The sequence below is a fragment of the Timonella senegalensis JC301 genome (genome assembly GCF_000312125.1).
Taxonomy (GTDB): Bacteria; Actinomycetota; Actinomycetes; order Actinomycetales; family Cellulomonadaceae; genus Timonella; species Timonella senegalensis.
In genome coordinates this window covers 683,548-727,929 of sequence record NZ_HE978642.1, presented here as the reverse complement: position 1 = coordinate 727,929, position 44,382 = coordinate 683,548, and the positions used below count along the sequence as shown (strand labels likewise).

At 61.2% G+C, this 44,382-nt stretch carries 37 protein-coding genes and 2 pseudogenes; 29 read left to right on the top strand and 10 right to left on the bottom strand.

The window, feature by feature from the left end:
- The 14 genes and pseudogenes from HGSM_RS14620 to HGSM_RS07720 form a co-directional block, all read left to right on the top strand.
- Positions 1–900: pseudogene (locus HGSM_RS14620) on the top strand (hypothetical protein); the annotation flags it as partial.
- 1 nt (position 901) lies between these two features.
- Positions 902–1,648 (top strand): HAD-IIA family hydrolase, encoded by a 747-nt coding sequence (locus HGSM_RS07770; protein ID WP_326550019.1) that lies wholly within the window; start codon positions 902–904, stop codon positions 1,646–1,648.
- Positions 1,629–1,919: a hypothetical protein gene (locus HGSM_RS15000; protein WP_326550017.1), complete on the top strand. Its 291-nt coding sequence runs from the start codon at positions 1,629–1,631 to the stop codon at positions 1,917–1,919. Before HGSM_RS07770 ends, HGSM_RS15000 begins: the two co-directional genes overlap by 20 nt.
- A 74-nt stretch (positions 1,920–1,993) precedes the next feature.
- Complete coding sequence (locus HGSM_RS14395) at positions 1,994–2,152, top strand: hypothetical protein (protein WP_019148183.1); 159 nt, start codon at positions 1,994–1,996, stop codon at positions 2,150–2,152.
- Between the two features lie 20 nt (positions 2,153–2,172).
- On the top strand, positions 2,173–3,153 hold the full coding sequence (locus HGSM_RS07765) for a TlyA family RNA methyltransferase (RefSeq protein WP_019148182.1): 981 nt from the start codon (positions 2,173–2,175) through the stop codon (positions 3,151–3,153).
- Position 3,154: 1 nt separating this feature from the next.
- Positions 3,155–4,150: an NAD kinase gene (locus tag HGSM_RS07760; RefSeq protein WP_019148181.1), complete on the top strand. Its 996-nt coding sequence runs from the start codon at positions 3,155–3,157 to the stop codon at positions 4,148–4,150.
- Positions 4,143–5,879 (top strand): DNA repair protein RecN, encoded by a 1,737-nt coding sequence (gene recN, locus HGSM_RS07755; RefSeq protein ID WP_019148180.1) that lies wholly within the window; start codon positions 4,143–4,145, stop codon positions 5,877–5,879. Before HGSM_RS07760 ends, recN begins: the two co-directional genes overlap by 8 nt.
- A gap of 5 nt (positions 5,880–5,884) precedes the next feature.
- Complete coding sequence (gene steA / locus HGSM_RS07750; RefSeq protein ID WP_051009771.1) at positions 5,885–7,072, top strand: putative cytokinetic ring protein SteA; 1,188 nt, start codon at positions 5,885–5,887, stop codon at positions 7,070–7,072.
- Positions 7,073–7,119: 47 nt separating this feature from the next.
- Positions 7,120–8,160: a copper transporter gene (locus tag HGSM_RS07745; RefSeq protein WP_019148178.1), complete on the top strand. Its 1,041-nt coding sequence runs from the start codon at positions 7,120–7,122 to the stop codon at positions 8,158–8,160.
- A 13-nt stretch (positions 8,161–8,173) separates the two neighbouring features.
- Positions 8,174–9,061, top strand: coding sequence for a hypothetical protein (locus HGSM_RS07740; RefSeq protein ID WP_019148177.1), 888 nt, complete (start codon positions 8,174–8,176; stop codon positions 9,059–9,061).
- Complete coding sequence (murJ, locus tag HGSM_RS07735) at positions 9,058–10,668, top strand: murein biosynthesis integral membrane protein MurJ (RefSeq protein ID WP_019148176.1); 1,611 nt, start codon at positions 9,058–9,060, stop codon at positions 10,666–10,668. Before HGSM_RS07740 ends, murJ begins: the two co-directional genes overlap by 4 nt.
- 5 nt (positions 10,669–10,673) lie before the next feature.
- Positions 10,674–11,762 carry a glycosyltransferase family 4 protein gene (locus tag HGSM_RS07730; protein WP_040594887.1) on the top strand — a complete coding sequence of 363 codons (1,089 nt, stop codon included), beginning with the start codon at positions 10,674–10,676 and terminating at the stop codon, positions 11,760–11,762.
- A gap of 119 nt (positions 11,763–11,881) precedes the next feature.
- On the top strand, positions 11,882–13,558 hold the full coding sequence (locus tag HGSM_RS07725) for a CTP synthase (RefSeq protein ID WP_019148174.1): 1,677 nt from the start codon (positions 11,882–11,884) through the stop codon (positions 13,556–13,558).
- Positions 13,559–13,646: 88 nt separating this feature from the next.
- Entirely contained in the window at positions 13,647–14,288 is a 642-nt protein-coding gene (locus HGSM_RS07720) for an NUDIX domain-containing protein (protein WP_019148173.1), read from the top strand.
- On the opposite strand, the gene HGSM_RS07715 is transcribed toward HGSM_RS07720, so the two are convergent.
- The 4 genes from HGSM_RS07715 to HGSM_RS07700 form a co-directional block, all read right to left on the bottom strand.
- Positions 14,285–14,878, bottom strand: a complete 594-nt coding sequence (locus tag HGSM_RS07715; protein WP_019148172.1) for a DNA-3-methyladenine glycosylase I — start codon at positions 14,876–14,878, stop codon at positions 14,285–14,287. The two genes, HGSM_RS07720 and HGSM_RS07715, sit on opposite strands and share 4 nt — an antisense overlap.
- A 179-nt stretch (positions 14,879–15,057) precedes the next feature.
- The gene (locus HGSM_RS07710) at positions 15,058–16,035 is read right to left on the bottom strand and encodes a COX15/CtaA family protein (protein WP_019148171.1); all 978 of its coding nucleotides are present in this window, start codon (positions 16,033–16,035) and stop codon (positions 15,058–15,060) included.
- 271 nt (positions 16,036–16,306) lie between these two features.
- Positions 16,307–17,116 carry an ABC transporter permease gene (locus tag HGSM_RS07705; protein ID WP_019148170.1) on the bottom strand — a complete coding sequence of 270 codons (810 nt, stop codon included), beginning with the start codon at positions 17,114–17,116 and terminating at the stop codon, positions 16,307–16,309.
- Positions 17,113–18,159, bottom strand: a complete 1,047-nt coding sequence (locus HGSM_RS07700; protein ID WP_230197513.1) for an ABC transporter ATP-binding protein — start codon at positions 18,157–18,159, stop codon at positions 17,113–17,115. The genes HGSM_RS07705 and HGSM_RS07700 overlap by 4 nt, the downstream gene beginning before the upstream one ends.
- Positions 18,160–18,392: 233 nt before the next feature.
- On the opposite strand from HGSM_RS07700, the gene HGSM_RS07695 reads away from it, so the two are divergent.
- From HGSM_RS07695 to HGSM_RS07655, 9 genes are all read left to right on the top strand, one after another.
- Complete coding sequence (locus HGSM_RS07695; protein WP_230197512.1) at positions 18,393–19,217, top strand: helix-turn-helix transcriptional regulator; 825 nt, start codon at positions 18,393–18,395, stop codon at positions 19,215–19,217.
- Positions 19,214–20,659, top strand: coding sequence for a Fe-S cluster assembly protein SufB (sufB, locus tag HGSM_RS07690; RefSeq protein WP_019148167.1), 1,446 nt, complete (start codon positions 19,214–19,216; stop codon positions 20,657–20,659). The genes HGSM_RS07695 and sufB overlap by 4 nt, the downstream gene beginning before the upstream one ends.
- A complete protein-coding gene (gene sufD / locus HGSM_RS07685) occupies positions 20,659–21,891 on the top strand; it encodes a Fe-S cluster assembly protein SufD (protein ID WP_019148166.1) in 1,233 nt (410 codons plus the stop codon). The genes sufB and sufD overlap by 1 nt, the downstream gene beginning before the upstream one ends.
- Positions 21,888–22,232, top strand: a complete 345-nt coding sequence (locus HGSM_RS07680) for a non-heme iron oxygenase ferredoxin subunit (RefSeq protein ID WP_019148165.1) — start codon at positions 21,888–21,890, stop codon at positions 22,230–22,232. Before sufD ends, HGSM_RS07680 begins: the two co-directional genes overlap by 4 nt.
- A 17-nt stretch (positions 22,233–22,249) precedes the next feature.
- On the top strand, positions 22,250–23,011 hold the full coding sequence (gene sufC / locus HGSM_RS07675; protein WP_019148164.1) for a Fe-S cluster assembly ATPase SufC: 762 nt from the start codon (positions 22,250–22,252) through the stop codon (positions 23,009–23,011).
- Between the two features lie 190 nt (positions 23,012–23,201).
- Positions 23,202–24,482: a SufS family cysteine desulfurase gene (locus HGSM_RS07670; protein WP_019148163.1), complete on the top strand. Its 1,281-nt coding sequence runs from the start codon at positions 23,202–23,204 to the stop codon at positions 24,480–24,482.
- A 21-nt stretch (positions 24,483–24,503) separates the two neighbouring features.
- Positions 24,504–25,055: a Fe-S cluster assembly sulfur transfer protein SufU gene (sufU, locus tag HGSM_RS07665; RefSeq protein WP_230197511.1), complete on the top strand. Its 552-nt coding sequence runs from the start codon at positions 24,504–24,506 to the stop codon at positions 25,053–25,055.
- A gap of 106 nt (positions 25,056–25,161) precedes the next feature.
- Complete coding sequence (locus HGSM_RS07660) at positions 25,162–25,494, top strand: metal-sulfur cluster assembly factor (protein WP_019148161.1); 333 nt, start codon at positions 25,162–25,164, stop codon at positions 25,492–25,494.
- A gap of 135 nt (positions 25,495–25,629) precedes the next feature.
- Complete coding sequence (locus HGSM_RS07655) at positions 25,630–26,130, top strand: hypothetical protein (protein ID WP_040594716.1); 501 nt, start codon at positions 25,630–25,632, stop codon at positions 26,128–26,130.
- Positions 26,131–26,182: 52 nt separating this feature from the next.
- Here HGSM_RS07655 and HGSM_RS07650 read toward each other — a convergent pair whose 3' ends face one another.
- Entirely contained in the window at positions 26,183–26,722 is a 540-nt protein-coding gene (locus HGSM_RS07650; protein WP_019148159.1) for a hypothetical protein, read from the bottom strand.
- Between the two features lie 222 nt (positions 26,723–26,944).
- On the opposite strand from HGSM_RS07650, the gene HGSM_RS07645 reads away from it, so the two are divergent.
- The 4 genes from HGSM_RS07645 (at position 26,945) to trpB (ending at position 36,364) form a co-directional block, all read left to right on the top strand.
- Positions 26,945–28,615, top strand: coding sequence for an oxidoreductase (locus HGSM_RS07645; protein WP_019148158.1), 1,671 nt, complete (start codon positions 26,945–26,947; stop codon positions 28,613–28,615).
- A 197-nt stretch (positions 28,616–28,812) separates the two neighbouring features.
- Positions 28,813–30,747, top strand: coding sequence for an NAD(P)/FAD-dependent oxidoreductase (locus HGSM_RS07640; RefSeq protein ID WP_326550015.1), 1,935 nt, complete (start codon positions 28,813–28,815; stop codon positions 30,745–30,747).
- Positions 30,748–31,046: 299 nt separating this feature from the next.
- Positions 31,047–34,823, top strand: a complete 3,777-nt coding sequence (locus HGSM_RS07635; protein WP_019148156.1) for a phosphodiester glycosidase family protein — start codon at positions 31,047–31,049, stop codon at positions 34,821–34,823.
- A gap of 299 nt (positions 34,824–35,122) precedes the next feature.
- Positions 35,123–36,364: a tryptophan synthase subunit beta gene (gene trpB, locus HGSM_RS07630; protein ID WP_019148155.1), complete on the top strand. Its 1,242-nt coding sequence runs from the start codon at positions 35,123–35,125 to the stop codon at positions 36,362–36,364.
- 182 nt (positions 36,365–36,546) lie between these two features.
- Here the strand turns inward: trpB and HGSM_RS07625 are convergent, their stop codons facing one another.
- The 5 genes from HGSM_RS07625 to HGSM_RS07605 all read right to left on the bottom strand — a co-directional run bounded on the left by HGSM_RS07625 (position 36,547) and on the right by HGSM_RS07605 (position 43,031).
- Complete coding sequence (locus HGSM_RS07625; RefSeq protein WP_019148154.1) at positions 36,547–39,561, bottom strand: DUF3427 domain-containing protein; 3,015 nt, start codon at positions 39,559–39,561, stop codon at positions 36,547–36,549.
- Positions 39,558–39,953, bottom strand: a complete 396-nt coding sequence (locus HGSM_RS07620) for a (deoxy)nucleoside triphosphate pyrophosphohydrolase (protein WP_019148153.1) — start codon at positions 39,951–39,953, stop codon at positions 39,558–39,560. Before HGSM_RS07620 ends, HGSM_RS07625 begins: the two co-directional genes overlap by 4 nt.
- A gap of 182 nt (positions 39,954–40,135) precedes the next feature.
- Positions 40,136–40,612 carry a hypothetical protein gene (locus tag HGSM_RS07615; RefSeq protein WP_154646277.1) on the bottom strand — a complete coding sequence of 159 codons (477 nt, stop codon included), beginning with the start codon at positions 40,610–40,612 and terminating at the stop codon, positions 40,136–40,138.
- 591 nt (positions 40,613–41,203) lie between these two features.
- Positions 41,204–41,755: a hypothetical protein gene (locus tag HGSM_RS07610; RefSeq protein ID WP_019148151.1), complete on the bottom strand. Its 552-nt coding sequence runs from the start codon at positions 41,753–41,755 to the stop codon at positions 41,204–41,206.
- Between the two features lie 151 nt (positions 41,756–41,906).
- Positions 41,907–43,031, bottom strand: coding sequence for an NYN domain-containing protein (locus tag HGSM_RS07605; RefSeq protein WP_019148150.1), 1,125 nt, complete (start codon positions 43,029–43,031; stop codon positions 41,907–41,909).
- A gap of 137 nt (positions 43,032–43,168) precedes the next feature.
- On the opposite strand from HGSM_RS07605, the gene HGSM_RS07600 reads away from it, so the two are divergent.
- On the top strand, positions 43,169–44,107 hold the full coding sequence (locus tag HGSM_RS07600) for a hypothetical protein (protein ID WP_019148149.1): 939 nt from the start codon (positions 43,169–43,171) through the stop codon (positions 44,105–44,107).
- 84 nt (positions 44,108–44,191) lie between these two features.
- Positions 44,192–44,382, top strand: a pseudogene (locus tag HGSM_RS07595) (MFS transporter); the annotation flags it as partial.

Genomic DNA, 44,382 nt, shown 5'->3' with positions numbered 1-44,382 from the left:
GACGACCGCGGACCACGCAACTTCGACCGCACTGAGCGGGCGCCTCGCGGTGACCGCCGCGAAGAGGGCCACTCGAGTGTTCGCCACGATGCACCAGCAATCCCTGAGACCATCACGTTCTCAATGCTGGACCGCGATGCACGAGGCCGTCTACGTACGCTCTCGAAGGAAAACGCAGAGGTCGTTGGACTGCACCTCATCATGACCGGTCAACTCCTCGACACCGACCCTGAGCTTGCATACAAGCACGCGCAGGAAGCGCTCCGCCGCGGCGGACGTGTTGACATCGTTCGCGAAGCAGCCGGTCTTGCGGCGTACTACACCGAACGTTATGCAGAGGCTCTTCGCGAGTTCCGCACCGTTCGCCGCCTCAACGGAAGCTCCGAACACCTACCACTGATGGCAGACTGCGAACGCGGCTTGGGACGCCCAGAGAAGGCAATTGCACTCGCGCAGTCCGAAGAAGCAGCAACGCTGAGCCCTGAAGCTCAGGTTGAGCTCGGGATTGTAGTTGCGGGCGCTCGTGTTGACCTCGAGGAGAACGAAGCCGCACTCGCGCACCTCGACAGCATTGAGGTCCCAGCCGGACGCCGCGACCTTCAGGTTCGCGTCATTGGTGCACGAGCTGCGATTCTCGGTGAGGTTCTTGGCCGCGAAGAGGAAGCTGACGAACTTCTCTCACACCTGAGCCCAGCTGAACTGGCTTCGATCGAGGAGCCAATTGGTGAAGACTCGGAAGATGTCTTGGTCTACGACCTCGCTGAAGAGTCAGAAGAGGCTGACTTTGACGAGGAAGAGTCCGAAGATTCTGACTCTGACGAAGACGAAGACGAAGACGAGGCTGACAACGACGACGAGTCCGACGACTCGGTAGACGAAGAAGCCAAGGACGAAGACTGAAATGTCTGACCTCATCATTGGATCTTCGCTGCCGCTTGCGGAAGCGTATCCTCTGGCTTTGGTGGACCTTGACGGTGTCGCATACAAGGGCCACGAGCCCATCGAGTATGCAGCAGAAGGGCTTGCTGGTGCTCGATCTCGCGGAATGAAGCTCGTGTTCGTAACGAACAATGCTTCCCGTGAGCCCGAGGATGTAGCTGGTCAGCTATCGTCGCTCGACATCCCGACAACACCTGAAGAGGTCATGACGGCTGCGCAGGCTTGCGCTCGCCTCCTGCACGCACACGTTGCTCCTGGAGCAAAGGTGCTTGTGGTGGGCGGCGCGGGCCTGATCACCGCCGTAAAGGCGGAAGGGTTCGAGGTTGTGTTCTCTGCGGACGACAAGCCCGCGGCCGTTGCACAGGGGTTCCATCCCTCGCTCGGTTGGGAGCAACTAGCCGAGGGTGCATACGCAGTCTCTGCCGGTGCGATCCACGTTGCCAGCAATTTGGACCTGTCGTTACCGACGGCTCGAGGTTATGCGCCAGGGAACGGCGCCCTTGTGGGTGCTGTTTCCGCCGCAACTGGCGTTGTTCCGTTTAGCGCAGGCAAGCCTTCTCCGGCGATGTATGAGATGGCAATCGAGAAGGCCGGAGCGAGCTCAGCTTTGGTTGTTGGTGACCGGTTGGACACCGACCTCGCGGGTGCACGCGCCGGCGGGTATCACGGTTTGCACGTGTTGACGGGGGGTGAATTCTGCGCGCCATGACATTCTGGCTCGCCCGGAAGATCGCCCTCACTTCATTGCCCGCGACCTTCGAGGACTACTCGAATCCCATCCTGCTCCAAAGCAAGATGGCGACTGGTTCACCTGCGCAAACGCGGCCGTTCGTGTGGTTGACGGCAACCTTGTGGTTGCTCCGAATGACCATGCAGATGAGTTGGATATTGTGCGCGCAGCATGCAACGCAGTGTGGTCGCACGTGGATGCGGGTGGGAAAATTAACACCGATTCGATTCCACATTTCACAACCCTGTGAACATAGAGTCTTTCCTGACTTAAATCTTTGGTCGGCCCGTGTGAACGGGCCGACCACACAGGGGAGAAGAAAACATGGAACTCAACCCAACTCAGGGCGATGCTCTGTCCGTACCTACGCAGTTTCTAGACTTAGACGCTGCGATTGAGGGTGCTGGCATCGAGGAACACGCCCCAATTTTTGAATCCCTCATTGAAGAGCTGAAGATTTCGCTCGATCTCAATAGGAACTAGTTTTCACATCAAAGGAAAATGTGCGTCTCGATTCTGCGCTAGTTGAGCGAGGACTTGCCCGCTCGAGATCACGAGCGGCACAGCTCATCAGCCAAGGCAAAGTCTTCGTTGACGGGTTGCTGATCACGAAGGCGTCGCACCAGGTGGCCGAAGCAAGTGATCTTTCTCTCAAGGGCGCAAACGCTCACGACTATGCTTCGCGTGCCGCGTTTAAGTTGTTGCGAACGCTGGAAGCAATCCCGCAGGGTGAGGCCTTGGTTAGCGGTGCGCAAGCACTCGACGTCGGTGCGTCGACTGGTGGATTCACAGACGTTCTGCTGCGCTACGGTGCTTCCGAGGTTGTTGCCCTCGACGTCGGGCACGATCAATTGGTTGACTCCATCCGGAATGATCCGCGAGTTCACGTTGTGGAAGGCTATAACGCGCGGAACCTGGTTGCGTCCGACCTACCATTCGAGCCTTCTCTCATCGTCTCGGACGTGTCCTTCATATCCCTTACCTTGCTGATGCCCGCCCTCACTCGCACTGTTGCACACGGGGGAGATCTGTTGCTGATGGTTAAGCCACAGTTCGAAGTGGGCAAAGCGAGCGTGGGGGCTGGGGGAGTGATCCGCGATCCTGCGCTTCATGTTCTGGCAATTTCGCGCGTCGTCGAGTGTGCCCGAGGCGAGGGCCTTGAACTCGTGGCGGTTTCCCCGTCCGCGCTGCCTGGACCGCACGGAAACCGTGAGTATTTTGTGTGGTTGCGCGATCCTCGCATGGCGAAGTCATCCGCCTCGGCTACCGTTGTACCTAGTGGCTCGGAACCTGCGGCTGATGAAGATCAGGAACGCGACCGAGCCTATGCGCGCGCTATTAACCTAGCTGTGGATAGCGCACACAGCGTCGGAGCACGTGGTGCAATGACACTTCCCAATGGTGTGCCTTCACAGAAAGCAAAGGGTATGCCTTCGTCTGATGCCGTCGCTGAAACGTCGGTGTTCTGGGTGGAACGGAGCTAACGTGTCTCGGAACGTACTTCTCGTCACGCACAGCGGACGCCAGGAGGCAATCACCGCACTCCGCTCGACGATTCCTTCACTTCGTGATCTGGGGTTCATCGTCTACGCCGCTGACCTGCCCTCCCACCTGGTCCAGGACCTTGGTGTTGAGGTGTTCAGTAGTGCTGGGCATACGGGTGGTATTCGTATTGAGGACTTCGAGATTGTCATCGTTCTAGGCGGCGACGGCACTATCTTGCGCGCAGCAGAGCTCGTGTTTGGTTCCGATGTGCCTCTCGTTGGCATCAACCTTGGACACGTTGGCTTCCTTGCGGAGAGCGAACGTGACGATCTTGCTGCCGCAGTTCGCCGCATTGCTGGCCGGGACTACGAGGTAGAAGAACGTCGAATTCTCCAGGTCACTGTGTTCCGTCCGGGCTTTGCCGAGCCGGTGCGTGACTGGGCCCTCAATGAGGCCGCAGTGGAGAAGTCTGAACCCGCCAAGATGATTGAGGTCTCACTTGCGGTTGATGGACGCCCCGTTTCCTCTTTTGGTTGCGACGCCGTGATCACTGCGACCGCTACAGGTTCCACCGCTCACGCGTTCTCCGCCGGTGGCCCCGTTGTGTGGCCGGATGTGGCTGCGAAGGTCGTTGTGCCCGTCGCCGCCCACGCACTTTTTGCAAGGCCGCTTGTGGTGGGTCCCGGAAGCGACATCCACGTGGACATCCTCGCCGAGTCATCGGTCCCCGGTGTTCTCATCACAGATGGTCGGCGCCAAACCGCACTTCCTCCGGGATCTAGGGTCGAGCTCAAGACCAGCCCTAACCCGATCGTGTTTGCGCGTCTCAACACCTCAACCTTCACAGACCGCTTGGTCTCCAAGTTCAAACTTCCTGTGGTGGGCTGGCGGGACGCGAATCACCGCGATCCCATGAGCTCCGCAGACCTTCACGGAGGTATTGTCAGGTCCTCCGCAAACCCAGACGCAAACACCAAGGAGTTGCCTGGTGCTTGAGGAAATCCATATTGAGAACCTCGGTGTCATCTCTACGGCTCAGGTTGAGCTTCGCGGTGGTCTGACCGCAATTACTGGTGAGACCGGAGCGGGAAAAACGATGGTCTTGACTGGGCTGTCGCTTCTCATGGGCGCCAAGGCTGACCCTGCGACCGTCCGTTCTGGTGCGGACCGGGCCGTGGTTGAGGGCAGGATTTCCCAGATCAATTCCACTGTCTCGGAGATGGTCGACGATGCCGGCGGTATCCTCGACGATGACCAAGCGCTGATTGTGTCTCGTTCCGTTGCTTCAGCGGGTCGTTCCCGCACGTTTCTTGGCGGACGTTCAGTGCCGCAACAGGTTCTCTCGGATGTTGCTCGTGAGCTCGTCACGATTCACGGTCAGTCCGAGCAAATGCGCCTTCGGACACCTTCGAAACAGCGTGAGGCTCTAGATGAGTTCGCAGGCGTGGACCATGAGCACCTTTTGGTGAGCTACCGCGAGTTGTGGAACGCCCGTTCCGCTGCTGAGGCCAAGTTGGAGGAGTTGAGCCGCGCAGCTGCGGACCGAGCCCGTGAATCCGAACTGCTCCGCATCGGGCTCGCAGAGGTCGAGCGAATTGATCCGCAGGAGCACGAGGACGAGCAGTTGGCTGCGGAGTCACAGCGGCTCAGCAATGTTGAGCAGTTACGTGCCGCGGCGCAGGAGGCACACACCGTTTTGAACGGCGAGGAGTTCTCCGAAGGTGAGTTCGCCGCCAACGTCATTGGCCTTCTCGACCAGGCTCACCGTGCGCTTGGCGCCTCGGCTTCCCATGATCCTGAACTGCAAGCGATCGCAGAGAAGATCCAAGAGTCTTCCTTCGCGCTGTCCGATGCTGCCACCGAGCTCGCCCAGTACCTAGATCTGCTGGATTCTGATCCAGCCCGCCTCGAGTTCGTCGAACAGCGGCGTTCTGATCTTGCGTCACTGACTCGCACATACGGCGAAACTATCGACGATGTACTTGCGTGGGCGAGCAATGCCGGTTTGCGCTTACTTGATTTGGAAGACGATTCGTCCAACATTGAGCGTCTGGCAGACGAGGTTGCGGCGCTCACCGTGCAGCTCGAAGAGCTCGCTGGCAAGATCACTGCTGGCAGGGCCACCGCTGCGACCCACCTGTCCGAGGCAGTCACCGCGGAACTTGCGGGATTGGCTATGAAGGGCGCCCACATCAGCGTGGATATGGAGCAGTCAGAGGAGCTAGGTCCGTGGGGACGAGACTCTGTGACAATGCTTCTCACTCCGCATCCTGGCGCACCTGCCCGCCCGCTCGGTAAGGGTGCATCTGGCGGTGAGCTCTCTCGTGTGATGCTCGCGCTTGAGGTGACTCTCGCGACCGCTTCCACGTCGGGGGCGAGGGGAGTTCCCACCATGATCTTTGATGAAGTCGACGCGGGTGTTGGAGGCCAAGCGGCGATTGAGATCGGTAAGCGTTTGGCGCGGTTGGCGCGTACATTCCAGGTGATTGTGGTGACCCACCTTCCTCAGGTCGCCGCCTTTGCAGACCAACACTTGGTAGTTGCGAAGGGTACAAGCCGTTCTCAAGACGCCGACGGCGAGCTTGTTACCCAATCGGGGCTTCGGGTGGTGACCGGCAGTGAGCGCGTTTCAGAACTTGCGCGCATGCTTTCGGGCCAGACCGAGTCGGCCTCCGCGCTTGAACATGCCAAGGAACTTCTACACATGGCGTCTGTGAGATCATGAATCTGATGAAGCTTAAGAGAACTGTTAGAGACGAAAACGAATCGTCCGAGTACCTTCGGGGGATCGCCAAGGTCGATCGCCGAACCAAGGACCTCACCAAGCGCCTTGACGCAGGTGATATCGCGGTCATCAACCACACGGACATTGACCGCGTAGCTGCCGATGCGCTTGTGGGTCAACAACCGAGCGCGGTGCTGAACTCCGCCAAGTCAATCTCCGGCAGGTACCCGAACCTGGGCCCAGGCATCCTTGTTGAGGCTGGTATTACCCTCATTGATGACCTTGGTCCGGATGTCATGGGTATCAAGGAAGGCAAGCGCATCGAGATCCGCGATAACGCGGTGTTCGTTGATGATGTGTTGGTTGCCGAGGGTGTGCTGCAGACCCAGGAAACGATCGACGTTGCTCTTGATGAGGCTCGTGAGGGACTCTCGGTTCAACTTGAGTCATTCGCTGCCAACACGATGGATTACCTGCGCAAAGAGCGAGAACTTCTCCTTGATGGAGTTGGCGTCCCACCGATCAAGACGAAGATCGAGGGCCGTCAGGTCCTGATTGTGGTCCGTGGCTACCACTACAAGGAAGACCTGCAGACTCTTCGGCCATACATCAAGGAGTACCGTCCGATCTTGATTGGGGTCGATGGAGGAGCCGACGCGATTATTGAGGCGGGTTGGAAGCCTGACCTTATCGTCGGCGATATGGACTCGGTTTCCGACAAGGCTCTGCGTTCTGGCGCCGAGATCGTGGTCCACGCCTACCGTAATGGCAAGGCTCCCGGTTCCGAGCGCGTGGCCGCGCTGGGCGTTGAGCACCTCGTCTTCCCTGCAACGGGAACGAGTGAGGACATTGCCATGTTGCTCGCCGATGATCTTGGCGCCGAGCTCATCGTGGCCGTTGGTACGCACGCAACCTTGGTCGAGTTCCTCGACAAGGGCCGCGCGGGAATGGCTTCAACCTTCCTTACCCGTCTGCGAGTTGGCGGAAAGCTTGTTGACGCAAAGGGCGTGTCCCGCCTATACCGCCAGCGGATTTCGAACGGCCAACTGATTCTTCTTGCGGTGGCCGGACTGATCGCGGTCGCGGCTGCCCTTGCCTCGACGACCGTGGGCCAGACCCTATTTGGGATTGTTGGCGCACGCTTCGACGACCTGTGGTCTTGGATCGGATCCTTGGCCTGGTGGAACAACTAGTTTTCGACCTTTTGTAACGGTCACTCAAACAGAAAGCACTTATCAAAGTGATTGACTTCCGGTACCACATCGTCTCCCTGATTTCGGTGTTCCTCGCGCTTGCCGTTGGCATCATTCTCGGCGCCGGCCCGCTGAAGGAGACCATTGGTGACCAGCTCACCGGTCAGGTCGAGCAGCTGCGCACCGAAAAGGAAGAGATTCGCGCGCAGCTAACCGACGAAACCGCCAAGCGCACAGAGCTTGAAGAGTATGTTTCGGCTGCCTCGAAGCGCGTAGCGTTTGACACCTTGAAGGACCGCCGCATCGCTGTCCTCCAGATGGGCGAGGTCTCCGACGAACTGTATGAGTCGGTTGAGAAGCAGCTTCAGTATGCGGGTGCCACCGTGCCAGCGCGCATCACGATCGGTGACGCGTGGACCGACCCGGAGCAGGCAGACGCGCGCCAGTCGTACGCAACCTCTCTGGCGGAGTACCTGCCTGAGGACCAGCGCGACCTCGCATCCGACAAGCTCCTTGCCTCGGCTCTGATCTCCGCACTGTCCGAGAAGTCGGACACGAGCGCGGACGAGTTGTCAGCTGATGCCGGACTGGCAATGGACGTCCTCCAGGGCGCCCAGCTGGTCAACCTGGTCAAGTTCGACCCAATCCCAGTGGACGCTGCCGTTATCATTGACAACTCGAACGCTGGCGCCGAAACGGCAGCAGCCGAGGGCGCAGAAGCTCCTGACTATGGAGCAGCATCCGCACTCCGACTCAACATTGCAGAGGCTGCAGGTCGTGGCACCGAAGGTGCTGTGGTTGCTTCTCCTCGCGTTGTTGCAACTGACCTCATCTCTACGATCCGTGGCAACAGCACCGCACTCAAGATCGTCGCAACGGTCTCCGAGGTCAACGAGCCTGTTGGCGCTCTGAACACTCCGCTCGCTTTGTCCGCAGCGATCGGCAAGAAGGTCGGCCACTTTGGCTTCGAGCCAAGCGCGACAGCGCTCGTGCCTGCAGCCGTGACCCTCCCAGAACCCGACCGCACCGTGGTTGCCCCTCCAGAGGGCACAACGGACAACGCGAACACCACCAAGAAGAAGGACTAGGCGGTACTCGATCATGGGATTCCTGAGTCGTACGGTAGTTGCCTCGGGCCTCGCAGCCGCCGTGACATTCGGTGTGCGGAGGTCGCTGGACTCCTCTGCGCCCGGTGGAGCCGAGCGCTGGACTCGAACGAATCACCGTGGTGAGCCGATCTCGCTGATGGAAGGCCCCGCCGTAGCGGCGGGCCTCGCCGCCAGCTCCCTAGTTGCGGGTTCCTCCAAATTCACCGAGCGTCTTGCACAGGCCGCTGCCTGCGCAGGGGCCGCCGCGTTTGGCCTGTATGACGACCTCGAGGAGGACACGTCGATCCGCGCCAAGGGACTCAAGGGCCACCTCGGGGAACTCGCAAAGGGGAACCTGACCACGGGTGGTCTCAAGATCATCGGTATCGGTGCGTCCGCAGGCGTGGCGGCACTCATAGGAAACTCGCGCAAGAAGAAGCGCGGTGCCTTCGACGTTGTGCTGGACACCGTGATCATCGCTGGTTCCGCTAACCTGTGGAACCTCCTCGACTTGCGTCCTGGACGGGCATTGAAGGCCTCGGTCATCGCGTCCGCTCCACTCCTGCTCACGGGATCGTCGGCAGCCGGAAGCGTGGTTGGCGCCTCCGCCGCGGCCTTCCCAGGGGACCTCGGAGAGCGTGACATGCTGGGAGACTCCGGCGCGAATGCGCTGGGCGCCCTCATCGGCACAGCCTTCACTCAGCGCTCGTGCCGCGTTCTGCGCCTTGGCGGTGCAGCTGGCATCATCTACCTGACTCTGGCAAGCGAAAAGGTCTCGTTTTCGCAGGTGATCGCTGACAACGAGTGGCTCAACCGAATCGACATGTTCGGTCGCCGCCCAGCGATGCCCCCAGTGGACGAACCATCAACCGATGGCGCTGATGGAGACGCTCTCACGTGAGTCCACGGCTTGCTGCCCGGCTTCAGACGCTCGCTGGCGCCGCGGCCCTCATCTCCATAGTCACTCTGCTGAGCCGAGTCCTTGGGTTCGGGCGGTGGATGGCGCAGGCCTCGTGGGTGGGTACGGCTGGTATCGCTGAGCCCTACGCGGTGGCGAACCAACTCCCAAATGTCCTCTTTGAAGTCGTCGCGGGCGGCGCACTCGCTGGTGCGGTGGTGCCACTGCTCGCTGGCGCGCTGAGCAAGGGCGACGATGCGGCCCTCCGACGTGCCTCCTCGGCGCTCCTCTGCTGGACCCTTGCTGCGCTCGTTCCGCTTGCGCTGCTTCTCGTGGTGTTCGCCCCGCAGACCATCGCGCTGCTCTCGGACATGCGCACGCCAGAACTCGAGGAAAAGGCTATCTTCTTCTTGAGGGTCTTTGCCGTGCAGATCCCGCTCTACGGTGTGGGCGTCGTGTTTGGCGGTATCCTGCAGGCGCACAAACGGTTCACTTGGCCGGCGCTCGCCCCGCTGTTCTCCTCGCTTGTTGTGATTGCCACCTACTTCATTTTTGGCACCCTAGCTCAGGGGAACCAAGCCAACGTCGAGCAGTTGACCGCCCAATCGGTTGAGGTGCTTGCATGGGGAACCACCGCTGGCGTCCTAGCAATGGCCGCAACCATGGCACTCCCCGTTAGGGCACTCAAACTCGGGCTGCGGCCCTCGTTGACCTTCCCCGAGGGCATGGGCCGGCGCGCACGCAACCTAGCCTTTGCCGGCATTGGTGCGCTGCTCGCGCAGCAGGCAGCGATGCTTGTGGTCATGAAGGTTTCGGGCCGTTTCGGCACGGGGGAGACCTTCAACCTCTTCCAGTACTCGCAGGCCGTCTACGTCCTTCCGTACGCGGTTCTTGTTGTACCACTCGCCACGAGCATGTTCCCTCGGATTGCAGCGCACGCCTCCAACAACGAGCATGAGGCCTTCGCCGCGATGTCGTCCAAGGTGACGCGCATCGTACTTGTGGTTTCATTCCTCGGTGCGGCGCTCCTCATCGCGGCGAGCCAGCCACTGCAGGATTTCTTCTCATCATTTACCGCAGGCTCGGTGGACGGAATGGCCGCGGCGATTACATGGGCGGCGCCAGGACTGGTGGGCTTCTCCCTGATCTTGTTATGTTCGAGGGTCCTGTACTCTCGCGACCTAGGGCGGCAGGCAGTGGTTGCCACAGCCACGGGCTGGCTCGTGGCGGCAGCGGGATCGGCTCTGCCGTTCCTGCCCGGTGTCACGATCGCACCCGACCAAGTGTTGACTCTGGTCAGTGCCTCTCAATCTGTGGGCATGACGGTTGCGGGTGTTCTCCTTCTCGTCGCCGTTCGGAGGTCGTGTGGCGGCCAGGCTGTTCGCGGCGTCGCCCGCACGGCAGCCGTCTCGCTCGTTGCAGCAGCGCTTGCGTCGCTCGCGGGGCTCAGCGTTGTTCGCTTGATGCCTAGCGCAGCGGGAGAGCTGTGGGCCAGCATCGGACAGGGCCTCGTAGCGGCGGCCGTCGCACTGGTTGTCGCCCTCGTTGTCATCGTGATTCTCGACCGCAAGACCATCAAGCAGCTCCGTTCGGTGCGCGCTGGAAAGTGAACAACATGCGGATTATTCAGGTACTCGGTTCGAGCGCAGGCGGGGTCGCACAACACGTCGCGCAGATCTCCGAACTCCTCGTCGAGGATGGCCAGGACGTCATGATTGCTTCTCCGTCCCAGCTACGTGACAAGTTCACGCCGATCGCTCGGCATGCTGCCGTCGAGATCCTGGACCGCCCCCGTGCGAGCGATGCCGGGGTCGTGGGCCAGCTGCGCGAACTCGCCAAAAATGCAGATGTCGTGCACGCGCACGGCCTTCGCGCTGCGGCGTTGGTGGGGATGGCAGTGAAGTCCATTCCGGGCGCTAAGCGCCCCCGCTTCGTGGTCACCCTGCATAATCTCCCCGTGGGTTCCTGGAAGGTCCAGTCCGTCACTGCCATCCTCGAGCGCGTGGTAGCCAAGTCCGCTGACGCGGTCCTTGGCGTCTCGCTCGACATCGTCGAGCGCATGGACGGCCTCGGTGCCAAGACATTTGGTCGTGCGTTAGTTCCAGCCCCGCCGCGTGGGAATGTGAGCGCGCCGCGCGCGCAACTGCGCTCCCACATTTGCGACGATATTGCTGGCTGGTCCGCCGACTCACCTCTGGTCCTGACCGTGGCACGTCTGGCCCCGCAAAAGGGCCTCGACACTCTCGTGCGCGCCGCCGCTCTCGCGAGCAAGCAGGCACCTACGATGCACTGGATCGTGGCGGGAGATGGCCCACTGCGCGAGGGGCTCCAGAAGCAGATTGATACTCTGGGCGCGCCCGTGACGCTTCTGGGCAGACGTTCCGATGTCCCCGACCTCCTTGAAGCGGCTGACCTGGTGGTCAACGCGGCGGTGTGGGAGGGGCAGCCTATTGCCGTGCAGGAGGCGCTGCGTGCTGGCCGCGCGATCGTGGCCACGGACGCCGGAGGAACGAGCGAGGTGACGGGGGACGCTGCAGTCCTCGTTCCCGTGGGTGACGAGTCGATCATGGCGGATGCTGTCGCTGCCGTTTTGACTAATCAGGAGCGCATGGCGACGCTCGAGGCGAAGTCACGTGCTCAGTCGGAGGAACTCCCGGGCGCCGCGCAGGTGCTAGCGTTCCTCAAGGATGTGTACGAGGGCTGATTCACCTGCGGAAACTGGCGCCTCCAGACTTGTCCGATTTTTGCAAGAGTTGAACATCACCTTGCTGAACGTGCGCTTACTGGTGGCAGAAGCACACCTCACTGCTAACATTAAATTCCGTGGTAGATGACGCGAACGCACCCGGTAAATCAGTTGAGAACGAGCCGTCAAAGGTGACACGGCACATCTTTGTGACGGGAGGTGTAGCCTCCTCCCTTGGTAAGGGACTCACCGCTTCTTCGCTCGGACGCGTTCTGCGCTCCCGTGGCCTGCGTGTGACCATGCAGAAACTCGATCCATATCTGAACGTGGATCCAGGCACGATGAACCCCTTCCAGCATGGTGAAGTCTTTGTTACTGAAGACGGCGCCGAGACTGACCTCGACATCGGTCACTATGAACGCTTCCTAGACGTCAACCTTGACCAGGTCGCCAATGTGACCACGGGTCAGGTTTACTCCCGAGTGATCTCCAAGGAGCGCCGCGGCGAATACTTGGGTGACACCGTCCAGGTAATCCCTCACATTACGAACGAGATCAAGGAGCGCATGCGCGCTCAGGCCGGTGACAACGTCGACGTGATTATCACGGAGATCGGTGGAACCGTTGGCGACATTGAGTCGCAGCCATTCCTCGAGTCCGCGCGTCAAGTGCGCCACGAGCTCGGCCGCGACAACGTGTTCTTTGTCCACGTTTCGCTCGTCCCATACATCGGCCCTTCGGGTGAGCTGAAGACCAAGCCAACCCAGCACTCGGTTGCTGCGCTGCGTTCCATTGGTATCCAGCCTGACGCAATCGTGCTCCGCACCGACCGCGACATCCCACAGCCAGTCAAGGACAAGATCGCGCTTATGTGCGACGTTGACCAGGAAGCCGTGGTCACCTGCAAGGACGCGCCAAGCATCTATGACATCCCTCGCGTGATCTTCTCCGAGGGCCTCGACTCGTACGTGGTTCGCCGCCTCGGTCTGTCCGTCACCGACGTTGACTGGACCGAGTGGGACAAGCTCCTTGAAGAGGTGCACAACCCTAAGCACCAGGTTGAGGTTGCACTCGTTGGCAAGTACATCGATCTCCCTGACGCCTACCTTTCAGTCACAGAGGCGCTGCGCGCCGGCGGGTTTGCCAACAACACCAAGGTGATCATCCGTTGGGTTGCAGCTGACCTTTGCGAGACCCCTGAGGGTGCGCAGGACGCGCTTTCTGGCGCTGACGCAATCCTGGTTCCAGGTGGCTTCGGTGTCCGCGGCATTGACGGAAAGATCGGCGCACTGCGCTGGGCGCGAGAGGGCAAGGTCCCAACCCTCGGCATCTGCCTTGGAATGCAGTCCATGGTCATGGAGTACGCGCGCAACATCATTGGACTCGAGGGCGCGTCGTCCTCTGAGTTCGACCCACAGACCAAGTACCCGGTCATCGCGACCATGGAAGAGCAGCAGGAGTTCGTTGAGGGTGCTGGCGACCTCGGCGGAACCATGCGTCTCGGTGCGTATGACGCGGTACTCGCAGAGGGCTCCGTGGCAGCACAGGTCTACGGCACCACTGAGGTTTCCGAGCGCCACCGTCACCGCTACGAGGTCAACAACTCGTACCGCGACCAGCTCACGGAGGCGGGCCTCGTGATCTCGGGTACCTCGCCTGATGGGAATCTCGTTGAGTTTGTGGAGCTTCCTCGTGAGGTCCACCCGTACTACATCTCGACTCAGGCTCACCCTGAGTTCAAGTCGCGCCCGACCAAGGCGCACCCACTGTTCGACGGCCTGGTAAAGGCCGCGCTCGAGTTCCAGGCGAACTGATCTGAGCATGCCGCAGGGCGCGTCGTAAACGACGCGCCCTGCGGCATTTTTCCATGTTGTAGGACATGTTGTAGGAGCGGAGTAGACCATGAGCATTTCCGACGAGCTCGACCCAAGGCCAATCCTCGGCCGCAAGGTGGTCCACAAGGGCTACGTGTTTGACCTGGTGGATGATCGCGTGGACTTGGGCAAGGCGGGCGTGGTGCATCGCGAGTACATTGACCACCCGGGTGCGGTCGCCGTCATCGTCCTGAATAACGACGATGAGGTTCTTTTGGTCCGCCAGTACAGGCACCCTGTCCGTGCGTTCCTGTGGGAGCCACCAGCTGGTCTCCTCGACATCGCCGGTGAGCCTGCCCAAATCGGTGCAGCCCGTGAGCTGTACGAGGAGGCCGACCTACGTGCTCGCACGTGGAGCGTGCTGACTGACTATTTCACTACGCCTGGCGGCAACAACGAGGCGATCCGGATCTTTCTTGCGCGGGACGTCGAGGAAGTTCCCGTGGGGGAGCGCCACGAACGTGAGCACGAGGAACTCGACATGGAGACTCGTTGGGTTCCGCTCGGGGAGTGTGTGGACCTGGTGCTTGGAGGGCACATCCATAACCCGTCCGCGGTGGTGGGCATTCTCGCGGCACATGCCGCCAAGGCGAAGGGCTGGGACACGCTGCGCAGCGTGGACGCGCCCTGGCCATACCGCCGCACGGCCCCGCTCACCAGTCAGGTTTAGCGCGGCCAGACACCCGAGATGCCACGCCTGTGGCTCGTCATGATGTGGGTGTCCACGATGCCCACGGCCTCCATCAACGCAAACATGGTGGTGGGTCCCACGAACGAGAACCCGCGCTTCTTGAGAGCCTTGCTGAGCGCCACCGACTCGGGAGAGGTGGAGGGAATCTCGGCCATAGTGTGCGGTTCGGGCGTGGCCTCAGGCTTGAACGACCAGATGAACTCGGCAAGTCCGCCGTCCTGGCGAAGCGCAATCGTGGCTTGGGCGTTCTTGATGGTCGCCTCGATCTTGGCCCTGTTGCGCAGGATACTGGCGTCCGCCAGAAGCCGCTCCACGTCCTCAGTGGTGAACAGCGCGACCTTGTCCACGTCGAACCCCACGAACGCCGCGCGCAGCGCCTCCCTGCGCTTGAGAATGGTGAGCCACGACAGCCCGGCCTGGAACGCCTCGAGGGTGAGGCGCTCAAACATTCCCCGTTCGTCGCGGACCACGAGCCCCCACTCCGTGTCGTAGTACTCGGTGAGCAGGGGATCGGACAGGGCCCACGCTGTACGAACAGGGTCTGCCACAAGTGCGTCATTTTCAGTCATGGACCGACTCTATTCCTTCCCTCGCCATTCCGGACTCCGACGCCTCGCCCCGCACTTTGCGTTGGGGAGGAAGGCGCCCCAACGCGCACTGTGGAACGAACACACTCAAGCCGACGCAACGAAAGGGGCTGGCACCGAGGAAGATCCTCGGTACCAGCCCAGATCGTCGATAATCAGGTCTATGACACGCGCGCGCTGACGGGCTCAGTCATGAGTGCCAGGAACCGGACCGTGACCAGGGTCAGCAGGCCGGCGCCGAGCATGTGCGCGAGCACAACAAAGATGGGCAGGCCGTTGTAGGTCTGGTAGTAGCCCACGGCGCCCTGGGCCAGCGTGACCGCGAGGACCCAGCCGAAGCCATTGAACTGTGCGCGGGTGATCAGCGCGCCGGCACGGCGCGCAAGCACCATCCCCACGCCGACGATGATCAGCATGATCACAAAGAACCAAACGAACAGGGCGTGGATCTTGGAGATGGACATTGGGTCGAACTCGAGTCGGTAGCCGACCTCGGTGTCACCGGAGTGCGGGCCGGAACCCGTGACGATGACGCCCATGATGGAGACGGGGATGAGCAACGAGAACAGAATCCACGTTGCCTGACCGAGCCACGCTGGGTGGGTTGCCACCGACGTGCGCGGCGTGGATGACAGGCGGTATTGGATGAGCGCGGACACCGCGACCAGCAGGATCGAGATCGCCATGTGGCCGGCCACGATCGCAGGGTGCAGATCTACGAGCACGGTGATTCCGCCGATCACAGCCTGCAGCGCGACGAGCGCGAGCGGCAGCCATGCCATGCGGCGCATGGCTGGCGTGCGGGTGCGGTCGAACGCGACCGCGAGCACCAGCAGGATGGCGATGACGGTCAGGACGCCGGTGAGTGTGCGGTTACCGAACTCGATGAACGGGTGGTACGTGACCTCCTCGTGGAACACGGGGGTGAACTGGCCCGGCTCGCACATGGGCCAGGTGGAGCAGCCCAGCCCCGAACCGGTCAGGCGCACGAGGCCACCGGTCACGATGATGCCGATCTGCGCGATCACGTTCGCGATAGCGATCTTGTTAGCGTGCGGCTCAAGCTTCTGGATGAACGCGCGCACGCCCTGTGGGCGTGGATCCGCGCTGGAGGGCGCGTCATTCTTGGTCGTGGTCACAGAACTACCGTATTCCTTTGGCCCCTGCGTGGACAGGGGCGGTGCTGTTGAGTTGCTCACCGAATTATCGACGATCGAGCTGGGATGGGTTCAGGGTCCCGGCGGGCGGTTCCCCCGGCTCCCTGCTTGCGGCTGGGACCACGGGGGCTCATGGGGCTCATGGGCTCACCGGCGCCTACTTCCGGAACGAGAGTATCCCTGAGCCCACTCTCGGTGTCGAGAGTGGGCTCAGGGATACTCTCGATGATGGAGTGGGGGGGATGGGGACGGGCTAGGACTGCCATTTGAAGGTCTTGGCGGTCAGCGCCGCAAAGAACACCGACCACGCGGCCAGGATGGCGAGCGGAAGGACAGCAAACTTGCCATCGATGAGTGCGGCACGCATGGCGTCGCCGAGCGCCCCCGAGGGGAGGAACTGAGCCACGGCACCGAGGGCGGCGGGAAGTTGATCGGCTGGCGCGACGATGCCTCCCGCAACCACCAGCACGATGAGCAGGATGTTGGCTATCGCAAGCACACCCTCAGCGCGCAGCGTGCCCGCGAGGAACAGAGCGAAGCCCGTGAATGCGGCAACGCCAAGCACCACGGCCGGGAGCGCAACCACGAGGTGGGCAAGAGACACGCGCCAGCCTAAGGCGGCTGCGAGTGCCGCAACGGCGGCGAGCTGAATGAGTGCCACCGAGAACACGGCGGCAACCTTTGCCCACAGCATGCCGGATCGGCCGAGCGGGGTTGTGGCTAAGAAGCGCAGCACGCCATTGCGGCGGTCGAACGCGGTGGCAATTGCCTGGGACGTGAACGCGCCGCTCATGATGGCCATCGCCATGACCCCGGGAACGAGGAAGTCCAAACGTTCCCAGTCACCCGTGTTGATCTCGATCAGGTTGGTGGTGGCGAGCATGACGAGCAGGCCCAGCGGGATGAATAGGGCAACCATGAGCTGTTCGCCGTTGCGTAGGATCGCCTTGACCTCGAACAGTGATTGCGCGAGGATGCGCCGCGCGGTCGGGGCAGGGACAGATGCAGTAGCAGTTGCTGGGTCCGAGGCTGAGGCGGGCGTGGTAGGCATCGAGATGGTCATCGCAGGGTCCTTCCGGTGAGGTCGAGGAAGACATCCTCAAGAGTCGCGCTGCCGCTGGTGAGGTGAGTGAGCATAACGCCGTGCTCGTTCAACCACGCGGCGAGTGAAGCGACGGCGGCGGGCGTGATGTCGCCGCTCACCTTGAAGCGCAGCGGACGGGGAGAAGTCACCGTATATGGGGTGCCTAGCGTGCTGGAGAGCGCCGATTCCAGAGCCGGTACCTCAACGGGGGTATCGCACTCGAACGTGAGTGCGACGTCACCGGATGAAGTGAGTTCCGCGGGGGAGCCCTGCGCGATGACCTGGCCGTGGTCCACGATGTACACCTGATCGGATAGAGACTCGGCCTCGTCCATCATGTGGGTGGTCAGGACAACCGCGGTCCCACCGTCACGGAGAGAGCGAATGAGTTCCCACACCGCATGGCGGGACTGGGGATCCATGCCCGCGCTCGGCTCGTCAAGGAACACCAGCTCGGGACGGCCCACCAGCGCTGCCGCGAGAGATAACCGCTGACGTTGACCACCGGACAGTCGGCGTACCTGGGTCTTGGCAAAGGACTCAATACCAAGGCGCTCGACCAAATCCTCAATGTCCCATGGGGCAAGGTACAGCTTGGCCACGTGCCGCAGCATGTCGATTGAGCGCACGGAGGAAGGCAAGCCCCCATCCTGGAGCATGACGCCCACGCGCGAGCGAGCCTCGGGGGAACCTGGCGCGACCGATTCGAACAGTGTGATCTGGCCGCCATCGGGCGCTCGCAGTCCCTCGCAACATTCAATAGTGGTGGTCTTGCCTGCTCCGTTCGGGCCGAGCACCGCTGTGATCTGCCCAGCGCGTGCTACGAGCGACAGCCCGCGGACAACTTCGTTGTCGCCATAGGACTTTCGCAGGCCGCTGATCCGGAGCGTCGCTGGGGCCGGTGCGGCCTGTGGAGAGCGCTGCCCACGCTCGGTTGGGTGGTTGGAGGTTGCCGGCATTTCCTGCCCGCTAGGTGCGCCCGACGGCTGTGGGGATGACGAATCATGTGAAAGTGAAGACACGCTGTGAAGTCTATTCGGCTTTGCTGGGAGAACTCTAAGAGAACCACCAGTGTGATCTTGCTAGTGGAGTGGCATGTATCACCGAGAATAAGGTCCTAAGTGAGGTAAGCCTTTCTTGCCAAACGCCAATTAGGGAACAAAGATGTTTCTTAATGGGTTTTTTGGGTAGAAGCACTTCGATGGAAGGTGGTGACAACCAAGCAATGGCAGGACAGCATGAGAAGAGCACATCGTTGGCTCAATCAGTACGCCTCACGCACCGTACGATCTTTCCTACGCCGGAGAAGGAAGTCGGGCCGGACTCCACGTTGGGCAGCTCACCAGTTGCCGCAGTGGATGGCAAGTTCGACGCCACCCCCGTGGCAACACTCCATGACGAGGAATCAACGCGGGAACGCGTCATGCAACTGATCATCACAGACGGGCCGATTAACGCGGCGCGCCTGGCAGAGTTGCTCGGACTAACCCCGGCTGGCATTCGCCGGCACATCTCGTTCCTGGAGGAAAGCGCCCAGATTCAGGTGTACACGGACAAGCCCGAAAAGGGTGTCCGCGGAAGGCCATCGCGCCAGTACGTTGCAACAAACCGTGCGCACGGTGACCTCCCAACTGCCTATTCAGGTATTGCGGCTGAGGCACTTGAGTTCCTCGCCCGCGTTGCCGGTGAAGATGCGCTCGACAAGTTCGCAGAGCACCGGCTAGAGATTTTTGAACAAAAGTACGCTGACAAGATTACGGCCACGGATCCTCAACAGAGGGTGGAGCAGCTTGCACAAGCGCTCAATGCCGAGGGATACGCGGCGAGCGTAAGGCCTGTCAGCGGAGTGCCAATGCTTCAGCTGTGCCAAGGGCACTGTCCCGTCCAGGACATTGCGGCGCAGTTTCCTCAGCTGTGTGAGGCGGAAGCAAAGCTCTTTTCCAAGATGCTGGGCACTCACACACAGCGACTCGTGACCCTTGCCGGGGGCGGACACGTGTGTACTACTAACATCCCCGTGCAGCGCCCGCAGGGCCACCAAGACCGTCCGTCACAGCGGAACGTGGAAGGAATGAAATGAGCGCCCCAACGCAGAACGTCAATGCGGAAGCGCCACGTAGCGACGATGAGATCATCGCGTCGATCGGCTCCTATGAGTACGGTTGGCACGATGAGGACGCCGCAGGAGCGGCCGCGCAGCGTGGACTGAGCGAGGCTGTTGTTCGCAACATCTCCGCACTCAAGAACGAGCCAGAGTGGATGCTGAACCAGCGCCTCAAGGCTCTGCGCCTCTTTGGCAAGAAGCCAATGCCTAACTGGGGTTCCGACCTCTCGGGTATCGACTTTGACAACATCAAGTACTTTGTCCGCTCCACCGAGAAGCAGGCAACTTCCTGGGAAGACCTCCCAGACGACATCAAGAACACCTACGACCGCCTGGGTATCCCAGAGGCCGAGAAGCAGCGTCTCGTTGCTGGTGTTGCGGCTCAGTACGAGTCCGAGGTTGTCTACCACCAGATCCGTGAGGACCTCGAGGAGCAGGGCGTCATCTTTGTTGACACCGACACTGGTCTTCGCGAGTACCCAGAGATCTTCGAGCAGTACTTCGGCTCGGTCATTCCTGCAGGCGACAACAAGTTTGCTGCCCTGAACTCGGCCCTGTGGTCCGGTGGATCGTTCGTGTACGTGCCACCAGGGGTTCACGTTGAGATCCCTCTCCAGGCCTACTTCCGCATTAACACGGAGAACATGGGCCAGTTCGAGCGCACGCTCATCATCGCTGACGAGGGCTCGTACGTTCACTACGTTGAGGGCTGTACTGCTCCTATCTACCAGTCCGACTCACTGCACTCCGCAGTGGTTGAGATCATCGTGAAGAAGAACGCCCGCGTTCGCTACACCACGATCCAGAACTGGTCGAACAACGTGTACAACCTGGTGACTAAGCGTGCGACCGCCGCTGAAGGCGCGACCATGGAGTGGGTCGATGGCAACATCGGTTCCAAGGTCACCATGAAGTACCCAGCCATCTACCTGCTTGGTGAGCACGCTCGCGGCGAGACCCTCTCGATCGCATTTGCAGGCGAGGGCCAGCACCAGGACGCCGGCGCCAAGATGGTGCACGCTGCTCCTCACACCTCGTCCTCGATCGTGTCCAAGTCGGTGGCTCGTGGCGGTGGCCGCACCTCGTACCGTGGACTCGTCCAGGTGCTCGAGGGTGCTGAGCACTCTGCATCCAACGTCCTGTGTGACGCGCTCCTGGTTGACCAGATCTCGCGTTCCGACACGTACCCGTACGTGGACGTCCGTGAAGACGACGTCACCATGGGCCACGAGGCGACCGTCTCCCGCGTGAGCGAAGACCAGCTCTTCTACCTCATGTCCCGCGGTATGCCGGAGACCGAGGCAATGGCGATGATCGTTCGTGGCTTTGTTGAGCCAATCGCTCGTGAGCTCCCTATGGAGTATGCGCTCGAGCTCAACCGCCTCATTGAACTTCAGATGGAAGGATCTGTCGGCTGATGACCAGCACTGAAACAAGCTCGGCTCCAGTGAGCCTGAGCACCGATCACTCGCGCGCAACCGCGGACGGGGCACACAGCCACGCTCCCGTGGGCGGCGCTGTGCAGGGCTCCCGCGCAGACCGCGTAGCTTCGTTCGACCTTGGCGTCATCGGCGTTCCTTCGGGACGTGAAGAGGAATGGCGTTTCTCGCCAGTTTCCCGACTGGCTCCACTGTTCGCTGAGAACCTTGCCAACGCTGACGGCGTGACCGTCGAGCCGGCTCCAGAGGTCCTCGTCGAGCTCGTGGGTCGCGAGGACGCTCGCCTCGGTAAGGCAGGCGTGCCCGGTGACCGCACCGCTGTCACCGCGTGGAATGCCTTCACCAAGGCAACCGTCGTTACGGTTCCTAAGGGTGTCCAGGCCTCGACCGTGACACGCATCAACGTGTCCGGCGTTGCCGACCAGGCAGAAGCCTCGCACATCCTGATCAAGGCCGAGCCACTCTCCGAGTCCGTTATTGTTCTCGACCACCGCGGCGATGCCCTGCTCAACGAGTCCGTTGAAATCGTGGCTGAAGAAGGCTCGCACCTGACCGTTGTGTCGGTTCAGGACTGGAACGAGGGTGCAGTGCACGCCTCAACCCAGCGCATCACGCTCGATCGCGACGCAACCGTCAAGCACGTTGTTGTCACTTTCGGCGGCGACGTCGTTCGTATTACCCCTGACGCCGAGTTCGTTGGTGAGGGTGCAGAGGTCGAGATGGTCGGCTTGTACTTCGCTGACGAGAACCAGCACCAAGAACACCGCCTGTTCGTTGACCACGCCGTGCCTCGCTGCAAGTCCCGCGTCACCTACAAGGGTGCGCTGCAGGGCGAGGGCTCACACGCTGTGTGGGTTGGTGACGTTCTGATCCGCGCCAACGCGGAAGGCACCGACACGTACGAGCTGAACCGTAACCTGATCCTCACCGATGGTGGCCGCGCTGACTCAGTGCCAAACCTCGAGATCGAGACGGGTCTGATCGAAGGGGCCGGGCACGCATCTGCAACCGGCCGCTTTGACGATGAGCAGCTCTTCTACCTGCAGGCCCGTGGCATCCGTGAGGCTGACGCACGTCGCCTCGTGGTTCGTGGATTCTTTGCTGAGCTCATTCACGAGATCGGTGTCCCAGAGGTTGAGGAGCGTCTGCTCCACTCGATCGACGCCGAGCTTGAGAAGTCCATGTCAGTCATTACTGGTCAGGACGCATGAGTTCCCAGCTAGTCTGCAAGGTTTCGGATCTCGAAGCCGGAGAGACCCTCAAGGTCGAGTTGGACAACAAGGACGGCAAGGAAATTGAGGTTGCCGTTGTCCGTGATGAGGAGGGCGAATACCACGCCATCTCCGATATCTGCTCGCATGGGGCTGTTTCTCTCTCGGATGGAGAGGTCGAAGGCTGCCTCATCGAGTGCTGGCTCCACGGCTCGCAGTTTGACCTGAAGACAGGTCAGCCGCTGCAGCTTCCAGCCACTCGTCCCGTTCCCGTGTACACCGTGAGCATCGAAGGCGACGACGTGTTCGTTGACGTTGATGCACAGAAGTCTTTTAACTAGTTCTCCAGGAGAATTCCATGTCAACTCTTGAAATCAAGGACCTGCACGTCAGTGTAGAGACCAAGGAAGGCGCCAAGCAGATCCTGCGCGGCGTGAACCTGACCATCAACTCGGGTGAGATCCACGCGATCATGGGCCCTAACGGTTCCGGTAAGTCGACCCTGGCTTACTCGATCGCCGGTCACCCTAAGTACGAAATCACCTCCGGCACCGTGACCCTTGACGGTGAAGACGTTCTTGCCATGTCCGTGGACGAGCGCGCTCGTGCCGGCATGTTCCTCGCTATGCAGTACCCAGTCGAGGTTCCAGGCGTTTCCGTGTCGAACTTCCTGCGCACCGCCAAGACCGCCGTTGACGGCCAGGCCCCAGCTCTTCGCACCTGGGTCAAGGAAGTTAAGGGCGCTATGAAGGACCTGCGCATGGACGACTCGTTTGCTGAGCGTTCCGTGAACGAGGGCTTCTCCGGTGGTGAGAAGAAGCGTCACGAGATCCTTCAGCTCGAGCTTCTCAAGCCTAAGTTCGCGATCCTCGACGAGACCGACTCCGGCCTGGACGTTGACGCTCTGCGCATCGTTTCCGAGGGGGTTAACCGCGCCAAGGCAGCCACCAACTCCGGTGTCCTGCTCATCACCCACTACACCCGCATCCTGCGTTACATCAAGCCTGACTTCGTTCACGTGTTTGTTGCAGGCCGCGTTGCTGAAGAGGGTGGCCCGGAGCTCGCTGAGCGCCTTGAGGCCGAGGGTTACGACCGTTACCTCACGGACGTAACTGCCTGATTGTCAGTGAGGTGATGGCGGCCGCTCGTGCGGCCGCCATCACCGTCCTCGCTGGAACCAGTGTGGTCCAGTGAGCCGGCCAGGATCGTCGTGAATCATTTGATTTTCGACGATCGTGGTCGCCACCGCTCACAGGTTGCGATGGCACCATAATTCGTCGGCGCAGGGCGCCGCTGCAAGGAGCGTAACCATGGAACACACGTTGTCTTTGAGCGAACTTCAAGCGGTTCGCGCGGACTTCCCGCTGCTCGAGCGCACGGTGCGTGACGGTCAGCCTCTGGTGTATCTGGACTCGGGCGCGACCTCGCAGAAGCCGCACCCCGTGTTGGATGCGGAACAAGACTTTTATCAGCAGCGCAACGCGGCTGTGCACCGCGGTGCACACCAGCTGGCCGAGGAAGCGACCGACGCCTTCGAGGGCGCGCGTGAGCAGGTTGCGCGCTTTGTTGGCGTGGACGAGGACGAGATCGTCTGGACGAGCGGCGCTACCGCCGCGTTGAACCTGGTGGCGAACGGCTTCCAGCACGCAAGCCTAGGACGCGGGGGAGCCCAAGCAGAGCGCTTCCGCCTCGGCGCAGGTGACGAGATCGTGGTCACGGAGGTTGAGCACCACTCGAACCTCATCCCGTGGCAGGAACTCGCCGCCCGCACGGGCGCGACCCTCAAGTGGGTCCCCGTGCTGGACAATGGGCGCTTGGACACCGGGGCCCTTGCCACAGTGGTTACCGAGCGCACCAAGGTGCTCGCGTTCACGCACGCCTCGAACGTGACCGGAGCGGTCACGGACGTGGCCGCGTTTGTGAACCGGGCCCGCGAGGTCGGCGCAATCACAGTGCTGGACGCGTGCCAATCGGTTCCCAACCTACCCGTGAACTTCCACGAGCTGGGCGTCGACTTTGCGGCGTTCTCCGGGCACAAGATGCTCGGACCCACGGGCGTGGGCGCGCTGTACGGGCGTCGTGAGATGCTCGAGGCAATGCCCGCTGTCAATTTTGGCGGCTCAATGGTTGAGGTTGTGACCATGGAATCGGCCACCTACATGCCGGCTCCGCAGAAGTTCGAGGCCGGAACCCAGATGGTCGCACAGGCCGTGGCGATGGGGGCCGCCGCCCAGTACCTCAGCGACCTCGGCATGGAGGGCGTGCTCGCTCACGAGCGTGAGCTCGCCGCTGAAATGCTCAAGATCGCTGAGATTCCTGGCATCCGGATCATTGGCCCAATGGACCTCGAGCACCGCCTCGCCGTGGTCTCGTTCGTGGTGGACGGCGTCCACGCTCACGACGTGGGCCAGCTCCTGGACAACGACGGCATTGCCGTGCGCGTGGGCCACCACTGCGCCCAGCCGCTACACAAGCGATTCGGCGCCGCCTCGAGTTCGCGGGTGAGCGGATCGGTGTACAACACGATCGACGAGATTGCCCGGTTCCGGGAATCTTTGAAGGGCGTGCGAGCGTTCTTCTCTGTGGACTAGTTTTTTGCGGAAGGCAATACGTTGAGCAACTCAATGGAACAGCTCTACCAGCAGGTGATCTTGGACCACTCCAAGCACCCCAATGGTAAGGGCTTGGTAGACCTGACGGACGATCTCCTTGGCGGAGAATCGCACCAGGTGAACCCAACCTGTGGTGACGAGGTCACCATGCGCGTCATGTTCGAGGGCACGGGCGGGGACCGCACGATCTCTAAGGTGTCGTGGGACGGACAAGGCTGCTCGATCTCGCAGGCCTCCATCTCCATCCTGACCGATCTGGTCGAGGGCAAGAAGGTCAGCGAGGCGGAGGCCGTTGCCGAACTGTTCCGCGACCTCATGAACACGCGCGGCAAGGGATTTGCCGACGACGATGCCGAGGCTGAGGACAAGGAAGACCAGCTGGGGGACGCGACCGCGTTCACTGGCGTGTCCAAGTTTCCGGCCCGCATCAAGTGCGCGCTGTTGGGCTGGTCGGCCCTGCGGGACACCTTTGCCAAGACCGGTGCACTGGCTGACGCGCAGGCCGCCACGGTCACTGGAACCGGCGGTGTGCACGAGCCTCACGGCGAGTAAGTGTGGCCCGACTGCCCGGGATCCCGGGTGAGTGGGGGACAATTGTAAGAGTGTGAAAGCGGACCGCAGTGGCCCGTCCCTAGCAAGAACCAATGAAGGAGACGCTATGAGCAGCGAGACTGCAGAAGCGCCATTCACCGTTGCGGACGTTGAAGAAGCGCTCCGCGACGTGATCGACCCCGAACTCGGGATCAACGTTGTTGACCTTGGACTCGTGTACGGAGTTGCAATCGAGTCGGACGGGACCGCGGTCATCGACATGACCCTGACCTCGGCGGCATGCCCGCTAACCGACGTCATTGAGGACCAAGCAGGCCAGGCCCTCGAGGGGCTGGTTGACGGCTTCCGGATCAACTGGGTCTGGATGCCACCATGGGGCCCAGAGCACATCACGCTGGACGGACGCGACCAGCTCCGCGCGATCGGCTTCAACGTCTGATTTCCAGTGGTTCTGGTTCTCCGGTGCAACTGCTCCGGGAGCCGTAACCGATGAATCCCACTCACCGCGTATTCGGTGGGTGGGATTCTTGCTGTCCGCAGGGGCGGTGCGGGGCGTGGCTGGTAGGTTGAGGCCATGAGGCAAAGTGGTCTGGTCGGCACAGTGAAGTGCTACATCGTGCTCTATTGCGCGCAACTCGTTCCGCTCGTGGTGGTCATTCTGTTCACGAATCTCTTACTGCTTGTGAGCGGAAAACCCCTCAGCGTCTCGTGGGGGCTTGTTGACCTTGCTGTGTCCGTTACGTTCCTTGTGGCACCGGTTGTGCCGGCCCTCGTGATGTGGCACGTGCGTGCACGGATGCGCTGGGAACCTGCACGCAAGGCTGTGCTCCTGGTTGGAGTCGCCTGGGCTGCTTACATCGCTGTGCCGCTCGCTCTGCGCCTAGTAGGGGCACAAGTGGCGGGCGGCGGCGTAGACGCGTCCAGTGCCCTTTTCGAGTTTGAGCTGTTGTTCCTGTGGGCCACACTGACTTTCGCCATCTCGGCCGGCTTCTTTATCGCGCGGGACAAGTGGGGACCTCGGGTTGAGCCTCAGGACCAGTTACAGGCACAGAACAGCCCGCCCACATCGGGGTGATGTGTGCGGGCTGTGCAGTGAGGCCATACCGCGTGGCTAGATTGGCAGCCGGTTAGGAGACGGCGACGATGTCCTTGCACGTTGCCTCGTCATCGATTGCGTCGACAACCTTCTGGTTCTTGATCAGCTCGAACGGGAAGGTGAACTCCTCCGAGTCAGAAATGCCGGTCAGGAAGTTGAAAGCCGCATCGGAGAACTCGTTGATGTCCTCAGTTGCGGATGCCTTCTCAAATACGGTGGCCGCAGCTTCGGCGGCGGCGATACGCTCGTCAAAGTAGGTGGTGAAGTAGCCGGTGATGTCGGCGCCTTCCTTGACCGCCGGCTGGTTCTGGCCAACCGTTGTCTTTGCTGCAGTGAGGGCCTCGATCGTGCGGGTGCCCTGGTCGGTCAGGGCCGTGATGCTCTCATCGGAGATCTCGCTGAGGTTTTCGAGCAGAGCCACCGAGTCCTCTTCGAGTGCGTAGAGGTCGCCCATGACCCCACACGAGGACTTAGCGAATACGGAAGGCTCCACGCCTTCGTAGCTTGCGCAGCCGGCGAGCAAAATGGTTGCGCCGAGCGCGAGCGTGAGTGGTGCGGCGATCTTTTTCATGGTGTCCGTTCAAAACGTGCTGATTTTATCCAGCCCAGTAAATCACCTAATCCGCTTCACCCGCATTGGGCAGGCCGGGGAAGCCTCAATGGTGATCCTGGCTGGAGGGTAAAATGCGGTGTTTGTAACCGCTCGAGGGGCCTGCAGGGACCTTTAGCCGGGTCCTGTCATCAAAACGCGGGGGATAGTTGACGGTAGAGCCCCGCCGTCGAGGAGACCCGAATGACCATCCACCCGCTACTGACATCCCCAGCCCGATGGGGGACGCTGCCGTTACGCAACCGCATGTTCATGCCTCCCATGTCCACGCACACCGCGCACCCCGATGGGACTGTCTCCGAGCGAGGCCATGACTTCATTGTGGAGCGTGCGCGCGGAGGTGCCGGACTCATCTTCACCGAATCGCTGCTGACTCAAACCACGTACGACTCCTATACGGGCTACGCGGCACTGATCAGTCAGGACAAGCACATCGAGCCGCTCTCCCGGCTGGTGGATGCGGTCCATGAGACGGGCACGCCCATTGCAGCGAGCCTCACACCAGGGTTCGGCCGCGTGGGGGCCGCCGCGCCGGACGGCGGAGCGCCATACTCTCCCTCGGACAACACGGTCGCCGACAACCCAGACATACAGTGCCGGGTGCTCACCACCGAGCAGGTCGAGGACATCATTGAGAAGTTCGCCCAGGCCGTGGAACGCGCCATGCGGGCTGGCTTCGATGCCATCGACATCCACGCACACGCAGGACACCTCACAGACCAGTTCCTCGCTGCGGCTTGGAACAGGCGAAACGACCAATACGGCGGATCCGTGGTGGGACGTGCTCGATTCGCCACGGAACTAATCAAGCGAACGAGGTCAATCGTCGGTAATGAGGTGCCGATCTCCATGAGACTGGCCGTGAGGCACCAGTTCCCGGGAGGGCGGAGCGAAAGCGAAGCCCGGGAACTGGCAATGATCCTGCAGGACGCGGGGCTGAACGTGCTGATCGTGGATGCGGGGGCGTCGGAGTCGCTGGACTGGGCGTTCCCGCCCTCGTCCATGGGGACGGGTGTGTTCCTGCCGGACGCCGTGGTGGTCAAACCGCCGGTTACTATCCCCGTAGCAGTCACGGGCAACCTGACCCCGGACATCGCCGAGCGGGCGCTACGCGAACGGATCATCGACTTTGCGGGATTCGGGCGGCCGCTCATCGCTGACCCGCAGCTCCCTGCGAAGGTAGCCCAGGGGCTGTCAGATCGGGTGCGTCCGTGCCTGCGCTGCAACCTGTGCATTGACAGGGTGTTCGGCGGGCGGTCTGTGGAGTGTGCGGTGAACCCGCTGGTTCATCGTGCTGGTGCGGGTGGCGGTGTTGGTGCGAGGGCTGTTGCTAGTGGCGGCGCATCTCCTGACGGCAGCGCTGCCGGTGGCATCGATGACATGCATGAACCCAAGCGCGTAGCTGTCCTCGGCGCGGGGGTTCGCGGACTCGAGACGGCCCGCACCCTGGCGCGCCGCGGACATGACGTGGCCCTGTACCCAACCCAGGCCGGGCTCGTTGGGGCGCCCATCGAGGGGCTCAGCGACGATCTGCGTGTGGAGGTCAAGCGGCTCGTGATGTGGTGGGACAAGGAACTCGCGAGGCTTGGCGTGCGCGTGGTCGAGGGCTCCGCAGTTGCTAACGCGTGTGTGACCGGCAACGAGGTGCGCAGGCAGGCCGAGGAACTGACCACCAACCTAACAAGGGAGCTAGGGGTGGATGAGGTGATCGTCGTGAATGATGTGGTGGTCGGCGCGGCTGGAGTGGGTGCTGGGGCGGCCGGAACAGCCGGCGCCGAGGAAGCGAACAGGCTCGCGATCGAGGCGATCGCGCAGGCGATCCGCGCCGGGTACGAGGCGGGGCAGGCACTCTGAGAGAACTCGCTGGTGGGGGCCGGTTCCTGTCACACGGTCAGAAATATCTGTGACCCAAGTCCCGAACTGGCCATACCGGGTGCCCGCGAGGGCACGATTTAGGGCACGTGGCGACCCTAATCAAGGACTTTGTGCCGGTGGGGGGCCTAAAACGGGCGGGATAGTGGTGGCGTAACCCAAAAAAACCACGAGGAGTCATGCCCATGTCCAGCCACCCGCTGCTATCGTCACCCGCCATGTGGGGAAAACTACAATTGCCCAACCGCATGTTCATGCCACCGATGGGAACGCACACCGCGGCCAAGGACGGGACGCTGACGCAGTCCGGGTTTGACTACCTACTCGAGCGAGCGCGCGGCGGATGCGGGCTGCTCATCACCGAGTCGATGCCAGTCCAAACCGTTTACGACATCGACACTGGATCCGTGGTGTCACTCAGCCAAGACAAGCACATTGAGCCGCTCGCACGGCTGGTCGAGGCGGTGCACGCTGAGGGCTCGCTCATCGCGGCGAACCTGACCCCCGGGTTTGGGCGCGTCATTCCCGTGGCACCCGACGGGGGGCCGTCGTGGTCGGCGTCCGACAACCCCACCCTCGCGGATCCCAGCAAGCGCTGCCGCGAACTGTCCACCGAGCAGGTCGAAGACATCATCGCGCAGTTCGGCCGCGCGGTGGAGCGGGCCATGGAGGCAGGGTTCGATGCGATCGACATCCACGGACACACCGGATACCTCACCGACCAGTTCCTGACCGCCGCCTGGAACCGCCGCACCGACAGGTTCGGTGGGGACGTGGCCGGACGCGCAACCTTTGCCACCGAGCTCATCCGCGTGACCCGTGAGGTCGTTGGGCCAGACGTACCCATTTCCATGCGCATCACCGTGCGCCACCAGTTCCCGGGCGGACGCACCGAGGCCGAGTCGCGAGAGCTGGCGCTCGTGCTCCAGGCGGCAGGCCTCGACGTGCTGCTCGTAGACGCAGGCTCGTACGAGGCACTGAACTGGGCGTTCCCTCCCTACTACATGGGTGACGGCGTGTACCTGCCCGACGCCGCCGCCGTAAAGCCGGCGCTAACCATCCCCGTGGCAGCCTCCGGAAACCTCACGCCAGACCTAGCTGAGAAGGCGCTCGCGGACGGCGTGATCGACTTTGCCGGCTTTGGCCGCCCCATCATCGCGGACCCCGAACTGCCTGCCAAGGTGATGCGCGGCGAGGCGGAACGCGTACGCCCGTGCATCCGCTGCAACCAGCTGTGCATCGGAAACGTTGTGGCCGGTAAGTCCGTGACGTGTGCCGTGAACCCTGCAGCGGGCCGGGAGGCTTTGCTGCAGATCATGCCCGCCGAACAGGCTAAGAAGGTGGCAATCGTGGGCGCAGGGCCAGGCGGCCTGGAGGCCGCCCGCGTGGCCGCGCTGCGCGGCCACACGGTGGACGTGTACGAGCGCGATACCCGCATCGGCGGCGTGCTCGCGCCCGCAGCCACCCCCGACTTCAAGCGCGAACTGAACGGCATGATCGGCTGGTGGGAAGGAGAGTTGGAGCGCGCAGGCGTGACCGTGCACCTCGGCCACGAGATCGTGGGTGACGACCCGGCGCTCGCGGACGCTGACGAGGTCATCGTGGCGATCGGTGCTGAGGCGTGGGCGCCGGCATTGCCTGGATCGGATCTGCCGCACGTCATCGACGTGGTGGACGCACACCTGCAGGGCGTTACTGGGCGTGAAGTCGTGATCTGTGGCGGCGGCTTGTCCGGCGCGGACCTTGCGCTCGAGCTCGCGCAGGATGGCAAACACGTGACCATCGTGGAGATGAAGTCCGCCATTGCCACCGACATGCTCCTGCATAACCGCATCGCGCTGCTGGGTAAGCTCGCGGAGGCTGGCGTGCGGATCCTGACTGACCACCGGGTCTCCGCGTTCACGCCAGGAGGCGTGGAGGTTGAGGGCCGCGACTGTGCGGAGATCCTGCCCGCCGACGCCGCTGTGCTCGCGTTTGGTGTGCGGTCTCGCGTTGATGAGGTGGCGCTGCTGCAGCGCACGGTTCCCGGCGCTATTGCGGTGGGCGACTGCGTAGCGCCGGGCAAGGTCGCGGAGGCCGTGAATGGGGGATACGAGGCGGCGTTGGGGTTGTAACGGCAGTGTTCGACCGCTCACTGAGCGTGGCCCGATTGAGTGATTAAGAGCGGTGTGGCACCCGGCAAAATTGCCGGGTGCCACACCCCTTTATTCGCGACGATTCACGCCAATTCCGGCACCATGCCGGGTAAAATCCCAGATCAGAACTCATAAGTCGGCCCTGTGTTGCCGTGTGTTTACCGTCACGTCACCTAGCATCGTTAGCGTCAGTTGTCGCGCGCGATCCAGGGGGGAATGCAGATGTTGCACCTGCTTTCGCGTGTGCGGAAACTCAGGAAAGGGTTGAAAAACTCGTTATGTGGTTCATTCGAACAACACTTAAGACAAGCATCGCGGCAGGTGTGTGTCTGGGCTTAGCAGCAAGCGGCCTAACGATCGCGCAGCAGGCCACGTACACGCCAAGCTACTCCGCCCCAGACACCGGGGGACTCGATCTGGATGGACAGGATTCCAGCCTGCTTCGGGCCGAATCCCGCCAGCTCGCACCGGGACTCCAAGCCACTAGTTTTGACCGGTTGCAGGGTCAGGGGTGGGTGACGGGCGACGTGCTCGTTGCAGACCTCAAGGTGCCCACCCTCACGATGGACGTGAGGGACTCGGGAAGCTTGACCAAGCCGGCTCCGGTCACTGAGCACACGCTCGGTGAGGACGCTGTGGCCGCAGTAAACGGCTCCTTCTTTGATATCAATAACTCCGGTGTAGCGCAGGGCACCAACGTGTCTTCTACCGAAGGCGTGAAGACTGCGAGCGCCTCCAACGTTGAGAGCTTCACCGTCTCCCAGGGCCTCGCTGCCATCCAGACCATGACGTCTGCAGCGACCGTGGATATTGCGGGAACTGCGCAGCCGGTCGGGGTTGTGAACAACATTGGCATCCCCAAGGATGGGATCGGCTACTTCACGCCCATGTGGGGCGAGTACCCGCTCGCCCGCTCAATTGGTGGCCCATCAGCCATTGACCCCAAGTTCGTGCGGGTAGAGATTGCGGATGGCAGGGTCGCTAAGATTTCGTCCGATCTTGAGGAGATCACCGGCCCGACCGCGATTACTGAGGGCACGGGCGTGCTGCTCGCGCGCGGCGCGGCAGTTGACCTGTTTGCGGATGTGGCAGTGGGGGATGCGCTCGCGGTGACTGTGGGTGCGAGCCCGGATGTTGACCTCGCGATCAGCGGTAACCAGCGTCTGGTGACGAACGGTGCGGTTGTCGCCGCTCCCGGCACGGGCGAACCTCGCACCGCCGTGGGCGTCAGTAAGGACGGCCTGAAGGTGTTCGTGGTCTCGATCGATGGACGCCAGAGCCACTCGCGTGGCATGGCACTTGATGAGTTGGGCGAGTTCCTGGTGGAGCTCGGAGCACACAACGCCGTGAACCTTGATGGTGGTGGCTCGAGCACCCTGCTGGTGCGTGAGCCTGGGACCGACGAGTTGAGTGTGGAGAACGCTCCTTCGGACGGACACCTGCGTGCGGTTCCAAACAGCCTCGTGTTCTCGTCTTCTGCACCCGACGTGGGTCTGGCAGACGTCATGGTGAACCCTGCCTCATCGTCTGATGATGCGGACAGGGTCTTCCCAGGCTTTACCCGCACAGTTTCCGGCATTGGCCTCGACGCAGACCGTACAGCGATGGAGGTAACAGGAGAGTTCGCAGTGGGCGGCAAGCACGCCTCGTTGTCCACGCAAGATGGCTCCTCTGCTCACGTGGTGGGAGAGTCTGCTGGACGCGCTCCGGTAACCTTCAGCGCCCAGGGTAAGTCCGCTTCCACCGAGCTCACCGTGCTGGGCGAGTTGGAACAGCTCAAGTCGAGCGCGAGCGTGATCGCTCTGCTCGACGGCGAGGACTCTGCAACCGTGTCCATCACGGGCGTTGACCGAGACGGATTCTCCGCACCTATCGAGGTCACTGACCTTGAGGTTGTGGCCGGCGAAGACGTTGACGTGAAGGCCAAGGGCACCGACTCGTTCGTCATCACGCCACAGAAGGAATCGGGGGCCGCAACGGTCTCATTCAGCGCGGGCGAACGCCGCGTGGATGTCGCTGTGACCATCGGACTTGAAGAAAAGCCAGTCTCTGACCTCGACAACGCCTCAGACTGGACCTTCAAGTCTGACCGCGCAACGGGCGAACTGACGAGCGCTACGGGGCCAAACGGCGAAGCCGCAATCAAGCTCACCTACGACTTTGCCTCCTCCACCGGAACCCGCGGTGCATACGCCGTGGCACCGGAGCCGATCGAAATCCCCGGACAGCCCAAGGCAGTAACTATGTGGCTGCACGGCGACGGCAACAACACCTGGCCACGCCTTCAGATGAAGACGGGCGCAGGAACCACCATCAACATTGACGGCCCATACACCGAATGGACCGGATGGCAGCAGGTCACCTTCACCGTCCCAGTAGGGACCGCCTACCCGCTCAAGCTCGAGCGCGTGCGCATGATGGAGACCTCCGCTGCCCGCCAATACCAGGGCGAGACCATGTTTGCCGGAATCAAGGCCGTGGTGGCCCCGGATGTGGACCAGCCAACCGCGCCAGTGGTTCACGACCCGGTCATCGTGACCAACGGGACCGTGGATGGACGAGCGCAGCGCATCGCCGTCATGAGCGACGCCCAGTTTGTGGCACGCAACCCTGAGGGACCAAACGTTCAAGGAGCACGCCAGACCCTTCGCGAGATCCTCGCGGCCAAGCCAGAGATGTTTGTTATCACCGGCGACTTCGTGGACGAGGCAGCACCAGAGGACTTCGCTCTGGCCCGCCGCATCCTCGACGAGGAAATCGGGGACAAACTTCCGTGGATCTACCTGCCGGGCAACCACGAGGTCATGGGAGGCCCCATCGAGAACTTCATTGCGGAGTTCGGCCCCACCAAGACCAAGCAGCAGGTAGGAAGCACTCTGGTTGTCACACTCGACACCTCCCAGGGATCGTTCAACAAGTCGGACAAGACCCAGATGCGCTTCCTTGAGGACGCACTCGACGAGGCCGAATCCAACTCCACCATCACCGGTGTTCTCGTGTTTGCTCACCACCCGGTAGACGACCCCAAGAGCAGCAAGGACAGCCAACTGTCCGACCGCTTGGAGGCGCGCAAGTTCCAGGAGCGCCTGGCCGAGTTCCGCGCAGACACAGGCAAGTCCATTGCCAACCTCAGCGCGCACACCGGAGTATTCCACGCCACCAGCTTCGACGGCGTCTCCACGCTGCTCACCGGTAACAGCGGAAAGTCACCATCCGGAGCTCCATCGCAGGGCGGATTCACCGGCTGGGCGATGCTAGGCATCAACCCAAGCGCAGGCATCATTGGGCGTGAACCAAGTCCAGTAACCAGCCGCACCAACTGGATGCAGGCCGAGGTCAAGCCACGCGTGGACGAACTCGTGCTTGGCGCCAGCGCCCCGATCCCAGCGGTAATGACCGTGGGAGACACCGTGACCGTGGACGCCACGATCACCCAGGACGGTGGACGCGTAGTTCCAGTGGGCTGGCCCATGAGTGCACAGTGGGGCGGAAACGCCACCGTGATCGATGACGGAACCGTGGAGACCGACCGCAAGGGACGCTCCGTAAGCCTCAGCGCAAGCGAGGACAAAACCGCGTCGGTTCTGCGCTTCAACCCTGCCACGGGAGCCCTCACCGCCACCGGTGAGGGAACGGCCACGATCCAGGTCACCGTAAACGGTGTCACCACTGCGCACGAGGTAAGCGTTGCAGCGGCACCTGGCGAACCAGAAGAGCCGGGCGGAGGAACTGGCGGCGACGGCGGTTCTGACGGGGGCTCCGACGGATCGACTGATGGGGACGGCGGGGGAGACACCGACGGTTCCACCGACGGTTCGGGTGGATCCGATGGATCGACCGATGGGTCATCGGACGGCGACGGCACCAACGGAGCCGGCAACGGTTCCAGCGATGGTGGCACCAACGGTGACAGCGACGCGGGTGCGGGCGACTCCGACGACGCGCTCGCACAAACCGGAGCCAACGGCATCCAAACCCTGTGGACCGCACTCATCGCAGTCGCACTCATTGCGGCAGGCAGTGCACTGTACGTAGTAAGGCGCCGCAGGGCGTAACACCACTGAAGTCCGGGTCGCGCTCGCAGGGCGCGGCCCGGACTTTTCTTTGTCCACGGAGTCGGGCGGTGCTCCGGGGCCGTGGCTCGACCAAGCGACTGCGTTTCGCCAGAGGCCCTACGACTTACTTAAGCCCCCGGGACATACCTCAGCACCTGCGCCGTACTTGAGTGCCAGTGCCTTTCCTAGGCTCAGCGCCCAAAGTGTGAAACACGTTACACACTGAGACTCGTGGCAGGTGAGAATGGGCGGATGGAAGCGCAGCAGCGCACTTCAGCAGCTTTCTCAAAGGAACAACTATGACTGAAACCCTCGTGGGTTATCCCGCAACCGCGAACCTGTCCGAGAAGTACCAGGCTAATAGCGAGGGATACTTTGGCGCATACGGTGGCGCTCCGCTTCCTCCGCATCTGGTTGGCCCGATTGCAGAGGTCGCAGCCGCCTACCAGGAAGCCATCAACGTCCCCGAGTTCAATAACGAGCTCCAGCAACTCCTGTCCGACTACGTGGGCCGCCCATCGCTCCTGTACTTTGCCAAGAACCTGACCCGTGAGCTCGGCGGCGCCAAGGTGTACCTCAAGCGTGAGGATCTCAACCACACTGGCGCGCACAAGATCAACCACTGCCTTGGCGAGGCGCTTCTAGCCAAGCGCATGGGCAAGAAGACGCTCATCGCGGAAACGGGCGCAGGCCAGCACGGCGTTGCGCTTGCTACGGCCGCTGCTCTGGTGGGCCTGAAGTGCGAGATACACATGGGTGCGATCGACGTGGACAAGCAGCACGCGAACGTACGCCGCATGGAGATGCTCGGTGCCAAGGTGGTTGCTGTTGAGTTTGGTGGGCGTTCGCTCAAGGAGGCCGTGGACTCGGCATTCGGTGTGTACGCCGCCGCTCCCGACGAGCACTTCTATGCCATCGGTTCCGTGGTTGGCCCCAACCCGTACCCAACGATCGTGCGCGACTTCCAGTCCGTGGTGGGCCGCGAGGCCAAGGCGCAGATCCTGGAGAAGGAAGGCCGCCTGCCCGACTACCTCGTGGCGTGTGTGGGTGGCGGTTCCAACGCGCTCGGCCTATTCACCGCGTTCCTGGATGACGAGTCCGTGAAGATCCAGGGCGTCGAGCCCGCTGGTGAGGGCCTCGAGGGCACCCGCCACGCCGCCACCATGACCCTTGGCACCCCGGGCATGCTGCACGGCATGCACACCAAGCTGCTCCAGACCGCCGAGGGCGAGCCATCCCCAGTCCACTCGATCGCTTCCGGCCTGGACTACCCGGGTGTTGGCCCGCAGCACGCGGACCTCGAGCAGCAGGGCCGCGTGGAGTACGTCTCGGTAACCGACCGCGAGACCATTGACGCCTTCCTCAAGCTCTCCCGCACCGAGGGCATCATCCCGGCGCTCGAGTCCTCGCACGCGATCGCCCAGGTCATCAAACTCGCCCCAACCCTGGGCGAGGACCAGATCATCATCGCGAACCTCTCCGGCCGCGGCGACAAGGACACCGACTTCGTGGCCGAATGGCTCGACGAGCACGGCGAGTAACTTAGTCAGCTCTCAAGCAAAGAAGTGCCGCCCGGCTTGAGCCGGGTGGCACTTCTTTTTACTGCTTCACGACGATCTTGGCTAGCTTCCAGCGCCACTCACCTTTGCGCGGAGGACGCCTGGTCCAGGGTAGAGCGCATGCGCCTCACCAACTCTGCCTGAGTCTTAGTAATCGAGAGAATCTAGCGAACCGACTGCGCAGAATGGAAGTAGTCGTACAGTGCTGTCTCCACCGGGCTAACGAGCTGCACCTCCATTTCAACGATGGGAACTGGCTTTCCTTCTTTGTTGCGTTGTGTCGTCTCCTCGGGATTGTGAACGGTCCCGCGACCAAGATAATAGAAATCCGTTCCCTCGATGTCGTCCTTCTTGACGAACACATGCAACTCGTAGCTGTTGCCAACTAGTTTCTGGATCTCGGGTGACTTCAGCGTGCGGCTGGGTTTGCTACTCCATCTAATCGATCGAGCATCGATAAATCCCTCGTCATATAGCACGCTTGACGATATCTCGTCGCCCTTGTGGTAGGTAATGAAAATCGGACAGGTCATCGTTGCCATATCAAGCTTGTAGCCGTTAACGATGTTCTGCTGGTTGCTTACCCAGTTAAGAAGGCGGCATACGTCCTTTCGCGAATAGCGTTGTCCGACCACGAACCCTTCAGACCACGTGTAGCGGTGGCGGGCAAGGTAAAGGCCTGTCTCGATGACATCGTCGACATGTGCGCGGAACTCGGCGTGTGAGGCATAAAGCTCGGTGAACTCTTGCTCAAGCGAGATCCGAGCCTCGTCTTCCACGATCAACGGAGAGTTGCCGTATTTTTGCTTCTCAGCCTGCGTGTAGAAATCTAGGTTCAGCATACGGATGGCAGATTCAATCGTCATTGTGGATGTGCCCTTCAGTTGCTGACCGGCGAAGAATCGGGGCAGTTCATGACGTTGCAGTGATTGTTCAGCTAGGAGGTGCCGAAGCAGGACAAGTTCGTGTGGCCGTTTTCCGTTGAGCAGTTCCTGACTGAGTAGCGTGAGAATACTCCCTTCACGTGGGGTGAGGGGATGGTCGAAAAACTTCGCATCAACAAGAAGATTCCAATAATTACCCTTCGCCGTTGCCATTACGACCGGGTCAACCGAGTCGAATCGGGCAAAGTCAAACAGAGTGGGGACTCGATTGAGCCTGAACTGCAGATTGGAAATCTCCAGTTTTAGAGAGCGCACATTGTCTAGCGTCGAGCGTGACAGAGCAGCAAAGATTCTCTCTTTTGAGATGCGGTCGAAGCTTATGGAGGAGACGCCAGCGATATGACCGGCTTCTTCTGCGTCGATCATGTTTCGGCGGATTGAATCCTTGTTCAAAGAGCGGTCGCCAAAAAGTGCAATTGGGACTAGATAGTTGTTCTTATAGTTGCCAATGAAGTCGATGACGACTAGGTAGTCCTTACCAGCAGTTTTCCTGAGCCCTCGTCCAAGTTGCTGGGTGAAAATGACGCTTGATTTGGTATAGCGGAGCATCACGACTTGATTGATGCTTGGAATGTCCACGCCTTCGTTAAACACATCCACGGTGAGGATGTAGTCGAGGGCACCTTCCTCGAGCTGATTCACGACCTGTTCACGATCGTAAACGGAGTCATCCCCGGTCAAGGCTCGAGTGCGCAAGCGTTTCCCTCGGAGAAAGCGGGAGTTTAAGAGGCGAGATAGTTCATGCGCTTCCTCTCTTCTGCTGCAGAATATGAGGCCGCGGACTTCTGTCCCCGCTTGGCCGTACTTTTCGATTGCACTGAGGAGATGATCGACTCTCTCACTGGAAACCAACCTATTGAGGGTAGCCTCATCCTCGATGACCAAACCCGACTCGTCTACATAGTCGGTGACACCGTAGTAGTGGAACGGGGCGAGCATCTCCTCCTCAAGGGCCTGTTTCAGTCGGATCTCATATGGAACGTTGTAGTCGAACAGTTCAAAGATGTTCACGGAATCAGTCCGCTCGGGAGTAGCTGTGAGCCCGAGGAGAAACCGTGGCTGGAAGTGATCAAGTATCCGTTGGTACGTGGACGCAGCGGCGCGATGTACCTCGTCAATCAGCACGTAGTCGAAGGAATCTGGTGCGAGGCTCGCTAGTATGTCGGGGCGTGAGAGCGACTGAACTGTAGCGAAGACGTACCTTGCGTCCGTGTCTCGGCTGCCGCCCGAAAGCTTTCCGAACCGAGATTTTGGTTCCTCGAGAACTCGTTGGAACTCGTAGATTGCGCGGTCGAGAATCTGTTCCCGGTGCACGACAAAGAGCATTCGCTTGGGCGAGGCTTGCCTGACGTCCAGAGCCGACAGAATGGTTTTTCCAGTTCCTGTGGCTGAGACGACGATCGCCTTCCGCTCTCCGGCCTCCCGGAGTTTTTGAATCTCGTAGAGCGCTTCCTCCTGCATTTGATTTGGAACGATAGTACGAGTCAGAGGCTCCAACGGCGTGTCCTGAGGTGTACTGCCGGAAGCAAAGGAGGGAACCAAATCGTTGCTTGCCAGGGCAGCTTCAAAAGCTTCGTTTATGCGAGATACAGATACTGCTTCTGGGGGCAGGACAGATGACCCCGGCGTAGGCGCAGGAATGCGAGGGACGTACGTTGCTTCGTATGAAGTAATCCACTGGTCAGTGAGTGGAACCGAGTGCTCGATCTGATGCTCGACGGCGGATTTAATCTGTTGAACGATGTCCCCTTGGGGCATCGCGGAGAACCGTAGGTTCCACTCTTTGTTGTGGAGGAGGGCAGATGGCGTCAGGTTCGAACTGCCAATTATTGCTGTCTCTGACTCTGCGCCCTGAAACAAGTACCCCTTCGCATGAAAACCAGAGCGGGCCTTCCGGAACACGCGAACTTCAATCTCGGTGTGACGCGACAGGTTCGCTAGCTCTCGGAACGCGCCAGGGGAGTTAAATCCGAGGTAATCGGAGGTAATAATCGTTCCCGGGATCTTTGACTCAAGAAACACTTGCTTGAGCATCGCGATCGCGTCAGGAGAGATGAACGCCACCGAGAAAGTAAACCGCTTGGACTTCTTCAGTTCCTCACGGATCGCGCGGAGCATCGTGTCGTTGTCTTCATTCGTGATGAGACTTGGATTGGCAGCTCGAGCAGATGGAATGTCGCTTTGCACAAAGCCGAACCGTAGGTCCTCAACGAATCCGGTTTCGAAATCTTTCAACTCAGACGCTCCGTCAAGATTTCTACCGCTGGTACATCCGCCGGCGCCCATTCCACCGATGCTAGATCCGCAGGAAGAAGCCATGCGCTCGCAGAATGCTCGGAAAGGCGAGGCTCGCCACGAGTAAGCGAGCACATGAATGTAGTAAGCGAGACGATGCCAAAGTCGTACTCGTGCTCGGTAGTGGTGACAAATTCACCAATTTCGACTGAACAGCCTAGTTCCTCTTCGATTTCCCGGGAGAGCGCCGCCTGTGGAGTCTCGCCAGGCTCGATCTTCCCTCCCGGAAACTCCCACAGCCCACAAAGGCTCATTCCCGAGCCCCGCTGGGTCGCGTAGATACGCCCTTCACGTTCAATGACGGCGCCAACAACAACGATCTGCTTCTTCACGTGATTCCTTACCACTCGCGAGTACTCCTGCAGCTTATTGAGATCACAAATGGGAAGCTACAGACCACGCGGGGAGGTTCGAACTCCACGAAATCAAGCGCCGCGATGAAGTGAGGCGATGCCGCCCGCTCTCCACCGAGCCTTCACTGGAAGCCGGGTCTCTGAGCCATCCGCGAAAGCTCCTATAGAAGGCTCATTAGCGCCTGGAAAAACCACTCCGAATCCTGCATGAACTGGAATGGAGCTAGGGCTAGGAATGCGAGCGGTGACAGGAAAACTAGAGAAAGCGTTATTCCTAGAACAGAGCGCTGAAGTTTTACTATCAACGCGCCAATGAGAGACAGCGGGAAAGCAGATATCAGCACCAAGAGGGGAGTGAGCAGCTGGCCCACTGGTACTCCGAGTTGTGCCTTGGAGAGCAGGCTGTTAGCTAGACCAGCTGCGACGGTCATGAACAACAGGAGGACCACGAGGCGCTGGATTAAGAGGGCTGCTCCCGCGACTTGCGACGTTGCTTTCCATTGCCTGGCGAGCCAGGAAGAAGCCATCAATACACCCGTTACAACGCACCAAAAGAGAACGTGGTAAATGAAAACTAACGCGAACAGATACGCAAGCAGCATTACGTAGGCCTCGGGGACATCCACTCCGAGGTCCACTAAGACCGCCAAACCGCACAGGCCCGAAGCGAACACACTCTCTAGTGCGATAGTGATACCCGCAACCCAAGCCCCTCTACTGCTGTTGCGTCTGAACTGGACAAGTTCAAGAAGCCGCTGTGGCTCAAAGCGCAGTATCGCGAGGTTAAGGTCCAGCCAGGATCGCCACAGGGAGTTCTTGGAGGCTGGTTCGGGACGCACAGGGTAGGCGAGCGCGTTTGGTGGAGGTAGGTATGGGTTTGCTGGTGCGTTTTCAGTTGCTTGGGAGTTCGAACTGGTTTCTGGGACTGGGGCTGGTTTGGAATGGTGAGCCGGTGGTCGGGGTGCAAAACGTTCGCTGCTCAAAGTTTCCTCCTTGGTTTGGGTGCCAAGAAGGAGGCTATGAGCTTGGTGGTGCGTTGAACGATCATCCACATGGGTACCAGATCGTCCACAAAAGCGTGGGTCACATCGGTAAGCAGCACCCGAGAGTGCTAACCAGGGTGCGAGAACACCTAGCCGACCATGAGCCGGCCCAATGCAGTCCAAACGCGAGGGAGCCCATGCCCCGGCTACACCAGTGCATGGGCTCCCCGCTTGTTCTACACCGAGTCAGTCGTCCTCAGACTCTTCGAACAGATCCCAGACGCTTCCGGCTAAGTCTTCCTCGATAACTTCGACTACCGGTCCCACGAAGAGGCCCTCCTGCAGGCCTTCAATGATGGCGTCCGCGTGGTCATCCGCATACACGGTGAGGCTGTCCTCGTAGCTGCCCGAACTGTTGAGCGCTATCACCTCGAACACCTTGCCCTGCAGCACGAAAGGGAGCTCGTAGAGCAGGTGGAAGGTTGCATTGTCCTTGGGGTCTGGCGCGCCAAAGAGCGTAATCCGGTAGGCATCTTTCCCAGCCTCGAACTGGTAGGACAACTCTTCCTTAGGTTCCTCTGGCTTGCGATCCCGCTCGTACAAGATGACGTCGCTATATTGCGGAGTCTCAAGAGAGCCGGTTCGCGCCAAAGACTTCACCGCGGTGTCCTCAAGGAACTCAGGAAGGCTCACGTCTTCCATCACGCGAACGCGTGCTTGAGTGTCATCCTCAAACTTGACGAGGACTTCGGAGTATCCCCAGTGTTCGTTTGGTTCGAGGGCGAGAAGGTCAGCCATGGGTCCTCCAAGGGGATGGGCGGACGGCCCATAAAATGCGCGCCGATCCGGGAGAGAAAAACGCTTTTACCTGCAGCGTTGACTCAATTTTAGGAGGACCCTCTGACACTGGAAGGCTGTTTGTGGACCGCCAGAGAGGTACCCAAAACCCCTAGTGCAGCTCGTCGATCTTGTCCCAGAACGCGCGGCGCAGCGCCTGGCGGATGGACTGGAGGTAGGTGTCGTGCTCGCCGATTTCGCGGGCGCAGTCCTTGATGAGGATGCGGTCGATCATGGCGGGGATTTGTGGGCGATCACCAAACACGTCGGCAAGCTCGGTTTGGGTGGTGCTCGCGTACCAGTTGGCGGCGACCTTGGCTCCGATTTCCTCGGCGGTGGCGATGAGGGAGAGTTCGTGACCGGTCAGCGACTTCTGGTTGTATCCGCCCGCGCGGTCCGGTGAACTCACGCCGCCGGTCGAACTCGAGTACACCACAGCTGCCTCGGGGCGCACAGCAACCTTGGGTTCCGTGGTCTGCCGGGCAAGGGCTGCGGGGGAGGGCACGCGCCCAGTACCAGCAGCTGCGGTAACTCCACCCGACCCAGAACCAGCCCCGCCACCAACGGCCGTCCCGGAGCCACCCACACCAGCGGACCCAGCGGACCCAGCTGACCCCGCAGACTTTGCTGATCCGGCCGCAGCCGCCACGGCGGCCGCCGCAGACGCAGACACGGGGTCCTTGGAGAGCGAGCGCGTGAACGCCGCCTTGAGTAGGTCCTCGGACAGCAGCTCGATGCCGTCGACCGTGTACGCCAGGTTCTCCGCCACAGCGGAGACCCCGATCCGCGACTCCACCTCCGCTATACCCAGCAGCACCACGCGGATCCCCAGCGATTGCGCCTCTTCCACGGCCTCGGTCAGGTCGTCATCCCCAGAGATAAGGTACGCCACAGACGCCGCCCCTGTGCGCGCGAGACCCACGAGGTCCAGTGCCAGACGCAGGTCTACGCCCTTCTGCTCGCCAAAGTAGTTGAGCCGGCCCAGCCTCACCTTCACGCCCGGGATCATCGCAATGCGCTTGTGCTCGTCAGTGAGCAGCCCGTCCCGTGAGGCGTCGTACCAGTAGGTCCGCAGGTTAGGTACGCCGCTGTGCGCGCGGGCGGCGTTCGTGATGCCCTGCACCAGAGTCGAGTACTGCACCTTCACCGCATCCCGGTACGAGGTCGCAGCCACGCGTTGCGCCCCCACGGAGTGTAGGAAGCCGGCATCTACAAAGATCGCGCTCTGGTTAGTCATGCCCCGATGATACGCACCGCCCATCCATCTGACGACCGGGAAACGGCCAGTTTCACCTGCATTTACGGGTAATGTTGCGCTTACGCGCAACATACGTGGGTAGTCCGGTCCATCTAACTCGCAGGGGAGTAGTGCCAATGGTTTCACGACGATTCACCGCGATTCTCATGACGCCTCTCGTTCTGGCCGTGGCCGGGTGGGTTGGGGTTCCCGCCGCACAGGCGGTGGCCAACCCCGCTCTGGCGACAGAGAGCCCCGTGCAGGGCGACGACGTCCCCCAGCACGTGCGCGACTGGTTCGCGCAACTGACACCACAGACCATCCGCGGCGCATCCGCACTCCAGTCCGACGATCCGGTCGGACGCATTGATGATCCAGCGTTCTCCGCCCCCATGGCAACGTATTCGCTCCAGACCGGCCGATACGACCTAGATACCGGACACTACGCGCCGCCCACGGACCTTACGGTGCAGTTAGACGATTGGTACTGCGCCTACATCATCGACGGCTCAACCCCCACCACGATCAAGGCGTGTGCGAGTGTGCCCGAGGGCGCGTCCGCGCAAGGGGCAATAGAGGCGGGGCTCAACTTCATGGAGGACCAGTTCATTGTTGCCGGGCACGATCTCGACCCCGCAAAGGCTCCCAGCACCGTTACCTACTGGGAAGCCATCGTGTTCATCGCCAACGGCTCCTACGCGCTCAACCACGGACCAAACGGCGGCAGCCCCGAACTCGTGGCACTCGACCACCAGGGTGCCACGATCCTTGGCGCCAGTTCCGGCTACCTCACAGACGCAGTCAAAGAAGCCTCACGCGACCAAGCCGAACTTGCCATCCTGCACAATGGCGAGACTGTTGACGGAATGCCAGGCCCACTCCTGGAACGAACCCCCGAACAAATCGCCGAGCGCGACCAGCAGGTCCGCGACGCACTGAGCGCCACCCACACCCGAAACTCCCTCACCAAGGCGGCGCTCGCGGCCGGAATCGTCATTGTTTCCGTAATCGGCGCCGTGATAATTGCCCCAAAACTCAGGCGAAATCAACGCGGCAAAAGCCGCAAGACCCCATAAACCAACCAGTAAACCAAACTTAATCCACCCTTGACCCCCATTTGACCTACGCAGCACTCAGATAGGGGTAATACGCTAAAAAGCATGTCTACCATCGACGCAAGCGCGCCAACCCCCGAGAGACAAGACCGCGGATTCTTTGGTCACCCCAAATCCCTCGCCACCATTTTTGGTGTGGAGATGTGGGAGCGATTCTCCTTCTACGGAATGCAGGGAATCCTCGCGATCTACCTGTACTACTCGGCGTCCCAGGGCGGCCTAGGAATCAGCGAAGG

Bases quoted from the DNA above. Each gene is read 5' to 3' on its own strand.
- HGSM_RS07740 (WP_019148177.1), top strand. From the start codon at position 8,174: ATGGGATTCCTGAGTCGTACGGTAGTTGCCTCGGGCCTCGCAGCCGCC.
- HGSM_RS07730 (WP_040594887.1), top strand. From the start codon at position 10,674: ATGCGGATTATTCAGGTACTCGGTTCGAGCGCAGGCGGGGTCGCACAA.
- steA (WP_051009771.1), top strand. From the start codon at position 5,885: ATGAAGCTTAAGAGAACTGTTAGAGACGAAAACGAATCGTCCGAGTAC.
- HGSM_RS07605 (WP_019148150.1), bottom strand. From the start codon at position 43,031: ATGACTAACCAGAGCGCGATCTTTGTAGATGCCGGCTTCCTACACTCC.
- HGSM_RS07680 (WP_019148165.1), top strand. From the start codon at position 21,888: ATGAGTTCCCAGCTAGTCTGCAAGGTTTCGGATCTCGAAGCCGGAGAG.
- HGSM_RS07635 (WP_019148156.1), top strand. From the start codon at position 31,047: ATGTGGTTCATTCGAACAACACTTAAGACAAGCATCGCGGCAGGTGTG.
- trpB (WP_019148155.1), top strand. From the start codon at position 35,123: ATGACTGAAACCCTCGTGGGTTATCCCGCAACCGCGAACCTGTCCGAG.
- sufB (WP_019148167.1), top strand. From the start codon at position 19,214: ATGAGCGCCCCAACGCAGAACGTCAATGCGGAAGCGCCACGTAGCGAC.
- HGSM_RS07720 (WP_019148173.1), top strand. From the start codon at position 13,647: ATGAGCATTTCCGACGAGCTCGACCCAAGGCCAATCCTCGGCCGCAAG.
- HGSM_RS07705 (WP_019148170.1), bottom strand. From the start codon at position 17,116: ATGACCATCTCGATGCCTACCACGCCCGCCTCAGCCTCGGACCCAGCA.
- HGSM_RS07670 (WP_019148163.1), top strand. From the start codon at position 23,202: ATGGAACACACGTTGTCTTTGAGCGAACTTCAAGCGGTTCGCGCGGAC.
- HGSM_RS14395 (WP_019148183.1), top strand. From the start codon at position 1,994: ATGGAACTCAACCCAACTCAGGGCGATGCTCTGTCCGTACCTACGCAG.
- sufC (WP_019148164.1), top strand. From the start codon at position 22,250: ATGTCAACTCTTGAAATCAAGGACCTGCACGTCAGTGTAGAGACCAAG.
- HGSM_RS07655 (WP_040594716.1), top strand. From the start codon at position 25,630: ATGAGGCAAAGTGGTCTGGTCGGCACAGTGAAGTGCTACATCGTGCTC.
- HGSM_RS07640 (WP_326550015.1), top strand. From the start codon at position 28,813: ATGCCCATGTCCAGCCACCCGCTGCTATCGTCACCCGCCATGTGGGGA.
- HGSM_RS07770 (WP_326550019.1), top strand. From the start codon at position 902: ATGTCTGACCTCATCATTGGATCTTCGCTGCCGCTTGCGGAAGCGTAT.
- HGSM_RS07660 (WP_019148161.1), top strand. From the start codon at position 25,162: ATGAGCAGCGAGACTGCAGAAGCGCCATTCACCGTTGCGGACGTTGAA.
- HGSM_RS07610 (WP_019148151.1), bottom strand. From the start codon at position 41,755: ATGGCTGACCTTCTCGCCCTCGAACCAAACGAACACTGGGGATACTCC.
- HGSM_RS07600 (WP_019148149.1), top strand. From the start codon at position 43,169: ATGGTTTCACGACGATTCACCGCGATTCTCATGACGCCTCTCGTTCTG.
- HGSM_RS07715 (WP_019148172.1), bottom strand. From the start codon at position 14,878: ATGACTGAAAATGACGCACTTGTGGCAGACCCTGTTCGTACAGCGTGG.
- sufD (WP_019148166.1), top strand. From the start codon at position 20,659: ATGACCAGCACTGAAACAAGCTCGGCTCCAGTGAGCCTGAGCACCGAT.
- HGSM_RS07645 (WP_019148158.1), top strand. From the start codon at position 26,945: ATGACCATCCACCCGCTACTGACATCCCCAGCCCGATGGGGGACGCTG.
- HGSM_RS07650 (WP_019148159.1), bottom strand. From the start codon at position 26,722: ATGAAAAAGATCGCCGCACCACTCACGCTCGCGCTCGGCGCAACCATT.